Origin of the sequence: Niallia endozanthoxylica (genome assembly GCF_008710145.1) — a bacterium.
In the GTDB taxonomy this organism is placed as follows: domain Bacteria; phylum Bacillota; class Bacilli; order Bacillales; family Cytobacillaceae; genus Bacillus_BD; species Bacillus_BD endozanthoxylica.
The window spans coordinates 115,344-173,014 of sequence record NZ_VYKL01000010.1 but is presented as its reverse complement, the minus strand read 5'-3'; the positions used below and the strand labels follow the sequence as shown (position 1 = coordinate 173,014).

Below are 57,671 nucleotides of genomic sequence, written 5' to 3'. Positions count from 1 at the left end.
TACGAGAGTCAATTCCGCTTCCCAATTCATTTGATCTGGATGTCTAATGTTCCAGACAATACGCTGCCGAAAAGGATCAAAGAATTCATTATTTTGTGGTCGATAAATAAAAAACATCGGCCCATTTGCTGGTGCTGGATTGCCAATAGGCGGTGCTGCATCTCCGGGGTAAGAAAATTTTGACCATTTTCTATACCTTGTCGGCACATAGATCAACCCCTAACGAATAGTCTTTTATTTTTTATGACTAAATACGATGGAATATGTCATCCCTAATGAGCCCTGTTACTAGATAAAAAAGGGAATAAAAAAACAAAACAGGCAGAATTTAAAAGTTGCTACCTGTTTTGCTTTTTTTGGTTATTAGAATCAGGAGTAATCTTGCTTCAGATTACCTCTTCATTTTTACTTGTGATATTTACTTCGATATTTGTTAGGCTCTTGTCTTCTTTTATTACTTTTATTTCTTTGTTTGATTCTGTACCGAAGTGCAGTATTTCATCTTCTTTGATCCATTTGACAAAAGAAGCAATCATGAGAATCATAATAAAAACTAATGGCAGCGCCGTGATGATTGTTAGCGTTTGCAAGGCATTTAATGCCTCTCCATACATTAATACAATCGAAATCCCTGTTAAAAGAATACCCCAGAATACACGGTACCAGCGAACAGGTTCTTCACCTTTGCGTAAATTTTTAGAAGCAACGTCTGCCAATGTATAAGCACCTGAGTTAACGGTTGTAGCAAGGAAAATCGCAGCTATGAGTACATATAACACAGTCACTATGCTACCAAGCGGAAGAGCTTGCAAAGTGGCAATGATGGCTGCCGGAGCACCTTCAGCATTCAATGTTTCAACAATAGGAGCTGCACCTGTAATTTCAAAAAACATACTTGTATTTCCAAACACCGCAAAACTCACCCAACAGCCGATGGTACCACCGACTAATTGCCCAAGAATCAGCTCTTTAATACTTCTTCCTTTGGAAATACGTGCTGCAAACATTCCTGTAAACGGTGCATAGGAGAACCACCAGCCCCAATAGAAAATCGTCCATGCTTCACTGAAACCAGACTTCCCAACGGGATCTGTGTAAAGGCTCATTCTAAAGAAGTTTTGGAGCAAGATTCCAACACTGTCTGTGAACGTTGAAAGAATAAACGCAGTCGGTCCAAAAATAATTACAAAAACAGCTAATGCTAAATACAAGTATAAATTCCAATCACTTAACAGCTTCAAACCTTTTTTCAGTCCAAAGAATAAACAGATACAGAAAAAGACGGTTAATCCTAATACGATACTCAAATTCAGCCCTGTTGTCTTCTCGATACCAAACCACTGATGAATCCCTTCAGCAATTAACGGTGTACCTAATGCTAAAGACGTTCCAATCCCGCCCATTAAACCAAACATAAAACAAACATCAATCACTTTTCCTAACCAGCCATCGGCACGGTCACCGATAATGCCGCGACAGGCTGTACTCAAACGAACCGAGTTATAGTTTCTTACATATAAAGCGTAGGCAATCGGAATCGACGGTACACAATAAATAGCCCATGCCGAAAATCCCCAGTGAAACATCCCATAGGTAGAGGCAAAGCCTGCTGCTTCCACACTTCCAGACTCTAAGCCAAACGGCGGTGAATCATAATAAAATGCCCATTCAATAATGCCCCAGTACATAATCCCAGAACCAATACCGGCAGTAAAAATTAATGCAAGCCAGCTGAAAGTTGAAAATTCAGGCTTCTCATTCCCAAATCTAATTTTTCCATATTTACTAAATGCCAACCAAAAGAGGAAGCCAAATATCCCTAAACATACCCATAAATAAAATGAGCCGAAATTACCTGTGATAAAATTTAATACTCCATTTAAAAAGGCTGTCCCTTTTTCGGGATTAATTAAAATCGGTACTGTGATTACAAGAATCAACACTAAGGCCATGCTTAGTATCTGCTTATCAATCTTACTCTCCCTTTTCATGTCATCCCTCAATTCCATATTTTTGTAATTTTCAGAAATATTATCAGACAATCACACGAGATTCCTCATGTGATTGTCTGTTCCTTTATCTTTTTTTAACTGTCTGCTGAGCCAGCATTTCTTCCAAATAATTCACCACCTGACTTCCTACCTGCTCGGTTGTAGCTGTCCCACCCATATCTGTTGTGAGTACATTCCCATCTATTAATACCTTTTCAATTGCCTGTAAGATATTTTTTCCGTAGTTTTCATAACCGAAAAAGTCCATCATTTGGCTTGCAGACCAAATGGCTGCAAGTGGATTGGCAATATTTTGTCCGGCAATATCCGGTGCAGAACCATGAATCGGTTCGAACATTGATGGGTACTCTCGCTCGGGGTTGATATTCGCTCCGGCAGCTAAACCAATGCCGCCTGCAATCGCTGCACCCAGATCAGTTAAAATATCACCGAATAGGTTGGAGGTTACGACCACTTCAAAACGTTTTGGATCCTTAATCATTAGCATAGCCGCTGCATCGACAAGGTAAGATGCTGTCTTTACATCCGGGTACTCCCTGCTGACTTCTTCAAACACTTGATCCCAGAAGACCATCGAATAATTTAACGCATTGCCTTTACTGATGCTTGTCAGTGTTCTTCCTTCTTTTCTGGCCGTTTCAAAGGCATAGCGGATAATTCGCTCCGTTCCTTTGCGGGAAAATACTCCATTTTGAAGAACAACTTCATTTTCTTTTCCTTTAAACAGCCAGTCTCCTGCTCCCGCGTATTCCCCTTCACTATTTTCACGGATAAACAACATATTGACATCTTCACGATTGGTATCCTTTAATGGACATGGCGCTGCTTCCAATAAGGTGATTGGTCTAATATTAACATATTGATCAAATCCCTTGCGGATCCTTAACAGTAAATCCCATAATGAGATATGATCAGGCACACCCGGATAACCGACAGCTCCCAAATAGATTGCATCGTAATCTTTTAGCTTTTCCATTCCGTCTTCATCCATCATCACGCCGTGCTTTGTATAATATTCACAGCCCCATGGAAATTCCGTGAATTCAAACTGAAAGGTTCCATCCGCTTCAGCAATTTTATTTAAAATTTTGATTCCTTCCCGAATAACTTCCGGTCCAATTCCATCACCTGGAATGGAAGCAATTTTAAACTTTTTCATCGCTTGTCTCCTTTTTCCTGTTGATAAGCTTACACATTTTGATTCCAAACAACCAACTTCAATTCTGTCATTTCTTCAATCGCATATTTAATGCCTTCTCTTCCTGTGCCGCTTTCTTTGACACCGCCATATGGCATATGGTCGACACGGAATGTCGGAATGTCATTAATTAAGACAGCACCTACCTCTAGCTTGTTTGCTGCATGTAATGCCTGATGGACATTGTCTGTGTAAATTCCTGCCTGCAGACCGTAACGTGAATCATTTACATACTGGATGGCTTCATCAACTGAGCTCACCTTGTTGACAATCACAATCGGTGCAAACACTTCCTGACAGGATACCTTTAACGTCGGATGAACATTAGTCAAAATCGTCGGCTGTAAAATTCCATCTTCTATCTGTCCGCCTGTTAAAACGACAGCCCCCTGCTCTTTCGCTTCGCCAATCCAGCTAAATGCCCGTTCTGTTTCAGTTTTCGAAATCAAAGCAGAGATATCGGTTTCCTGATTTAGTGGGTCTCCAATTTTCAACTGTTTAGTTGCTACTACTAATTTCCCCACTAATTCATCATAAATATCTTCATGTGCATAAATTCGCTGCAAAGAAATGCAGACTTGTCCTTGGTTTGAAAACGCACCCATTACACATCTATCTATTATTCTATCAATCTCGACGTTTTTATCAACAATGACGGCCGCATTAGAGCCTAATTCTAGTGTTGTTTTCTTTAATCCGGCTTTATTACGGATTCCAATCCCTACTGCCGGGCTTCCCGTAAAGGTAATCATTTGCACACGGTCATCATGAATCAGCGTTTCACCAACTACACTGCCGGCACCTGTGACAACATTCAGAACACCATCAGGCAGCCCTGCTTCATGGAATAGTTCTGCAATAAATAAAGCAGACAGCGGAGTTTGAGATGCCGGTTTTAATACAATTGAGTTCCCTGATGCAATCGCAGGTCCGACTTTGTGAGCAACTAAATTTAACGGAAAGTTAAATGGTGTAATTGCTCCTATTACGCCAATCGGTTTACGGACCGTATAACCGATTCTTCCGACACCGCCTGGAGAAGCATCAAACGGGATGGTTTCTCCATGAATCCGTTTCGCTTCTTCAGCCGCAAACTTATAGGTTTCAATTGTACGGGATACCTCTGCCTTCGCAAACGTAAGCGGCTTAGCACACTCTAAAGCAAGGATTCTCGCAGCCTCTTCAGCCCTTTCTGTTAGCAAATCTACTACTTTTTCTAAAATAGCTGACCGTTCGTAAGCAGGCATGTGAGCAATTTTTTGAAAGGCCTTATCCGCCGCCGAAATGGCTTCTTTTACTAATTTCTCATCCGCCATAGCAATTTCAGCTATTTTTTCTCCAGAGTATGGTGAGTAAAGGGCTGAATACACATCAGCCTCTACCTTTTTACCATCGATTAATAGATATTTCTTTAATTGTAAAGATTCTTGAACGTTGTTTGTCATTTTCCTAATGCCTCCAGTACCATATCATGGAATTGAACAATCCCTTTTTCAGATTGGGAATAGACCCCTTTATTAAAAGCTCGGGAACGGAATCCAACCTGTTCCAGTTCAACCAGCTCCACGTCTTCCTGACGAACCTGCTCGGCAAATGCCACTAAATCCTTCTCTTCCTGTGTTAAATTTTCATCTCTAAAATAGTAAGTATAGACACCTAATGTCGTCTCATGGTCAATGGGAATCATTTGAATGGTCGCAATATTTCCTGGCCCAGGATAAATCGTCATCATTAGATTCGGCCATAACCAGAAAAATTCTCCGCCTTGCATTTCTGCTTCATTTAAATCAACCGTACCCATTTGTTTATCAGGCTTTACAACCGTTCCTTGAACAGAGTAATTGTCACATGTGATAATTTGATAGTTTTTCATATCCAATGTAGAAACAAATGATGGGTGCGCTACATAGCAGTGATCACATTCTAAATAGTTATCAATAAATGCCTTCCAGTTTGCTTTAATCACCCGCGTTTTGGAATTGATTCGTTTCAACTCACCCAAGAATGGGTATTTATCCAATCTGCTAAAGAAATCTCCATAGGATTCACTAAGCGGCTTGGCGTCATCATCCAGGTTCACAAAGATAAAAGATTGCATGATTTCCATTCTTACGCCTCGTAAGCAGCGGTCACTGATACAGGCTGCATCTTCACCGCTGAAGTTAGGCGCCTTATTAAGCTGGCCATCTAAGTGGAAGGTCCAACCGTGGTATCCGCATTGAAGAATTTTCTTTTGACCGGATTCCTTTTTCTCCAGCTTTGTAGCACGGTGCGGACATACATTATAGAAAGCACGGATTTCCCCGTCCATCCCGCGAGTAACAATAATTGGTTCACCTGCTACTTCCGTTGTAAAAAAGGCTCCATTTTTTTCTAATTGACTAACATGACCAACTAACTGCCATGATTTTGAAAAAATGAATTCCTGCTCTAATTCAAATACCTTTGGATCTGTGTATAAATCATATGTCAATGTTCTTTCAAATGTTTTACTCGCTTTATTTTGGACTGGATTGTAACTCATGTTTTATTCCTCCTCATGATTAAATCATTTATTTTTTGGATTTGTTTATTAACATGTTTGATTTTGACTCATCTCAAGCTGTACGGTTATAAAGTGGCAGCAACCTTTCAGTATAACTGAAGAGCATGAGAAATGAACATTTCTCACGGATAAGTCAAAAATCAGGCTTATCAACATGATTCGCTAACAAAGCTATTTTTTAAAACCAGTACTAGATCAAAACGATTTTATTTAATGAGTTTGTCTGCTACATTATTCTTATTACCACCATCTTTATGTTGTAAATTACTTTCTTGTCTTTTATATAAGCAAGTAGCGTGCCAGCTTTAAAAAACCTCAAAAAATATCCGAAATCCTTATAAAATGGGGGTATACTACTTTAAATTTTCATATTATTATAAATTGACTGTATTTTTATGAGTTGAATTCAACTCATCATGAGTCAAGAACAACTCAAATATGTAACCTTTTATGTTCATTTTATTAGAAAATACAAAACAGGAGGCACCCGCATGAGTCAGTACGCAAATATACCAATGGACATCGAAATTAATGGACATGTGCTGAAAGATATCTTAGATTACTCCTCTGATGAAATATTTGTCCTTGATGGAGAAAAACGGATTGTTTACGTGAACCGAGTTTGCGAGAAGCACTACGGATTAAAGCCACAGGAGGTAATTGGGAAGTATAATACAGATTTATTGGATAGAGGACTGTGGAAGCCTTCCATTGTTCCATTGGTTTTTAAAGAGAAAAAACCTGTAACCATTCGGCAAAAAACCTATATAGGCGCTGAGCTCTTAACAACGGCTGTTCCTATTCTGAATGATAACAATGAAATTGAGCTAATTGTGACGACCTCACAGGAGCTGCAAACGTTTATGAGTATGAAAAATGATAAAGAAAAACCTCCCGCATCAGAGGAGGAATTCCCAAACATCATTACGAACTCAGCAAAAATGAAAGAGCTTTTAAAGATTTGTGAGAAAATAGCTGGTTTTGATTCAACTATTTTGATTCAAGGTGAGTCTGGTACCGGAAAAAGTGTACTCGCCGGTTATATTCACGAAATTAGTAATCGCAGAGATGAAACGTTTTTAAAAATAAATTGCGCAGCTCTTCCTGAAGAGCTCCTTGAATCCGAATTGTTCGGGTATGTGGAAGGGTCTTTTACAGGAGCAAAAAAGAAAGGAAAAATCGGTCTGATTGAAGCAGCGGATAAAGGCACTCTTTTTCTTGATGAGATTGGTGAAATGCCGCTTTCTTTACAGGCGAAGCTCTTGCAGGTCCTTCAGGACAAGCAGTTTATCCCAATTGGCGGACATCAAACAAAAACAGTCGATATCCGTATTATTGCTGCAACCAACCGTGACCTGGAGGAAATGGTCAAGCAGGGTCAATTCAGGGAGGATTTATTTTACCGCTTGAATATTATCGATTTACACATCCCTTCACTAAGAGAGCGTAAAGAAGACATCATTCCATTAGCTTATAACTTCTTGCATAAAATTAATAAGAAATACAATATGAATAAGTTAATCTCTCAAGAATGCCTTGATTTATTCAATCAATATTCATGGCCAGGAAACATTCGTCAGCTGGAAAATCTGATGGAAAGATTGATTGTCACAAGTGACTCAATCATCCAATTACAAGATTTACCCGAAATCATTATCGAAAAGGTAAACGCCCAAATTCGCACGGAACTTCCTCCCCATCTTGATGACGCACTCGATGAAGTGAAACGTTCCTTTGTAAGAAAATCTTATATGAAACACCGAAGCACAAGAAAAGTCGCCAAGGATTTAAACATCAGCCAAACAAGGGCCGTAAAACTCATCAACGAATATTGCAATGATTTAATATAAAAGATAAGTGGCTCATATAAGTTCAGGGGGATGGTATGATTGCTCACCTAAAGCAATCATACCATCCCCCTGCTGTCATAAAAAACTCAAATAAGTTTACTTATTAAATTCCAACCCATTTTCCTTTAATACTTCCTGTACGACTTTTAGAGCACTCAAGGATCGTGGGAATCCGATATAGGCTGTGCACTGAATAATCACTTCTAAGATTTCATTTGGCGTTAAGCCTAAGTTCAAAGCTGTATAAGTATGGGCATAAAGCTGATCCGTTTGACCCTGTACAATAAGCGCCGTTAAAATCACAATGGCTCTTTCTTTTTTCTCCAAGCCGGGCCGACCAAATATATCGGCATAACCTGCAATAACAAAATGAGCAATATCGGGATGAAGCTGATTCAGCTCATCAATGATTTTGTCCCCGTTTTTCCCCATCATTCCCTTTAATATTTCAACTCCATGTTCATAACGATTATCTTTATGATTTTCAGTCATTTTATCATCCCTCTCTTTAGCCGCGCTTCATTGTTGGTGGAATTTCCAATGGATCTACCATAATTTCTACAACCGTAGGACCATCATGCCCAAGTGCGAAATCGATTGCATGCTGAATTTCTTCAATTGTATGGCAGCGGAATCCATGGGCACCAAGAGCTTGTCCAAATAATGCCCCATTCACTGGCACTTCATATGTTGTCCCCACTTCTTTTCCTAAGTGTGCGGCCATACCTTTATTTACCATATCCAAACCACCATTATTTAACACAACAAAAATCACCGGCAAATGATAATTAACTGCGGTAGAAATTTCCGTACCATGCATTAACAGACAACCATCGCCTGTTAAGCAGACAATCGGAAGATCCGGGCGTGCTGCCTTGGCTCCAACTGCATAACCTATTCCGTGACCCATGGCCCCAAAATAACTATCAAAAATAAAACTGCCTGGTTGATAAATCTCCAAATCACGAATGGCATAAAAGGTATGGCTTCCACAATCACTAAAAATTAAAGTTTCTTTCGGGATTCTTGATTGAACTGTTTTGATTGCCATCCCAGAAGACAGTAATGGATCCTTGTAGTAGTTATCTGGGTTAGATTGGACCTTTTTTATTGGTGATTCTTTAATTACCTTTCGATTACTAGTTAAATCCAGTATTTTTTCAATATTTGCCTTAAGATCCCCTAATACAGGAATGGTCGGCACTGCTATAGATTTTCCAATAAAGGTTATATCAAAATCAAAATGGATAATCTTTTGAGGATACATATCCTTTGTCATGCCGGCAAGGGTCATATCGGATAGACGAGTTCCCATCACAACCATTACATCTACATCCTGTTTCAAATAATGATCAGCCTCAGGCGTTCCTCCAACACCAAATCCGCCTAATGACAATTCATGGGTTGTTGCAAAAGCACCTTTTCCGCTAGGCGTTGTCATAACAGGAATATTCCAACGCTCAGCAAACGTCTGAACTTCTTCATAAGCCTTGGATGAATGGACTCCTTTTCCTAAAAACAACACGGGTTTCTTCGCTTGATCTAGAACCTGAATCACTTCCTCTAAATTAGAAGAGATTACTGGCCTCACACTAAATGGAACCGGAATATCGAACGGCTCTATTTCCTCCATTAGTACATCTGATGGAATATTTAAGTGAACAGGCCCTTTGATCCCGGTAAAAGCCTGCTCAATCGCATGACTGAAATACACAGAAAACAAATCTCCACGTTCAACTGTGCGGCTAAATTTTGTCACGGGTTCAAATAAGCGGACAATATCCGTTCCAAAGCTGGAAGCATCCTGACCAAGTGCTTTTCCGGTTGATTTCACGGTCGGATGGCCCGTGATAAATAACACAGGGGCATGTGAAGCCTTCGCCTGAGCTGCAGATGTAATCATATTGGTCCCGCCTGGTCCAGACGTCCCAATCGCCACACCTAAAGTACCTGAAGCCAGCGCAAAGCCGGCAGCCTCATACCCGGCTCCTCCCTCAAACTTACTTAATACATACTGAAGACCTTGACGATCCATCTCAACAATCAAAGGTGTCACAGCTTTTCCCGGTATCCCAAATACATGTGATACACCAAATTTTTTCAAGTGCATAGACAGCAGCGATGCAACAGTAAAAGTGGTAGGCTGCTCCTGTAATAGCTCTCCTTCTTTAAGGATTGTATTCTTAGTGGGAACTGAAACCATTGTTTTACCTGCCTTATACTGATTTTTTAATTACTTTTGATTAACTATTTTTCAAAAACATCTGTTCAAATTTATAGGCTGAGAGCGGCTTACTAATATAATACCCTTGGAATTCATCACAATTTTTACTCACTAGGAATTCCAATTGTTCTTCTAATTCCACGCCTTCCGCTATTACACCTAATCCTAAATTATGCGCCATTGTAATAATCGTTTCGACAATACTAGCATCTTTTGAGCTATTCGTTATGTCTTGAACAAATGTACGGTCAATTTTTAAGCGATGAATGGAAAAACGTTTCAAATAATTGAGTGAGCTGTATCCTGTTCCAAAATCATCAATGGAAATTTGAATACCCAAGGCATACAGCTCATTTAAAACCTGAATGGAATGATTCACATCCATCATCATGCTTTCTGTAATTTCTAAATCGAGAAATTCCGGTGCAAGCCCTGTTTCTTCCAAAATTTTATTTACTTCATCTGCTAAATTTTCCTGTGAAAACTGCTTACTAGATAAATTGACTGAAACCTTGACCGGCGGATAACCAGCATCCTGCCAGCGTTTATTCTGATAGCAAGCTTCCTTTAGTACCCATTCCCCTAAAGGAATGATGAATCCCGTTTCTTCGCTTAACGGTATAAATTCAGCAGGTGAAACGACACCAAGCTTCGGATGATTCCACCTGACTAACGCCTCTACACCAACTAATTGTCTAGTTTTAGCATCAACTTGCGGTTGATACTCCAATAGTAGCTCATTATTTTCAATTGATTTCCGTAAGGCATTTTCCATGAACAACTTTTTATGGGAATTTGAATACATATCGGGAGTGTAAATTTGAAACTTATTCCCCCCGCCGGCTTTCGCTTGGTACATCGCGCTGTCTGCACAAACCATTAACTCTTCTATATTCTTTCCGTTATCTGGAAAAACAGCAATCCCAAGGCTGGCTGAAATATGTAAATCAAACCCATTAACCACAAATGGCTTGTCGAAGCAGGAAAGAATATCTTTTGCGTGTGATTGAATCGATTCTTCCGATTTCTTCCCCGGTAAGATAAAAATAAATTCATCTCCGCCCATTCGAGCGACTAAATCTTTTTCTGAATAGACGTATTTCTTCAACCGTTTGGAAATCTGCTGGAGCAATCGATCTCCTTCACTATGGCCAAACGTATCATTCACGTATTTAAAACGGTCGAGGTCGATAAACACGATGGCAATTTTTTGATTAGGATTGTTTGCATTCTCGATTTCATGTAAAAACCTTTGTTTAAATAAGCGGCGGTTCGCTATTCCTGTCAACTCATCATGATGGGCCATATGGTTTATTTTTTGCTCTGATTCAAATCTTTCTGTAATGTCACGAAACTGGCCTAACGCACCAATTAATTCACCTTTGTAATCATAGATTGGCAGAGCATCAAATAGACAAACATGCACTCTATTATTTTCAGAATCATAGAAGCTTATTTGAATGTCTTCAAATTTCTTTTCTTCTTTTAAGACCCGGCCAATATAGTGGTTCATATGTTCTATCATATCAATAGATTGGCCAATTACTTCTTCCTTTTGATACTTTAATATTTTCTCAGCAAAGGGATTAAATTCACAAATCATTCCATCCGTATCTGTAGCAACGATAGCATTACGTGTCGTGTCAATTAAAATATGATTAAGAACATCTAATTGGCTGTTTTGTTTCCGAAGCAGCAGCTCACGTTCGATTGAATCTACCATTGTACTAAGCATAGCTAAGAAAAACGGATGATTAAACTCTTTTGATGTCATAATTGATATGGTTCCTAGCAAATTATCCTGTTTCTTATAATAAAAAGGAACAGAATAACATGCTGCATTATAGAAAAAATGATGATAATGTTCATCACCAATTAATTCAATCGGGACTTGATGCTTTAAGGCCAGGTTTACAACATTCGTTCCGGCCCATTCTTCACGAAACAAGATACCGACTTTAAAGCCAGCTTCATTCATTACTTTCCTCATTGCTGAGTCCCCATCGATTTGAAGAACAACCCCATCTTCATTGCTGATTGAAATTAATAACGGAATTCCTTTTCCTTGTATCGATTGAAGGAACTGGTCCATAAAAAAGCCGACAACTGAAAGAATTTCCTCATAATTTTTCAGCATCCTTTCGAGTTCATCACTAGGCATACAATGAAAATTAGGGATTACAGCAGGGTCTAGACCGGACTTCTTGCAGAACTCTTTAGACTCCTGAACCATTGATGTTTTATCAATATTATGAAGCATTCTTTTCTTTCCTCTCTATAATAATTGCCATATACCAAACATTCGTTTGACTAAATATGACAAAATTCTTCATTATTTTATTGTACAACAATTATAAAATGGAGTACATATAGTTCATGTCTATACATATTGGTATTTTTATAGTAATGATTAAATCCTTTCCAAAAAATAAAAACGACGAAGAGGACGATGCTATTGCTTCCTATAAAAGAAATAGCATCGTCCCTTTGTCTTTTTATGCTGTTGTACCCACACGTTCAATGGCCGCTCTTAATTCATTAGGTATGGGGACCGCTTTCAGTTTGGGATTGAGATTGGCCCATGCACGGATTTCGTATCCCTCTGCAACTGTTTGACCCTCTTTCATAAAGGTATGGTTAATAACAAATACTTTGTTTCCTATGTCTTCTATGGCAGTAGCAATCGTCACTTGATCACCAAAAAACAGCGGAGCTTTAAATACACACTTTGCTTCACAGAGAGGGATACCCATCTTACTGTCCTCAAACATTTTAGTTGTCGGATATCCTATTTCACTAAAATAGTGGTGTGAGGCTTCATCCATCCATGCATAAAAACTTGGATAAAAGACGATTCCTGCAGCGTCTGTTTCACCCCAGCGAACTTGAAAATGATATTCTATTTTTCTTCCCATATGAACACTCCTATTATTTTTACTCTAATAAACAATCACTTTTACTGAACATTCTCCAATCATACTAACGCAGAATATTTTCAAATTTTGCTCGCAGCTCTTTTTCAAGTGCCACTTTTGTAATTTTCCCGCTTGCCGTCATGGGCATTTCATCCACAAACACAATGTGGTCGGGTATTTTATAATTAGCGACTTTTCCTCTGATAAATTCCTTCATTGATTCCTCATCTTCAGTGATACCTGGTTTTAATTTAACCGCTGCGCAAGCTATTTCTCCAAGCACGGTGTCAGGTAATCCTACAATCGCGATTTCTAGTACACTTGGATGCTTATAATACAATTCTTCAATTTCTCGCGGATAAATATTATAGCCGCCTCGGATGATTAACTCTTTTTTCCTGCCGACGATTCGGATATAGCCCTTTTCATCCATTGTCACAAAATCGCCAGTATATAACCATCCTTCTTCATCCATCGCCTCTTTTGTCTGATTAGCCATTTGATAGTAGCCTTTCATGATTCCAGGTCCTCTTAAAGCAAGCTCTCCAACCTCTCCAAACGGTATGGACTCCTTGTTAGAACCTACAACCTTTGCTTCTGATCCGGCTAAAATTCGGCCAACCGTTGTTGCTCTTATAAAATCATCATCAGTAAAATCTGTCGCTGTAATCGATGCGGTTGATTCTGTTAGTCCATAAAATACGCTGATATCACAGCCCATGACATGACGTATTTTCCTAACAATTTCCTCCGGACATGGTGCAGCTGCAATAATACCTGTACGTAAGGAGGATAAATCAAACTCCTCAAACCTCGGATGATTTAACTCTAAAATAAACATCGTTGGAACCCCGTGATGAACAGAAATCTTTTCTTTTTCAATCAACTCTAATGCATCAATCGCCTTATAATTTTCCATAAAGACAATTTTAGCTCCGGCAGCAATCGCTGACAGGATACCAGGTGCCATTCCAAATACATGGAAGACAGGGACTGCAATGAGAAACACATCATCAGCTGTACATTGTAATTGTTCATTTGAAATAAGAGCTGAATAAGCAAAATTCTGATGAGTCAGCATGGCCCCCTTTGGTTTACCCGTTGTTCCTGATGTATAAAGAATCGAAAACACATCCAAAACAGGATCAATACTAGGCGGTGTAAATGGAACGTTATTCCCTATTTCCAATAATTCATCAAACGAAAGGAACTCATCGTTTTTATAACGAACCGTAACAATATGTTCTAAAGAATAATCGTTTTGATCATTTTTAAGATAATGTTTAAAAAATTTTGCATGACCAAACTCACCTGTTACAAAGGCTGCTTTTGCATGGGAGTTCTCAAGTATGTACATAAGCTCTTCACTGCGATAACGTGTGTTACACGGAACAAGTACTGCACCTATCTTTGCTAGTGCAAAGTAAATACACACAAACTCATTCCAGTTTGGAAGACAGACCATCACTCTGTCACCTTTTTCAATTCCTTTTTGGGATAATGCAGACGCTAAAGCATTCACTTCATCATATAATTGCTGATAGGTAACACGAGTATATCCATCATAAAGTGCTTCTTTTTCAGGGTTCATCGCATAGGCTTTTTCGAACACTTCAGATACTGAGATTTGAGTATTGATCATCTTTTTTCCCCCTTGTTTCCTTCCCCATTATTTGTGATAACGATTACATTTTTATTTATCGTTTCTTACAATTGTTTTTTGCACTAACTTTGATTCATCCTAATATTTCTAATAGTTCTTCCTCAATTTTAAATTTTCAGTATTCTTAGTATAAATGAAATTCTTACATGCATGTACCGACAAAGTATAGGAAAGATAAAAAATAATTCCTCACATTAGAGGAAAGCATTTTTCATCATCATGTAAGCATTTTTTATAAAATGCTGCCCTTTACCTCTCTTCGCAAAAAAATAGATGCCCAGCCTGAAAGCTGGACACCCATTTGTATTAAATGACCGATTTTTCAAGGATTTCCACTACATCCAATGTTTGAACTTTCTCTTCTACTTCTTTTGCTTTTGTTCCATCCCCAATCATCGTTAAACAGTATGGACAGCCTGTGCTGATAATCGTTGGGTTCATTTCAAGAAGTTGTTCCGTTCGAGCTATATTAACACGTGTCCCTGTATCTTCTTCCATCCACATACGTCCGCCACCGGCACCACAGCACATCGCTGTTTCACGCTTACGTTCAGGTTCAACGAGTTTCACACCTGGAATCGCCTTCAAAATATCACGCGGTGCATCATAGACATTATTGTATCGTCCCAAATAACAGGAGTCATGATACGTAATCACTTCATCAACAGCCTTATTCGGCTTCAGCTTTCCTTCCTCAATCAACTTAGACAGCAATTGTGTATGATGATACACTTCTGCTTCTAAACCAAATTCAGGATACTCATTTTTTAACGTATTAAAAGCATGAGGATCCATCGTAACAATTTTCTTCACATCGTACTTCTTAAATGTTTCAATATTGGCATTTGCCAGCTCTTGGAATAGGAACTCGTTCCCAATTCGACGTGGTGTATCACCTGAGTTCTTTTCTTCATTTCCAAGAATCGCAAATTTGATTCCTGCATGATTCAATAGACGAACAAAGGATTGTGTCAGCTTTTGACTGCGGTTATCGTAAGAACCCATGGAACCAACGAAGAATAGATAGTCAAATTCTTCTCCGGCTTTTTTCAACTCTTTTGCGGTTGGAATCGTTACATCCTCCACAGCATCACGCCAGTTAGCACGTTCCTTCCGATTCATTCCCCACGGATTTCCCTGACGTTCAATGTTTGTAATCGCACGCTGTGCATCACCATCCATTTTTCCTTCTGTTAACACAAGATAACGGCGCAGGTCAATAATTTTATCGACATGCTCATTTGCCACTGGACATTGATCTTCACAGTTTCTGCACGTGGTACAAGCCCAAATTTCTTCCTCTGTAATGACGTCACCAATTAAACTTACATTTTCGAGTGTTGCCGCCACTTCCTCAGCACCGCTGCCCGCTAAAGCAAGCTGGTTCGCTCTAGTATTTTTAAAAGCAAAAGCAGGTGCCCATGGTTGTCTTGATGTAACCGCTGCTCCTTTTTCTGTTAAATGGTTTCTCATTTTCACAATCAAGTCCATCGGAGATAAGGTTTTGCCTGTCCCAGAGGCCGGGCACATATTTGTACATCGTCCACATTCAGCACATGCGTATAAATCAATCAACTGGTTTTGAGTGAACTCCTCGATTTTTCCGACACCAAATGATTCTGCTGTTTCATCTTCAAAATCAATCTTTTTTAACTTCCCAACCGGTCCCGTTTTCTTAAAGAAAATATTGACCATCGCAAATAATTCATGGAACTGCTTTGACTGCGGAACAAACACAAGGAATGTAAAGACAGTCAGCATATGAACCCACCAGAATACATAGAACAGCACCGTTCCAGCACTTGTTCCGATACCTGAGAACAACAGGGCAATCGCTCCAGAGAATGGAGCATAGACTAGATTTGGTTCATGACCTAACATGACTACTTCAAATCCGAGAGTAACTAGGATGGATAAAGTTAGAGTAGATAAAGCGATGTAAACAAAAGCTGCTTTTCCATCGCGTTTCCATTGCAGACGTTTGAGCTTTTCACCATAACGGCGGTAAAAGCCATAGACAATAGCGAGAAGCATAAGGAATGTTGCCCACTCCTGCAGCAGACTGAAATATTTATGCGCTTCACCAAAAGGATATTCATAACCTCTAATAAATCCCTTGATAATTAATTCGATAAGTCCTACTTGAATGATAAAGAAAGTATAAAATAAGATTAAATGCATGACCCCGCTTTTTTTGTCTTTAAATAATTTAGACTGACCAAAGCCATTGGTTAATACGAGATGGAGTCTTTCTTTCAGGTTTGGTTCAAACTCAGCTTCTTTACCAAGCTTGATAAACAAATACCTTGTGTATACTAGATTGGCAAACAAATAGACTGCATACCCCATTACTGCCAAAAATGCTAGTAAATTCAGCAATGATAACATTCTTTCATCTCCTTCCACAAGATGAAGTAATCGGGAGGAACTAATTCCTCCCAATGAACTTACCTTATCTTATTAGTTAACAGCTACGCTCTTAAACTCTTCTACTAATAATGGTACTACTTCAAATAAATCTCCGACAATTCCATAGTCAGCGATGCTGAAAATATTTGCTTCTGGATCCTTGTTGATAGCAACGATTACTTTTGAATTAGACATACCGGCTACGTGCTGAATCGCTCCAGAAATTCCGCAGGCAATATAAAGGTCAGGTGTGACCACTTTTCCTGTCTGGCCAATTTGCAAAGAATAATCGCTGTAACCAGCATCACATGCCCCGCGGGATGACCCAACAGCTCCGCCCAGTGCATCAGCAAGCTCCCGCAATACCTTGAAGCCTTCTGCACTCTTCACGCCTCGGCCGCCTGATACAATAATTTTTGCTTCTGAAAGGTCTACTCCGCTTGTCGCTTTACGTACAACGTCTTTAATAATCGTACGCAAATCTTTAATATCAACGTTCACCGAAGTTACATCAGCTGTTCTTGATTCATCCTTTTCAAGAGCAGAAATGTTATTTGGACGGATGGTTGCAAAAATCAGACCATCTTTAATCACTTTTTTCTCAAACGCTTTCCCGGAATAGATTGGACGTGTAAACACAACCTCGTCTCCATTTACTTCAAGACTTACCACATCAGATACTAAACCTGACTTAAGCTTTGCAGCAATTCTCGGGGAAATATCTTTTCCAATCGATGTATGTCCAAGAATGAATCCTTCAGGTTTTTCCGCTTCAATCACCTGCATAACCGCCTGTGTATATCCATCCGGTGTATAAGCATTCAGAAGGCTGTTCTCAGCTACTACTACACGGTCTGCGCCGTATTGAATCAGTTGATTAGCAAGACTGCCAGCATCACCTAATAATAACCCGACTACTTCTCCTCCCTCCGCAACTTTCTTTGCAGCTGTAATCGCTTCAAAAGAAACATTCCGCAACTCACCTTGACGAACTTCACCTAACACAAGTATCTTTTTAGACATGTTGTTTCCTCCAATTTTAAATTATTTGAAATATTCCGTCCAATATTTTACCTATATAACGTGCATAGGCTTCTTTTCATTTATAAGATTAGATTACTTTCGCTTCTGTTGTTAACAACGATACAAGCTCTTTCACTTGTCCGGAAATGTCCCCTTCTAGAACTTTTCCAGCAGCTTTGGCCGGAGGTAAGAAAATATCAATTGTTTTTGTTTTTCCTTCCACATCGTCTTCATCAATATCTAAATCATCTAAATCTAGTTTTTCAAGCGGCTTTTTCTTTGCTTTCATAATGCCTGGTAATGATGGATAGCGAGGTTCGTTCAATCCTTGTTGGCAAGTGACTAAAAGTGGAAGCTGTGTTTCCACGATTTCGATGTCGCCTTCCACGTCACGCTCAATCACGGCTAGGTTGCCCTCAATTGAAAGCTTTGTAATCGTTGTAATAGCGGAAATTCCCAATTCTTCAGCCAGTCTAGGACCTACCTGTCCAGAACTTCCATCCACTGTTACATTCCCCGCTAGTATAATATCAACCTCTTTATCTTTAAAAAATGTGCTTAAAATCGTTGCTGTGGAAAATGGATCTCCATCTTCTACATCTTCGTCGTTAATAAGGACTGCTTTATCTGCTCCCATCGCAAGGGCTGTACGAAGTTCTTTTTCCGCTTCTTCTTCGCCGATTGTGACAACCGTAACTTCTCCACCATGCTCCTCACGTAATTTTAGAGCCTCTTCAACCGCATATTCATCATAAGGATTGATGATAAATTCAGCACCGTCATCTGCTACTTGTCCGTTTTTAATCGTAATTTTTTCCTCTGTATCAAAAGTGCGTTTCATAACAACATAAATATTCATGGTATTTCCTCCTCAAGGGTTTAATCGTTTTTTTTATATTAATTAATCAGCTAAAATATCTTTTGCAATAACAACACGCTGAATTTGGTTGGTGCCTTCATAGATTTGCATGATTTTGGCATCGCGGAAATATTTCTCAACTGCATATTCACGAATGAAGCCATAGCCTCCGTGTATTTGGACTGCATCTGTTGCCACCTTCATCGCTGTATCAGAGGCATAACATTTAGCAAATGATGAAGCCTGGATATTCGGTTTTCCTTGCTGAACATACCAAACAGATTTGTGTACTAATAGTCTGGAAGCTTCGATTTGCATGGCCATGTCAGCCAACATAAATTGAATGGCTTGGAAGTTCGCAATCGGCTTACCGAATTGTTTTCTTTCTTTTGCATAGTTAATCGATTCCTCGTAAGCTCCCTGTGCAATACCAAGTGCCTGAGCTCCAACCATTGGACGGGCATAAGATAACGCTTTCATAAAAATCCTGAAACCTTCCCCTTCTTCACCAAGACGATTAGCTGCTGGAACACGTACTTCATCAAATGTCACAGAAGCTGTATTAGAAGAACGAAGTCCCATTTTCTTTTCATGAGGACCAACATTTACGCCTTCTGAATCGCGGTCAACGATTAACGCCACAAATTTATTGGAACCCTCTGCATCCTTTAACTTGGCTAGTACGGTATAATAATTGGCGTAGCTTGCATTGGTAATAAAGCATTTTTCACCATTTAAAATATATTCGTCGCCGGCTCTTTCAACAGTTGTTTTCATCCCAGCTACATCACTGCCTGCGGAAGGCTCGGTTAGTGCAAAAGCTGAATAACCTCCATCAGCGAGAATTCCGAAATACTTTTTCTTTTGTTCTTCTGTGCCGCCAACAAGGATTGGGTAGGATGCTAAGGAATTTGCCTCTACAGAAGTGGTAATTCCTGCGCAGCCCCGCGCTAATTCCTCTACGATTACAGCGTGAGAGATTTTATCAATTCCCGGACCGCCAAATTTCTCAGGTAGAGCGAAATTATATAATCCAAATTCTCTTAACTTGTTATGAATTTCAAAAGGAAACTCTTCCTTTTCGTCATACTCTCTTGCATACGGAATAATTTCCTCGTTGACAAAATCCCTTGCCATTTTCTTTATTGCTAACTGATCCTCATCTAATAAAAAGTCCATTTTTCTCCACCGCCTAAAAGTAATAAGGTTTATCATTTTTACAACATTTATTTGTTATTAATGTCTTTAGCTAAATTCTATTATTTTTCTAACCGAAGGTACACCGACATTATGTATGAAATTTATTCATTTTTTCATACATAATGAACTATTAAAAAAAGTGTCAGGCACCACAAAAGGACCAAATGACCTCATTTGTCCTTTTGTGGTGCCTGACACCTCTATTAAATATAGGTAAACGAACTGCAGATGGAGCGCAACGTATGGAGCCTTGCGGTGAAAATGAACAATTCATTGGAATTTTGATCGATATAGTCTCCGATGATGTGGAGGGCTTTTCTAAAACGATTGACTAATAACCTTGTGTACTTTTGTTCGTACATGAACCTGTTTATTCTTGCAAGCTCATCTGCAATGATTTGTAAATGAAATTCATCAACAAGCAGCTTCAGCCGGTACAGTTTTTCCGGATCAGAAAGATAACTGTTTTTTTGTTGATAACTTTTCCGGACAAATTCGATGAATCCCTTAATATTTTCCGCCAATAAAATTGCTTTTTCCTTATCGAAGTCCATTCACCAACACCTCATTAGAAATTGTATGAAAAGAAGGGTGAAAAATGCATAGTAGCTGTAGTGCAGAGGAATGATTCATTTGATAAAAAATTGGAACAATAACATTAAATGGTTAACAAGGGGTGAGATTTATCATGAACTCAAACATTACATTTGATTTTCACACACACCACGAGCGATGCGGCCATGCACAGGGGTCGATTCGAGATTATATTGAGTCTGCACTTCATAGCGGACTTGCTATGATTGGCATTGCAGATCATTCTCCCTATTTCGGCAGCGAAGAAGACCATCCTTATCCTCATATTACAATGGCGAAAAGTGAATTTCCCCATTACATAACTGAAGTACTGCAGTTAAAGAAGGAATATGATGGTAAAATTGATGTCTTATTAGGAATAGAAGCGGATTTCTTTCCAGAAAATGTAGATATTTATCGCCGCTGTTTTGAAACCTATCCGTTTGATTTTATTATTGGATCGGTCCACCATGTGGATGGGGAAAGCATTTTTCATAAAACTCGTTGGGAAGGGCTTTCAGAAGCTCAAAGAATCAAAACAAAAGAAAACTACTATAAACTGATAGAGGACTCAGCTAGGAGCGGAATGTATCAGATTCTTGGCCATATTGATGCCATGAAGGGTTTTTACCCTTCATTTTCTTCGATTCAAACCGCTGCAGTTGAAAAGACCTTGAAAGTAATCGCAGAGCATGATGTCGTTATCGAAGTAAATACCTCTGGCAAGACAAAGGATGTGGGAGGCTGGTATCCATCAGATGATATTCTTGAAATGGCCCGTCATTATGGAGTAAAAGTCACGTTTGGCTCAGATGCCCATATTCCGGAAAGAGTCGGTGATGACTTCGAACTGGTTAGAAAAAAACTAAGAGAAATTGGATATAAGGAATGGTCTTATTTTAAAGAAAAGAAGAGATATGCTGTTTCATTATGATTATATTAGGTGATAGGAGCACCCTAATCACCTTTTTTGAATTTTATTAACCACCTTGTTCACTCCTTTTTTCATTGCATAAAACTTCCTCCTGTCATATCTTTACAAAATAAAGCTTATACATAACTAAATCAACAAATTCAATAAGGAGGAAAGTATTTATGTCATCAATTGAAGAAAAATTTTTAAGCCTGCCCACAACCGGAATTTCGGATGCATTAAAAGGGCATAACCACATGAATACGGCTATCAAACCGATAAAAGACACATACAAAATTGCAGGAAGGGCATTTACGATAAGTATTCCAGCTGGAGATAATACGGGGATACTGCGAGGGATACGAGATGCAAAGAAGGGTGATGTGCTGGTTGTAGATGGGAAGGGATATACAGAGCGTGCAGTTGCAGGAGATTTTGTCATTAGCCTTGCTCAGAGCATGGGGCTTCAAGGAATCATTATAGATGGTGCTATTCGCGATATTCAAGGGATTAAGGACTTAGATTTCCCTGTATTTTGCCGTGCTTCTACCATTGCAGCAAGTATCAAAGCAGCACCAGGAGAACTGCAAATTCCCATTTCCTGCGGCGGAGTTAGCGTCAGTCCAGGCGATATAATCGTCGGAGATGCTGACGGAGTCATAGTGGTTCCCTCTAGAATAGAAGAAAAAATTCTTGCAGCTGCGGATGAAAAAATAAAAAAAGACCAGGAACGCCAAGAAAAATATTCAGGGAGCAAAGAAAAAGCCCTGCAATATTTAATCTCTGTCCTTGGAGATTAATAAATCTACCAAAAAGCCTCCAATCCCTTTCAATCTTTTGCTAGGCACCTGCCTATACATAGTCATTTGTACTGCATAGAATACACTAGTCTGTGCCCTGTAGGAGGATAAAAATGCCTGAAAGCAATAAACATAAAAATGATAACTACTTCGATTGTGAGCCTGATTATCAGCAGCTAAGCCATTCGGTACCTTCGTATCCGGTTGTCTTAGCTGAGGTTTATTTACAAAAAGATATTTTTCATGTAACAACGTTTCCTGAATTGGTATTAGAAATTAAAGATAGTAGGAAAAGATTAGTCATTACGCAATGCCGTCTTTTACTCCCGACTAACAAATTATTTATTAAAGGCTATGTTCGGAAAAACATTCGATATGCTGCAGCAGACAGTCCCTTACCCGAATCATTTACTACCACTCTCAAATCAAAAACTGAATTCATCAAATTTGAGATGGTAGAGGAAATTAAGGAATTTATAACAAAACCTCTGCTGCCAAAGAAGAACAGCCGTCAGGAATTTGAATTCTCAGTCTCACACCCCATGCCTTTAGGATTTCCTGAAAAAGATGAAATGCATTCAAGTGATTTGTCCCAGTTTCATCAGGAGAGTAATCAATTTTATAATGAACTTCCCTATTGTGAATTAATTTCAAGTAATATTACTGAATGGGATGCGGCTGTGGAACCAATTACGACGGTTACAATTGAAGATTCATCACGTATACCTATTCAAGAGACCTTCTTCCAAACTATTGAAAACAAAATAGTGATAAACTTCAAGATTCAAATTCTTCAAAATCAACAGATTTCCATTTCAGCCAATGCCCATGAAAATAATTGTAACTAGGATTATTAAGATAACTGCGTATATCTGCTTATAAAAAGGTGCAAAAAAATTTTATTTTTTATATGCACATTCACCCTTCTGTGCATACGCTATATTGGGTATTAGTCAATATTAAACCAGCATTGGACCGCATTTTATATGCGGTTTTTTTCTTGCTTAGATACGGTGCTATGCTTCTAATAGCACCGTATCCATACTTTTTATGTTAAAATACTGTTATTCGACAAAATTCTACGAGGGTATCATTTATGAAAGTAAAAGGACGTATATTTTTAATCGGTATTTTCATTCTCCTTGAATGTTTCCGGATACTGTTGTTTAGAGATTTCTCAGAATGGGAAATCCTCCTAGATATGATTATTGGCATTCTTATTGCTTGGTTTATTGGCAAGCAATATGATCAATTAACATGTTATATTGAAAAAATGGATGAAACAGAAAAAAATTATCAGCAATTAATTGAAACGATACCGGATTCTATCCTGATTCACAATCAAAATATGGTTCTTTATGTAAATGAAGCAGGCAAAGAACTATTGGGAGCTGAAACAAAAGATGAGATTGTAGGGAAATCCATCTATCACTTTATCACGCCTCATTATCAGGAACTTGCGCAAAAACGAATGGAACTGCTCCAAAAAGAAAAAAAACCAACCAATAATGTGGAGCAAAAACTAATACGACTCGATAATAAAACCGTTTTTGTTGAAATTTCCAGCCAATTAATACTATTTGAAGGGAAAACAGTTGTTTTATCTGTTTTTAAAGATATTACGGATAAAAAAGAAGAAACTGAGGGGCTTCTGGAGAAATCAGAAAAACTAGCCTTGGTTGGACAAATGGCAGCAGGAATTGCACATGAAATCAGGAATCCTTTGACCTCCATTAAAGGATTTATTCAGTTATTTAGGTCTAAATATACCGATGAAAGGGAACATTTTGATCTTGTCTTATCAGAATTAGAACGGATTAATCTCATTATCAGCGAATTTTTAGTTTTAGCGAAACCAACAGCCATTGTGTTCAAAGATAGAGAGATACAGCACCTAATCAAAGATGTTGTGACACTTATTAATACACAAGCTATATTAAAAAATGTACAAATCTTTGTCGATTTTGAAGATGATATTCCCACCATTGTTTGCGAGGAAAATCAGTTAAAACAAGTATTTATTAATATTTTGAAGAACTCTATTGAAGCCATGCCAAACGGAGGAAATATTGATGTAAAAGTCAAGAAACTGTTAAAAGACAAAGTTTCCATCAGCTTTATTGATAACGGTGTTGGGATTCCTGAAGACCGTATTCCGACACTTGGCGAACCATTCTATACAACAAAAGAAAAAGGAACGGGTTTAGGATTAATGACTAGCTATAAAATTATTGAAAATCACGACGGCGAACTCAAAATCACAAGTAAACTGCAAAAAGGAACCACTGTTGAAGTGATTTTACCCACCGTACCTGCAACCCATTTAGCAAAGTAATATCCAGAAGATTAACCTATTCTTTTAAGAGTAACAGACTGACTCATACTTAATATAGGAAAAAACATGGGGCTTAAGTTCATTCACTTCCATTGGAAGCAATAAACTTAAGCCCCATATATTTTATGCAAAACTTGGTTTAACTGCGTTTTTTTTGTCTAGTTCGAAATATAGATTTTTGTACTCTTTAATAGATAGTTCGCCATGTATATAATTCTTTTGGATATAATCAAGCAATTCATTCACATGTGATGGGTTACGTTTTTTTTCTGATATAAATCGATTCGTTAATTCTAGTAACATAGTAATCCCACTCTTTCATTTACATTTTTACTTTCGTTTAACTACAAAATGATTATAGCATGTGATTTAGATTACACTTATTAAACAAATTTTCAAACTACCGACATTTTTCTACAATCATTTTATATATGTCCTTTTTAATATTTCGACATATACTAGTGGATATTTGACTCATCTAAGCGAAAAAGATTTTTCATACGGATGAGTCATATATCTAGCGGGAGAACCATGTTTACTGCCCGTACATGATAGAAAAAGAATTCCTATGTCGATTTAATAAGTTGGATATATAGACAAAAGTATTAGACCGCACAAAATTTTCTGCTCAATTATAACTAAATTTATTTAAAGTTATTCATTATATAAATCTAGCTAAAATTGCACACCTGAGAAAATATTTTTCTCCGAGTCAAAGCCGTCTTTCCGTGTGGACTTTGTCGGCAGTGACCAATGTTTTTCCGTACAAATGAGTACTTCCTGCTCTCAAATGGGAAAGCCATTGATCGAAAGTATAGATAGTTCAAGCGTATGAAATACTCCTATCTAGCCCTGGCTTGGCAATTTATTGTTTGTTTATCCCTACGAATACTTTTTGTCCATATCGATATTCACCTTTGTAAGTGAATTCTTGCAGTAGATGTTTGGATGTTTCTAGGAGATACCCTGCCTTTTTCCCTATATTGACAGAAGAGTTAATATCCCGCAGGATTTTCGTTCCACATGACGCACATTCAAACTCTCGAACACTAGGGTCTTTCTTTTCTAAATGTCCACAGACGCAACATTCCTTTGTTGTGTTATGTTCATTCACTTTTATATAAAACTTTTCCAACTTAGAAGAAACCCATTCTAGTACGTTACGGAACTCTCCTATCTTTTCTTGATTCAACATACTACGGTGCATATTCTCGAACTTAGCGGTTCCTGTGTTTGGGGTGTAATCTCCGATTAATACAAGGTCATAACGTCGGTAGAGTTCATGTGCGATACTGTACAGGGCCGTCTTTATTTGTTCTCGACGACCATGATAGGCTTTGTCCAATGCACGATTCAACCGATTCCAACGAGGGCTATGGGCGGTATAGCTGTTTCCATGTTGTGTTTTACGTTTGCGATAGTGTTTTTCACAAACATCCCGAAGAGACTTTAGATGGTCGATTTTCTTATCCCAATAGTTGATTTCCTTTATTTTGGCAAACTCAATGGATTCACCTTTATAATCCATCGATACAAAAAAATTCTTATGATTGGGGTCTAAGGCTACCCACTTTACATCAGAAGGAATTTCCATTTTTCTCTCCTTCAAAATAGGCTTTTTAGGCAACTTTCGTTTTTCCTTTTTAGCCAAATGACACTCTTTTCGATAGGCCGACAGTTTCTCCTTATGCAAAAGTTCTTCTTGCTTACATTTTTCAATGGTAAAAACAGCATAGAAAACACCTTGTTGTTTACAGATACTAAAGGTTTTAACCAACTCTCCTTCTTTTAATCGAAAGGGTTCTTTCAATTTCCCAATGACAGAGGGGTTTCTCTTTCCCTTTCCCTTTGGGAGATCAGGAATATCCCCTAGAGACACAGATACTTCTGTGCCATCATGGATTAGTTCCCATCCTTTGTTGGGTTCATCGAACACCAAACTAAACCATTTTTTCTTCCAACTACGAAATTTTGGATACCCCCGACCATTCTTAAAAAACCCTTCATATGCCTTTTTTAAGCGTTCTGCGGGTTCTTTTAAAGGAGAGGAAAAAACGGTATGTAAAAAAGGGTGTTTTGCCTTTAAAGAAACACCATAATTACGAAGATTTCTGTCTTTTAATAATTTTAAAGCCTGATGATTTTCCCTATAGTCTTTTTGACAGGCATCTAATAATTGATTATACAACCAATTACAAATTTTGCTTTGTCCGTCTAGAATAAGTTCAGCTTCTTTTACAAAGCTCACTTTAATTTTTCTACTATATGTTAAACTCACTATTTTCACCCCCTTACTAACATTATACCAAACATATGTTTGTTTTTCTAACAAATGCCCTCTAAAGTTTATATAAAAAACCTAATCAAAATAAGTAAGTTTGATTAGGTTGGAATATTTTTAGTTAAACTGTTTTGGAGCCCCTTTTATAGTAACGCAAAAAACCTCCAATTTATTTGGAGGTTTTTATATCCCACTATTTTTATTCCTCTTTCTTCGATAAACAATAATCACATTCCATTAAAAAGGATTCAACCTTTTCATCAATAATTTGACCACATTCCGCACATACCTTTTTCGGTAATTCCTTGATTTGATCTACTGTACTACGCATCATTTAACCTCTCCTTTTTATAATACAGATTTTAACGTATCTTATTTGTTATAGTACAGTATATGCCTTTCCTCTGAAATGATGAACCATTTTTATAAAAAACTTCACTAACTTTGGAATTAAATGTTTTTTCGTTTTCTGACCTGTCCCTGGGCGTTTACCCATACATGGTTATATGCCCAGCATAGAATACACTATTCTGTTCCCAGTAGGAGGATTTAAAATGTCAGATAATAAAAAACACAATCGTAAAGATGCTTATGAGCAAAAGTATTACCGCCCGCAAATTAACATTGGAAAGGTACTTACAAAGGTGCCGGTCGTTTTAGCAGAACCTTGTTTACAGGTTCATACTGTACACAGAACTTGTTTTCCTGAGAATGTGCTTGAGATCAAAGATGTTAAAAAACAGCTGGTTTTAACCCAGTGCAGACTTTTACTGCCTACAAATAAATTATTTATCAAGGGGTATGTCCGGAAAAATATTCAATATGCAGCCATAACAGAGGTAACTTCTAAGTCTGCAGCTGTTTCATCTGATTTACATTCACATACAGAGCATATTCCGTTCAGTCTTATTACAGAAATTAAAGATTTCATCGCCAAACCAGAAATGCCAAAAAATAATAACCGTCAAGAATTTGACTTTTACGTCACAAAACCATTACCTTCCGGTTATCCTGAAAAAGATGAGTTGATGTCAAGTGATCTTTCTCAATTCCACCAAGCAAGTTCAGAAAATTATAATGAACTGCCATATTGCGAATTGGTTTCCAGTAAGATCATTGAATGGGTGGAGGCAGTAGATAGATGTTTGCTCGAATCTTCTGACCTCATGAATGAAGGCACATTTACTAAAACAGAAGATAAGCTAGTCATTGATTTTAAAATTAAAATCCTTCAAAATCAGCATGTATTTGTTACTTCTACAACCAATGACGATGACTGTGATTGTGAATAATTGTTTATAAGAAGACTTACAAAATCATGGTATTGCCAGCATCCTTATACTCTTCCTCACTGTGTAATGAAAAAGTAGTTCCTGCAAAATATCATCATAAATAACCCCATTCTGAAAATGTTGAATATGCATGTGAGGGATGGTATTTTACCAGCTCCCTCACAATGCCATTATTTTAAATAATGGCACTTACTATACATATTTACCTTCCATTTACCCAAATAAATGAAGAAAATGGCTGCATACATTTAGGCAGCCATTTTTCTTCATTATATATAAATTCAGCAGCATGAATCGGTTATCTAATTCGCCCTGTTATTCCATCATCTCCAACAATGGTTTCACCAATTTTTGGTTTACTTGCCAGCTTCGCGTTCTTTGTTTCTTTTTCCATTCCGAGTTCCGTACTACTTTTAGCCATAGATGGCTGATCTACCACATCTAAAGCTTCCTTATTATTATTTGCCATACGATGTCTCCTTTCTCCAAAGCACTTGTGAAAACGATTATACGGTTAGTGTTATTCCATCATACTTAATGAATCCATATGACTAGCAATCATCGCGATAATGGTACTTGCTTCTTCCTTACTGAAAATAAAGTTTGTTTCATCCTTCAGCAAATCATCATCTTCCGTCCAGATACGATTGACGCGTCGCAGCACACCATCCCCTGTTTCTTGGACAATCCCGAACTGGTACGTAACTTCCACTTCATTTTCTTGATAATAAGCTGTTACTTCAGGGGTTTCCCATTCTACATCGACTTCCTCGAGGTATATATCTGAATTGTCGCCATCCTCATTACTCCGTTCGATTTCATCATTATCTGTTAAATAATATTCAGTATCATCGTCAAGCATGTCCTCTTCTACTGAGACATCTTCTTCCAGATAAATATGGAAGCTTTCATGAACAGCATCTACAATATCCTCGATATCAGCCAGCACAACCTTGCTCTCATAGCCAAGATCAGGATCAAAGGATTCTATATAAAATTCTTCATTTCGAGGATCAAAATAAATGGTACAAAAATAATCTCTATCCTCCTCTCCATTTTCAATAAAAAAGTCCATTCTCGGATGCTTCGCTCCACGTTCTACAGACATTCCACCATTTTCATCATACTTACTGCAAATGGAATCAAGACTGTCCTGCAGCTCACCGCAAACCCGGTCAAACCATTCTAAATCCATAAAGATTTCTCCCCCTTTCATTACCACAACCCTAGTATGACCCTCACACAGGAATCCTTTCTTTTTTCAAACCGTTAATTACTGGCAGGAAGGAATGATTTGATTCAAACAAAAAAACTCTTTATAAGATTGGTTGATCCTACAAAGAGTTCGTTTATATTAATAAGTGATATTTTTATTCATCCCGCTTAGACAAGCAATGATCGCATTCCATTAAATAAGATTCAGCCTGTTCTTCAATCATCTCACCGCATTCTGCACATTCCTTTTGCGGTAATTGTCTAAAAAACTCTAGTGGATTTTGTAACATCTTAGTCGCCTCCATTCTGTAATACAGATTAAATTAATTAACCTTTGTTATAATACAGTATATGTAATTTTTCTAAGACTATGTACTTTTTTTCCCAAGACTTCGTTAATGAATCATGTTATTCAGTCAGATTTTTGACTCATCCGTAAGAAATGTCCATTTCCCACACAGCTTTAAATTAGTCACAAACCAACAAGGTTAATAAAAAAAGCTTTTCCTAAAAAAAGAAGCAAGAATTTCACTCGCTTCTTTCAAATACTATCTATAATGTTCTGCCTGCAGCTCCCGGAGATTTATCTGTATTTTCCTGTGTATTATAATCATCTTTATTACTGCCTCGACCTCTTTCTCCTCCATATTCACTCTTATGCTGACTCTGTATCTTCCTAAATTTCTCAAAGTTATAATTAACCAATCCCATCCCTCTTTCAACTCTTTGATGTATTACAGTAATAAGATACACGACGGGAGAAAACCTTATTCAACATTTACATTCACTTATTTTTATGAAGCTTTTTACCAATCTTTAATCATAAGTGTAATGAAGTGAGCATTTTTTCTCAGATAATTATTTGATATAGTAAATATGTGAACAAAAATGTTCAAGAGTGCCTATGATACGATGAAAGGAATCCGACAAGATGAAATGTTTCTCCATAGATTTAGATGGTACATTATTAAATTCAAAGCATGAGGTTTCAGATGAAAATCTAAAGGTCCTTCAATATTTAAAGGAGCAAGGACACTGTGTCATGATTAACACAGGCAGGGCAGTTGAAGATGTAATTAAATTGGATGCTATCCAAAAGCTCGACTCGCCCATTATTAGCATTAATGGGACCATTATTTACTCTGAAACAAGAGATACTTTATTTGAGGCTTCTTTGCCAATTACCACTTATCAAGAACTGTTTCCCATTTTACATAACCTAGGTTTATGGGTAATGGTATATACCAACCAGGGCGGCTTTCCTTGCCGAAATCCAGACATACAGGATAAACAACCTGAAGAGATTGAACCAATTTTCCAGAATTATGATTATGGTCATATTTTGGAAATGGAACATCTCAAAATTTATAAAGTTATGGCTGTAGCTCGACCGGATGAACTTAACAAAATTGCTGAAGCTAAAGAGGCAATCGAAGGGAAATTAAAGATTTCAATGGCTTCCTCACATCCAAATAATATCGAATTTACATCTACAGAAGCCAATAAAGGAACGGCCATCCTGCGCTATCAGCAATTAACAAATCAACAGTTTACTGATATCTATGCATTTGGAGACGGCGGTAATGATGTTTCCCAATTTAAAGTCGCCACAACCTCTGTTGCCATGGGGAATTCTCCTGCTTCTGTCCAGCAGGAAGCCGATATCGTTACTAAAACAAATGACGAAAACGGCTTTGCTTATGCCGTAAGTCAATTATTAAACCTTTAAAAAATTGAATGGTGCCAGTACAATTACTTTTATTATAAAAGTAATTGTACTGGCACTGGCACCTGCTTTGATAAACAAAAAAGATGTGAGAAAAATCTCACATCTATTTCTTAATCTCTTTTTTCACTTCATCTATTTCTTCTACAACGTCACTTGTTAGTTCACGTGCTGACTTTTTGAATTCGCCTAAGGTTTGACCCACCGCACGACCTAATTCAGGAAGCTTCTTTGGACCAAAAATAATAAGTGCCAATACAATAATTAAAATTAATCCCGGTACACCAATATTAGTTAGCATGTAGAAGATCCCCTTTTTACTCAAAATAATATTATATTAATATTATAAACTTCTTTAACCCTTTTGTTATGAAATTCGAGTAAACGTCATAAAAACTTCACAAATTAAAGAGGTGGGTCTGTGCCATCACTTTTGGAAGCAACAGACCATCCTATTCTATTATTGATGAGTTCTCCTTGCAAAGTCAACAAATCTGAATTTATCAGGTCTGTGTCTGGATTCTGTATATTGAAATAGACTGGCATCGTCAAGATAAACATGGTTTTTAATAATAACAACGCAATGAAAGCCTTCTAAATCGAGTAAACGATGATCTTCTTCCGTCGGAGCTTCGACAACGATTTCTTTTTTCGCAAAGCTGATTGTTAAATTTAACTCTTTTTCAATATACTCATAGATGGAGTTTTCACATACCTCTTTCGTAAGCTCCGGAACGAAATGTTTATTTAAGAAATCTTTATCTAAGATGACCTTTTCCCCGCCCATCTCTCTTACTCGGAATACCTGCCAAACCCGATCTTTACTCGAAAGGTTCAGCTCTTTTTGAATATAGGCATCCGGTTTAACAAGCGATAAATCTTCAACAATTGTCCGGGGCTTTTCCCCCATTTTAGCTGTCAATTCTTTAAAACTAACTAAGCCAGAAACAGGAAAATCAACCTTCGTGCTTTTTATGACAATCGAGCCCTTTCCGCGAACCTTTTGAATATAGCCGTTTTGCGATAGTAAATTTAATGCCTTGCGGATGGTTTCTCGAGATGTATTGTAACGATCACTTAACTCATGCTCAGAGGGCAAAAGTGAATTGGTCGTAAATTCTCCCTTATCTATTTGCTTAGCAATTTCATTATGGATCATCAAATACTTGTTTGTCATAGTCAAAACCTCAGTTACTTTTTTAGATAATATACAACTGACTCATATGGTCTTAATGTAAATTCCCGCGGATTTTGGGAAGAATCCTTATAGTTGGACAAGAGAATGGTACTAGTAAAGTCCTTTAAATCCACCTGCTCAGGCAACTCAAACTCCACTTCTTTTTCATAAAAATTATTTACAACCAGCAATTTTTCATCGCCGTTATTTCGTATATAGGCAAAAATAGCATGATGTTCACCTAATAGCAACTCATAATTCCCTTCCGTCACAATTTCGAAATCTTTTCTTAACTGAATAAGCTTTTTATAATGATAAAAAATAGAATTTTCATCAGCTAGTGCCTTTTCCGCATTGATTTCTCTGTAATTAGCTGCCACAGGTATCCAGGGAGTTCCGGTTGTAAAGCCGCCATTCTCACTATCGTCCCATTGAACTGGAGTTCGTGAATTATCACGAGATTTCTGTTTTAAAATATCGAGAACCTCCTGCTCCGGCATTCCTTTATCCTGCAGTATTTGGAACATATTTAAAGATTCTACATCACGATAGTCATCAATACGTTCGAAATTCGGATTAGTCATTCCAAATTCTTCACCTTGATAAATATAAGGAGTACCTTGCATCATATGAATGGCCGTTGCCAGCATTTTCGCTGATTCTCTATGATACTTGCCATCATCTCCAAATCGTGATACGACACGCGGTTGATCATGATTACACCAGAAAAGCGCATTCCAGCCGCCGCCTTTATTCATTTCAACCTGCCATGTTGACAGAATGTCTTTTAATTGCAAAAAGTCAAAATCTGCTTTTGTCCATTTCTCCCCGTTCGGATAATCGACTTTCAAATGGTGGAAGCTAAACGTCATATCGAGTTCATGACGATCAGGTTTTGTATACTTAATACAGTTATCAATGGATGTCGACGACATTTCCCCGACTGTCATGATGTCATACTTCGAGAATACCTCTTGATTCATCTCATGAAGATACTCATGTATTTTTGGCCCATCTGTGTAAAATTTGCGGCCATCACCAGGTGGAGTTGACCCATCATCATCATCAAGAAAGCGCTGATCCTTCGAAATCAGGTTAATCACGTCAAGTCGGAAGCCGTCAACGCCTTTATCAAGCCAAAACTTCATCATGTCGTAGACTTCATTACGTACCTGTTCGTTTTCCCAATTTAAATCTGCCTGTGTGATGTCAAATAAATGAAGATAATACTGCCCCGTTTCTTCATCATACTGCCATGCATTACCGCCGAATTTCGATGCCCAATTGGTTGGAGGTTCCCCGTTTTTTCCATCCTTCCAAATATAATAATCCCGATACGGACTGTCTTTAAAGGATCTCGATTCTATAAACCATGTATGTTCAGTCGATGTGTGATTCACGACAATGTCCATCAAAATCTTAATGCCGTGCTTATGCGCCTCAGCTAAAAGAAGATCAAAGTCCTCCATCGTTCCATATGGCTCATAGATATGAAAATAATCACTGATATCATACCCATTATCCCGCTGCGGTGACTTATAAATGGGCGTTAACCAGACTACATCCACCCCGAGTTTTGTTAAATAATCTAACTTCTCAATGATTCCTTTGATATCACCGATACCATTCCCCGTCGTGTCATGAAAGCTTTTTGGATATATTTGATACACGACCGCTTTTTTCCACCAAGGCTGAGTCATTTACTAACACCTATCCTTCATTTTTTTATAGTTAATTACAATAACCTTATATAGTAAAAAAGAGGAACAACTAATTGTTCCCCTCCTATTTTTTTGTTTTATTTTCTTTTAAAAGAAACCTTTGCTACACCTGTTTTAGCAAATACAACGGTTAAGATAAAAGGAATGACTACTGCTGCTATCATAGCAATTGCAAATGTCAACATATGCTGCGGTTGGATAGACAAAATTCCAGGAAGGCCGCCTACACCGATTGAATTCGCCATTACATTGCTTCCTACAGAGATGACACCAGCCACTAAGGAACCAATCATCGCTGCTAAGAACGGGAATCCGTATTTTAAATTAATTCCGAACATCGCCGGCTCTGTTACACCTAGATAACAAGAGATAGCCGCTGGAATAGATACTTGCTTTTCTTCTTCATTCTTTCTGTTGATGTAAATCATTGCTAGAACAGCGGAGCCCTGTGCAATATTAGAAAGAGCAATCATCGGCCATAAGTTTGTTCCGCCAAGCTCACTCATTAGCTGTAAGTCAATCGCATTTGTCATATGGTGTAAACCAGTAATGACAAGCGGTGCGTAAGCAAAACCAAAGATTGCTGCAAATAGCCAGCCAAAAGCAGAAGTTAAACCTGAGTAAACAACATCAGAGATAAATGATCCAATTTGCCAGCCAATTGGCCCTAAAACAGTGTGAGCAATAAGAACCGTCGGCACTAATGCAAAGAATGGAACAACAATCATCGAAATGGCATTGGGTACAATTTTACGTAATTTCAGTTCCAGATAAGATAATAATAGTCCTGCCAGAATAGCTGGAATGACTTGTGCCTGATAACCAATCATATCAATTTTCGCAAAACCAAAATCCCAGAATGGAACTTCTGTTGCACCTGCCACACCATAAGCATTAAGAAGCTGCGGCGATACAAGCGTGATTCCTAACACAATTCCAAGAATCGGAGTTGCTCCCATTTTTCTTGCTACCGCCCATGTTATCCCAACTGGCAAGAAGTGAAATATTGCTTCTCCAATCAGCCATAAAAATGCATGCGTTCCTGCCCAGAATTGAGAAATTTCAACTAACGTTTTGGTGCCATCCTCAAACATTTTAATGTCCCCGATAATATTCCGGAAACCAAGAATAAGACCCCCAACAACAATCGCTGGAATTAACGGTGTAAAGATATCAGCTAGATGTGCAATCATACGCTGCAGAAGGTTCATGTTCTGCTTTGCAGCTTCCTTCGCTTGATCCTTTGATGTATCATTTACACCAGCCATTTTGATAAATTCGTTATAGAAAGAAGACACTTCATTGCCGATGATCACCTGAAATTGCCCCGCTTGCGTAAAAGTTCCTTTTACAAGCTTAAGAGCTTCAATTTTTTCAACATCAGCCTTTTTCGGGTCATTTAAGACAAATCTCATTCTTGTTGCGCAATGTGTCACAACAGAAATGTTCTCACTGCCGCCGACGTGCTCTAGTAGTTCTTTTGCCGGTTGTGTATAGTTACTCATGCTTTTAACCCCCTCTTCTTTCGAAGAACTTAATTTTATTATTTGTATAATAATCTGGATTATTAGTCCGTTTGTCATCTCCCCGACATGTATATACATGTTTCATTGGGAACGTTTTCATTTTAACTTGTATATACAAATTCGTCAATCATTTTTTTAAAATAATATATTAGGTGCATGGTGGACCATTCATTTAGTCCATTGACTTAAGAACAACAATAGAAACAAGAAAAAGAGCTTAACCATCTATAAATAGACAATCAAACTCTTTTTCCTGATATTTATTGAACGTTGTGAACAGTTATCATCCGTTATTTTTTGGCTACAACAACCAAAGCAGGTGAATTCTTTGAATAATCTTGGCGTGCAAAGTTTCCATACACCTGTTCCACCTCAAAACCCGCCTCTTGAAGTAAAGGAACTAATTGGCTCGAGGTTACAGGAAATAAGGGAATAGAATGGGAGAAGTTATCCCCATTCACAGTTAAGTTGGTCGTAAAAATGATTTTATCTTCTTCCTGCTTATATTGCCTCGTAAAGGTTATTCCACCCTTTTGAATAACTGGGAATGAGAAATCTTCTACCGCTGACAGAACTTTTTCGTAATTGACGAGCTGCAGGATAAATCTCTCACCACTCTTAAGTCTTTCATAGCATTTTCTTATAAAATACTCCAATTCTTCTTTATTATTGACATGCGGCAGCGTATTTCCAATACAATAAATTCCATTGACCTGATCTGAGATTTGATTGATTTCCTGCATCGATTTAATATGAACAGGAATAGACACATTGTTTTCCACAGCCTTTTGCCTAATATACTCTGCCATTGCCTCATCAGGCTCCACTGCAATCACCTTCAGTCCCTTCTGAGCAAGTGCCACCGCCATATTTCCCGTACCGGCCCCCACATCCAACACAGCATCGGCATTTTCAAAAAAAGACAGCAAAAAAGAACAAGCGGTTTCATTTACTGGAAAAATCTCATCATAAAACGGAGCCAAACTTTCATAAAACGCCATTCCTAAAACCTCTCTCCATTAAAATGAGAAGCAGGGGTCCATCTTCTGCTTCTCTCTTCTGTTTATTTTTCACAAAATATACGTTTGCATTCACATCACACAATCCATATTTATAAAGTGAAACTTCCATCAGTGGGGGTTTTCTTCATCCCCCACTGATGGTTAGTCACGCAGAGCCTGATTGGATTTCCTAAGGGCTGAAGCCCAAAGAAAATCCTTATCTCACCAATCGGACCTTTACGGGCAGTTGATCCCCCACCTATCTTCTTTTGTATACTCAGAATCTTGAGGTAGCGGTCTTACTGCCCGTTAAGAGCGGGACAAAATCCTAGACAGGGCGATATTCCCTTTCATTAAAGAAGGAGCAGCTAAACACACCGTTTTAGCTGCTGTTTTCTATTAATAATTCAGTTTTGGACGAACAATGATTTCATTCACGTTCACATAAGGAGGTTGTGATACAGCATACACGATTGCATTTGCAATGTCATCCGCTTGTAAAAGTGTTCTTTTCTTATTACCTAAATTAGCTCGCACCTCTTCGTCTGTAATATGTTCTCTCAACTCACTTTCAACCGCACCAGGAGAAATATTAGTGACACGTAATCCGGTGGTTGAAAATTCTTTTTCCAAGCCCATGGATAAGGCACGGACCGCGTACTTTGTTGCAGAATAAACCGTACTCGTTCTCGTTACTTCATGACCTGCAACAGATGAAATATTGATAATATGACCTGTATTTTGTTCGAGCATTGTTGGAAGTACTGCATGAATTCCATGAAGAACTCCTTTAATGTTCACATCCACCATTCGAACCCATTCATCAATCAAGTCATTTTTGATATGAGATAAGAGCATAACACCGGCGTTGTTCACTAATATATCAATGGAGCCGAAAGCTTCCTTCGTTTTCTCAGCAAGTATCTCCATTTCAGCCTTATCTGTCACATCTGTCTTAACCACCAAGGCTTTTGCATTTGTTTCTTTTTCAATCTTCACTTTTAGCTCTTCAAGGCGCTCCGTCCGACGAGCCGCCAGCACCACATTGGCACCCGCATTCGCCAGCCCAAACGCAGCTGCCTCCCCGATACCGCTGCTCGCTCCCGTAACAATCGCTGTTTTTCCACTTAGTGTCATATGTATACCTCCATATCAATTAGTCTCCTAAATTGTATCAAAGTGGTATTTAAACTCAAAGAATTAAGCAAAGGGACGGTTTCTTACATCTAAACAACTGTTATACTACAGGCAAACTATCTGCTTTGAAATGTAATCCTCTTATTTATCACAAAAAACAAAAAACCTCCAATTAAAGGGAGGTTGGATTATATGCGCGAAGAACGTGTATCGTTCGTTCAATTACTCTGCTCTCTTAGACAAGCAGCGATCGCATTCCATTAAATAAGATTCAGCTTGTTCCACAATAATCTGCCCGCATTCAGCACAGATTTTTTTCGGTAATTCTCTAAAAAATTCAACAGGATTTTGTAACATCCTATCCCCCCCTTTGTTCGATACAGATTTAAACAACTCAAAACTGTTATAATACAGAGTATGCGATTCTATCCAAACTATGTGGGCATATTTCTCTAAAAAATAAAAAAAGGCAAAACACTTAAAAATCCTCTAAAATACTAATTTAGCGAAAAGAAACCCATTTCTCTTTTTTTCATGGATAGTTGTACAAGCAATGATAAGCAAAAAAAATATAATTTAATATAATGTCAAATTTTTGGAGGTGAAAAATGAATCAAACTCAAGTATTTATAGCCAAATTAGTTGGGTCTGAAGAGGTTCCACCTGTAAGAACAAACGCAACTGGGGTGACAAAATTCACAGTGAGTAATGATGGCAGAAAAATAGTATATGAATTAACAGTCAATCATCTTGATAATTTTACACAAGCGCATATTCATTTAGGCAGAAGAGGAATGAACGGCCCTGTTGTTGCGTTTCTATTTGGCCCCGCAAATCCAGACATCAGTGTAACAAGAGGATTTGTAGAAGGGATTATTACTGAGAAAGACTTGGTCGGTCCGCTGCAGGGCAAACCGTTATCCGTACTAATTGACCTGATGAGAGATGAAAAAACATATGTAAACGCCCATACTGCTCAAAATCCTGACGGAGAAATCCGAGGACAGATCATGCGACCTGGTACTTCAAACAGACCAGACGAAAATAGACCAAGGTTATTCTACTAAAAAGAGAGGGGGGGTTCTTTATTTTTTTGGACAAGGTCTAATGGGAAGAAAAAGAACCATCCCCCTACTTCAAAGGATGGTATAAATGAAGAGTAATAAAATTGTGATGACTGTTTTGGGAAGTGCTGGTGGTGTTGCGAAGTCTGTTCTTTCTATTTTGAATAAGTCTGTTGTTGATACGAACGATCCAATCCATTCTCTTATTAAGAATTCAGTGATTCACTTGATTGATCTTAATCAAAAGGAAATAGATTACTATAGCAGTCGATTTCCTCAATTATACCCGCATTTCATTTTACATGAATTTGATCTTAAGGATACAAAGAAGCTTACAAAGCATCTGAAGAACACAAAAACAGCAGTTGTGATTGATACTTCTTGGGCAGATACCGTGGAGATGCTTCAATGCTGTAATAAACTCGGTGTTAAGTATGTTAATACGGCTTTAGAAAATACGTTTATTGATGAAAATGAAGAACTGTTTGAGGGATTTCAATTAGCAGAGAGAATCAGCCATTTAGAAAAACATAAAGACCTTTTCACTAATACTACTGCAATCATTGGTTCAGGTATGAATCCTGGAGTCGTTCAATGGATGGCATATGAACTATTAAAAGATTCTAAGGAGAAACCGCTTGCTTGTTATATTGTCGAGCATGACACCTCGTTTTTTAAAAATCCATTAATAGCAAAAGAGAATACCATTTACACAACCTGGTCACCTGAATGTTTTCTCGATGAGGCAATTGCAAGCTACCCAATGTATTTTCAGCACCATACCCCGCTGTATTTATATGAAGATGTATATGATATTGAATTTAAAGTTAACTTAGGAAAAAAACAGTTTTACGGCTGTTTAATGCCGCATGAGGAGATTTTTACGTTAGGAAAAATCTATGATGTCGAAAGCGGTTTTCTATACAAAGTGAATGACCATACTACAGATTTAATCAGGAGCAATTTAGATGATGTTGATAAATTATGGGACTATGATATGGAAGTACTAGACCCCCAGACAGCGCCGCTTGATGGTGAAGACTTAGTCGGCGTCCTTGTCGTCTATCCTGAAAAAGAACATTATATGTATAATGTATCTTCGAATGAAGAAATATTTTCCAAGTTTCAAACAAATGCCACTTACTTCCAAGTAGCCTGCGGTGTCTACGCCGCCCTATCTGTCCTCCTCAAAGATTCCATTCCAAAAGGCGCCTATTATGTAGACGAACTTCTGCATAAAACTAAAAACCAATACGGTAAGTACCTAACCCACTATATGACTACCTTCGTAACTGGAAAAAACAAACATACAGACGGACTGCTCCTCCAAAGAATGCGGAGATTCAACTCTTAGCAGCAGGAGGGGTCTCATGCTTCTATTTTGTAAGACAACTTCCTGATGAGCGGGTCTTCTCCATAAAAAGAGCAAAGCAGTTTTTTCTAATGCTTTGTTCTTTTCTGTATTTTTAATTATACGTATCAAAGCAATAATCCTTTTGATACTTCTTTACAACCTCAAATCCTTGAACCTCAACTCTATCAATGATATCCATTGCACTGACAAAGCTTTGCTTGAATTTCACAGTGATTTTTCCTTTTGGCAAAGTCCCTTTAACAGAATCAATGCCGCGTAAGCTTTTAATACACCGTTCAATTGAATAGAGACTATCAACATAATTAATTCCATTTACATATAAAATAAGCTGAGTCATACGGCCATCCCTCTTTCATATTATGGTTTAGTATTAATAGACTAGACAAAACGTTATTGTGGTTACTTTCATCAACTACTCTTTCTAAACTCATTATATGAAAATGATTCTCAATAAAAATTGATTTATATCAATTTTACTCAAAAAATAGTTTGTAATTGACGCGCTTTCGTTGAAGAAAGACTGCTATTATTAATGCAAAAAGACTCAATAAACAAGAACTGCCGCCAAAATGTTTCTTTTGGGAAACATTTTGGCGAAGATGCATAAAATATTAAAAAAGGAGCTGAAAGCACACAAATGAATCATCGCATCCACAAAAGAATTCTCGGGTATTCGGTCTTGTTTAAAAAGTTGGGTCTCCTCGATGAAGCAGACTTTCAAAGTATCACCCAGCATCTTAAACAAAAAGGAAAACGATAATCTTATGTTGCTTCTACAAAAAAAGAAAGTAAGCCCTAGGCCCACTTTCTTTCCATTATTTATATCATTCCCTTACAATTTCTATGAATAAATGAGGAGATTAATAACTTTATGATTTTAATACCGCTGCACGAACGATTGGTGCAACTTCTTTACCTAATAGTTCAATCGCTTTCATCACATCTCCATGCGGCATAGATCCGACCGGTACGTGAAGCATAAAACGAGTGATACCGACATTTTGATTTAGATAGATAATTTTTTCCGCAACCGTTTTCGGATCACCTACGTACAAGGCTCCTTCTAGACTGCGTGCAAAATCAAAAGTCGAGCGCTCATAAGGTCCCCAGCCACGTTCGCGACCTAGTTTATTCATTGCCTGCTGTGTTGAAGGGAAAAATTTATTTGCAGCTGTTTCAGTGTCCTCAGCCACAAAGCCATGTGAATGTGTTGCAATTGGAAGTTTCGATACATCATGACCTGCTCTAGCAGCCGTTCTTTTATACAGCCTTACAAGTGGTTCAAACTGCAGCGGTCTGCCTCCGATAATCGCCAAAACCAACGGCAGCCCTAGTTGTCCTGCCCGTGCAACTGATTGTGCCGTTCCTCCGCTCCCAATCCAAACGGGTAAAGGATTTTGAACAGGACGAGGATACACGCCTCGATTTTGAATGGCCGGCCGATGCTTCCCGCTCCAGGTTACCTTCTCGGTCTCCCTGATTTTTAATAACAGGTCCAGCTTCTCGTCAAACAACTCATCGTAATCACTTAAATCATAGCCAAACAACGGAAACGATTCAATGAACGAACCTCGGCCAGCCATGATTTCTGCCCGTCCGTTTGAAATCGCATCAAGAGTAGCAAAATCCTGAAATACGCGCACGGGATCTGCGGAAGAAAGGACTGTAACCGCACTTGTTAAGCGAATCCTTTTCGTTTGCGAGGCAGCTGCAGCAAGTACAACCGCCGGTGATGAAGCAGCATAATCCTCTCGGTGATGCTCACCAACCCCAAACACATCCAATCCCACTTGATCGGCAAGTACAATTTCCTCAACAACCTCCCTGATTCGCTCAGCATGACTGAGCACCTTTCCCGTTGCAACATCTGGTGTGGTTTCTACAAATGTGGTAATTCCGATTTCCACTTGACTCCCTCCAATGTATAGGTTTTTCAGAATAATATAACTTTTTCAAGTATATATTTCTACTTATTATTATGTCCACATACATGGTGTCAGGCACTATAAAAAGACAAGCGCCCCCAGATTGTCTTTTGGCAGTGCCTGACACCGCCTTCTATTAATGATTGCGCAGCAGATAGGCAATCCATTTACAGTGTGGATGGTTTCGGATATTTTCAAGAAGTCCTTTGACGATTGCTGGACTAAGATTGGATTCAAGTAGATGATTTTTTAAAAGGACTAATGATTCTTTTTCAATCGACTCTTCCATTTCGTTAATTTTTTGCTCCATCAGCTCAATGATTTGTTCTTTCGTCATCTTCTCATGCATTGGCTGTCTGGTCATTTGGATAAGCTCCTCAGATAAGAACGAAATGGTTGTATACTCGGCCAAGATGGTTATTTTTTCCGCAAGTGATTGTGAAAGCTGATTCAATTCTAATGGGGCATTTTTAAAAAGAAGTAAATTAGAATACATACTCAAAAAACTTTTAATGCAATACATTAAATCATATTTTATGTGTTTGATTTCGTCTCCATATATTCGGTCAATCATATAAAGAATCAAATTTTCCAATAGTAGGTCATAAGAATGAATTTTTTTAATCAATTCCTCGTTTAACGTTTGTGATTGTTCCTTGATAAAAATCTTGGCAAAGTCCGAATACATTTGAAACGTGTGAAAAGTTGTATAAAAAAATTGATATAATAGGTTTTCATCTTCAGTTACACTTTTGACTATATAGTCAATATCTGAAATGATTTGAATCATAAAATGATCAATCAATGCCAAAATCAGTTCATCCTTTGACTTGAACGATAGGTAAAAAGCACCTTTTGAAATCCCGCAATAATCTGTTATCTGCTTAATAGAAGTAGCCTCAAAGCCTTGTTGGGCAAAAAGCTCTGAAGCCTTCTCCATAATTAGCTGTTTTTTTAACATTTTATCTCAACCCTTCTAATCATTGACAAATGACTGACTAGTCATTAGTATAAATACTTGAGCTAAGGCAGTCAATTAAAGGTAGGTGTAGTCGTGAAAGAATTAGTTAATTTTGTTATTAGAAATAAACTAGCTGTATGGCTTCTAACAATTATCATTCTAGCTTCGGGTATTTATTCATCTGCAAAGATGAAAATGGAAACAATACCTGATATATCCATTCCATACTTAATGGTCATGGATGTCTACCCGGGAGCAACACCTGAACAGGTAATGAAGGATGTCTCCATCCCTCTCGAACAGGCCGTTGAAGGTCTTGACGATGTGAAAAACGTCTTCTCCAACTCCTATTCAAACATGGCAAATATTCAGGTGGAATATGAATACGGCGTTGACATGGATGAGGCGAAACGTGCTTTAGAGGCTGCCTTAGATAATGTCAACTTACCAGAAGGCGCACAAGAGCCGACAGTTACGGCCATTAGCATGAATATGATGCCGGTAGTGGCACTTAGTGTCAGCAGTCAATCAGAGGACATTGTAGAATTAACGTCAACGGTGGAAGACATTCTAGTTCCAAAAATTGAGAAAGTTGATGGTGTTGCATCCGTAACACTTGCAGGCCAGCATCTTGAAGAAGTACACCTTACGTATGATCAAGCCAAAATGGCTGAACTTGGTTTAGCAGAGGATAGAGTAAAGGAAATAATTCAAGCAAGCGACCTGGCTGTTTCATTAGGTCTTTTTGAGTTTGAAGAGGGTGAACAAGCAGTTTCAGTGGACGGCAAATTTATGTCTGTTGATGATTTAAAAGAAATGTTAATCCCTGTAACACCTTCTGCAGCCCAGCCTTCCCCATTTGTCAGGCTTAGTGATATTGCAGAAATTGAACTGATTGGAAAAGAACAATCGGTTTCTCGTACAAATGGAGAAAATTCAATTACTATTCAAATTGTCAAGGAACAGCAGGCCAATACGGTGCATGTTGTAAATGGCGTAAAAGAGCTAATTAAAAATCAGGAAGATAAAATTGAAGGTCTAGTGATTGATGTGTCTCTTGACCAAGGAGCACCTATTGAAGAATCGGTTAAAACGATGGTTGAGAAAGCCGTAATCGGCGGATTAATAGCTGTGGTCATTATCCTATTATTCCTGCGTGATTTTAAATCAACCATTATTTCTATCATTTCAATTCCCGTATCCATTTTCATGGCCCTTCTTCTCTTACACTGGCTGGATATTACGCTGAATATTATGACACTTGGAGCGATTACCATTGCGATTGGACGTGTGATTGATGACTCCATTGTCGTTGTAGAAAATATCTATCGCCGTCTCCATTTGCGAGAGGAGAAATTAACGGGCCGTGCATTGATACGTGAAGCTACAATCGAAATGTTCAAACCAATCTTATCATCCACATTAGTAACGGTAGCCGTATTCGCACCACTTATTTATGTCGGCGGGATGGTCGGTGAATTATTCGCTCCATTTGCGTTAACGATGACGTTTGCCCTTGGTGCTTCACTAATCGTTGCAATTACCATTGTCCCTGCTCTATCGCATTTTTTATTTAAGAAAAAGCTCTACAGTGAAAAAACAGAAAACAGTCATAAAGAGGCAGGAAAATTAGCTAATTGGTATAAAAGTGTCCTTAACAAGGCACTTAACCATAAAATCATTACCTCCCTGCTTGCGGTTGGATTATTAGCTGGAAGCTTAATGCTAACCCCGTTAATCGGCTTCAGCTTCATGGGCAGTGAAGAAGAAAAAGTGATGTACTTAACGTACACCCCTGGAACGGGCGAACTGAAGGAAGAAACATTAGCAAATGTTCATAAGGTCGAGGAGGAGATGCTTAAGCGCGATGATATTGATATTGTTCAAGTATCAGTAACAGAAAGCGGAGATCCGATGGCTGCCATGATGGGCGGCGGCGGTGACGGGGCCTTAATGTACCTCATCTTCAATCCGGAAATGGAAAACTTCCCAGAAGTTCGTGAAGAGATTGAAGAATACATGTCAAATATTAATCAATCCGGCGAATGGAAAAGCCAAAACTTCTCTTCTATGTCGTCCATGGGTTCTAATGAAGTCAGCTACACCTTCTATAGTGAGAATTTAGATAAACTATATAAAGCTGTCGGCATGGTAGAAGATGTGATGCAAAAGAATGACCGCTTAGAAGATGTAACTTCTAGTGCTGAAAATCCTTACGTTGAGTATACGTTCAAAGTAGAACAGGATGAATTATTGCAGTATGGCTTAACAGCAGGACAAATTATCATGATGTTAAATCCAATGGAAACAAAAGATGTTCTGACAACGATTGAAAAAGACGGTAACAATTTGGAAGTAATTGTTCAACAAAAACAAACGGAAGATCCTAAATCAATCGATGAACTTTTAGCTAAACAAGTCCCAACGGCACTTGGTACGTCCATGCCGCTTTCAGAGCTTGTAACTGTTAAAGAAGGAACAACGTTAAATACCCTCGCCCGAAGCCAAGGTGAGTACTATGCATCTGTTTCAGGAACTGTTATTGGAGAAGATTTATCAAAAGCAACCACATCTGTGGAAAAAGACATTGATGAATTAGACCTGCCAAAGGGTGTCACATTGGGTGTGGCCGGTGTTCAGGAGGATATGACAGAAACGTTCACACAGCTTGGAATTGCCATGCTTGCAGCGGTTGCGATTGTCTACTTTATTCTTGTCGTGACATTTGGGGAAGGTCTTGCTCCATTCGCAATCCTGTTCTCCCTGCCATTTGCCGTGATTGGATCTTTTGTCGGATTATTAATTGCTGACGAAACGATTTCAGTATCCGTTATGATGGGGCTTTTGATGCTGATTGGTATCGTGGTAACAAACGCCATCGTTCTTGTCGATCGGATTATTCATATGGAGCATGAAGGAATGGGTATGCGTGAAGCCATTCTGGAAGCCGGTTCGACACGTCTGCGCCCAATCTTGATGACAGCTATCGCAACAATCGGTGCGTTAATCCCATTAGCTATCGGTACAGGCGGAGGCGGCCTTGTTTCGAAAGGCTTAGGTATTACCGTAATCGGCGGTCTCACCAGTTCAACCTTGTTAACATTAATCATTGTTCCAATCGTATATGAAATCCTATCTAAGCTTTTCAAGAAAAACCGAAAAGAAGTAGAAGAAAACTAATAAAAAGGCTGTTCCAGATGATAATGGGGCAGCCTTTTTCATTCTTTATATTAAAATTAAAATTCGCACACAATATTTAGTATACCAAAAAGGATTATTCTATTTTATGTCGAATTATTTAATTATGGGAAAGATGCCTTTATTTTTATCTTAAAATTATTATAAAAACTAATAGAAAAAGAGGGACAATGATATGACAAATCTAACGAAAACACCCGAGAACCGACTAGAGGAGTTAGGAATTATTCTGGAACCGGCAAGGCAGCCATTAGGTAATTATATTGGATGCGTGCGTACGGGGAATCTCATTTTTACCTCTGGCCAAATTTCAGATCAATATATAGGGACACTTGGGACGGACTTAACTGTAGAAGATGGCTATAAAGCAGCCCGTCAAGCCGCAATCAATGTAATACGTATACTAAAGGGTGAACTTGGAGAATTATCTCGTGTGAAACGGGTTGTAAAGGTGCTGGGGATGGTGCATTCGGCCCTTGACTTTACCGATCATCCAAAAGTAATCAACGGTGCCTCTGATTTATTTGTTGAGGTCTTCGGTGAAAAAGGTGTCCACGCACGAACAGCTGTAGGTTTAGCTCAACTACCTAAAAATGCAGCAGTCGAGCTTGAAATCATTGTTGAGGTAGAAGATTAATATAATAAGGTATATAAAATGCCAACCCTCATGCATAAGGAGTTGGCATTTTGTTTCTCACAATAGAAAAACATTACATTATTTTCTAGATTTTCATACCTATTTCCGCAAAAGTTGGCATATTTTTCATCATTGAACTAGCCGCTTCAATAATGGGAAAAGCTAATGCCGCACCGGAGCCTTCACCTAAGCACATATCCATCATTAACATCGGCTCTATTCCCAGTAATTCGCTGGCGACTTTTGCACCAGGTTCTTGTGATGCGTGGGAAGCAATCATATAGTCCTTCGCTTTTGGTTCTATCCCGACAGCTATGATAGCTGCTATGGTAGAAATAAATCCATCCACGACAACGGGAATACGGTTAGCAGCAGCACCAAGCATAACTCCTGCCATCCCGCCAATTTCTAGACCTCCAACCTTTGCCAGTACATCAATTACATCATCAGGATTGGGTTCGTTCACTAGAATGGCTCTTCGAATAACTTCCGCTTTATGCTTAATTCCACCTTTTCCTAAACTGGCACCCCTTCCTGTTATCCCGAGCGGATCACAATTTTGTAACACAGACAAAATAGCCGTACTAGGTGTCGTGTTCCCAATCCCCATTTCTCCTGTTCCCAATAATTGGACTCCCTTTTTTATTTCTTGATCAGCGATTTCAATCCCTACTTCAATGGCCTTTATCGCTTCCTCTCTTGTCATGGCAGGCCCTTTCGTTATATTATTTGTTCCATTTTTTACTTTACGAATAATTATCCCCGCATCGACTGGCATATCTACTTTAATCCCCACATCCACAGGGACAATTCTAGCTCCTGAAACTTGCCCTATCACACATACTCCTGTTATTCCTTTTGCAAAATTCAACGTTTGACCAACTGTTACTTCCTGTGGATTACTTGTGACCCCTTCCTCATAAACCCCATGATCGCCCGCCATCACAATGATAGCTTTCTGATCAAATGCAGGTTTCAGATTTCTAGTAATACCCGCTAACTGGACAGCAAGACTCTCTAATTTCCCTAAGCTCTGAGCAGGCTTAATGAGGTTATCCACTCTTTCCCTTGCTTCCGCTGCTGTTTTTTGATCCAATCCCTCAATTTTCTCAATCGTTTGTTGTACTAACTGCATGTCTCCTTCTCCTCTCTAAGTGTGATATTAAATAACAAAAAAAGTCTGCAGCTTATTTGAATAGCAAATAAACTACAGACTTTTCCATCATCTATAACGTCAAAGCAAATAGGCAGGTCTCCTGACTTAGGATCATCACTTCATCAGACCTTCCCAGACATCACTCCAGTGGCATTTTCAATGAAACTCCCCAATACAGTGGCGGGACCGCTGAAGACTCTCACTCCATTCCCTATTCTCCCCAAAGGGGCACCTACTGCTTTTATGCACTTTTGTCATTATTACCGTAACAATGATTTCCGCTTTCGTCAAGAAGCAATAACTTTACTAAACTTACATATACCAGCCGCCGTTGACAGACAGTACTTGTCCTGTAATATATCCAGCTTCTTTTGAAGCAAGAAATGCTGCTGTAGCCGCGATATCTTCAGGTTCTCCCATCCGTTTTACAGGAATGGATTGGATCATGTTATTTCGAACTTCTTCTGGAATTTGATCTGTCATTGGTGTTCTAACAAATCCAGGTGCAATTGCGTTAACGGTAACCCCTTTTTTGGCATATTCAATCGCTGCCGTTTTAGTCAAACCGATGACACCAGCTTTTGATGCGGCATAGTTTGCCTGTCCAAAGTTCCCCTGCAGCCCTGCTATCGAAGACATGTTGACGATTCTGCCGTACCCTTGTTCAGCCATGATTTCTGCTGCTGCTTTACATGTAATAAAAGTACCGACTAAGTTCGTATCCATAACCAATTTAAAGTTTTCTACCGTCATCTTTTTAAATGAAGAATCTTTCGTAATTCCGGCATTATTAATCAAAATATCTAACTGGCCAAATGCTTTAACCGTTTCATCCATCATTTGAATAACTTCAAATTCATCAGCTACGTTTGCCTTTATGGCAATTGCTTTTCCTCCAGCATCTGTAATTTCAGCAACAACCATTTTAGCTTTCTCGGCTTCAGATTCAAAAGGATAGTTAACAACAACCATAGCCCCTTGCTTTGCAAAATATTTTGCCAATCCTGCTCCGATTCCTTGACTGGATCCTGTGATAATCGCTGCTCGACCTTGTAACATAAATAATAAACCACCTTTTAAATACTTTTTAAGAAAATGAATCCTTTAGTTAATTTTTTATAGAAAAGAAAAGGTTCAAAAGTGAAATACCTTTGAACCTTAACTTGAAAGTTGTATAAGGTGCTATTTTCACCCTATTTATCTATTAAAAGAGAAATCTTTTATCACGCATTTACTTTTTCCAACGTAGAATCTACTTGATTGTTCAATTGGACCTTTCGATTCATCACTAATAGTGGGAGGAACGCAGCAATTAAAAGTCCCCCTATAAAAATCATTCCTCCCATTAAGTCAAAATACCCTAAAATGGTTGGCCCGAAAAATCCGCCAAGACTTGCAAGCGTATTCACAGCCGCAATACCAACAGCTGCTTCTTTTTCGTTAAAACCATAAGACAACATTGCAAAAAATGGACCAGTAAAACTGTATAATCCCATTGATGCCAATGTAATGCAGACAATAGCAACCACAGGACTACTCAATAATCCCGTACCAGCAAAGCCTACGGCAGCCAAAATCATTGGAAGAATGACATACATTTTCTTATCTAGTTTTTTATCTGAAAGTCTTCCCCAGATTACCATTGAAGGTATTGCAGCTAGTGAAGGAATCATTGCAATGAATCCAATCGTCGTATTCGATAATTCTCCTGAAAAACTATCAATGATACTTGGAAGCCAAAATGATAATGCATAAACTCCTGTATATACACCAAAATAAGTAAAGGCAAATATCCATGTTTTAGAGTTTTTAAATGCAGCCAACTTAGAGGTTTTTACTACCGTTTGCTTCATTTTTTCATTCTCTAATTCTTTTTCTATCCAATCTCGTTCTTCACTTGTAAGCCACTTAGCGTCTTTTGGACGATCCGTTAAATAAAACAGACATACAATTCCTAGCGCAACTGTTAATATACCGGCAATAATGAACATCCATCTCCATCCTGATAGAGAAAACCAGCTAATATTGTCCATAATCAATGTTGAAAATGGGGCTCCTACCAATCCTGCAAGAGGCATAGATATAAGGAACAAGGAATACGCACGTCCTCTTTCTTTTGATCTAAACCAGTATGTTAGATAAAGAATAATCCCAGGGAAGAAACCCGCTTCAGCAACACCTAATAAAAAACGTACAATATACAAATGTGTCGCTGATTGAACGAATCCTGTTAAAATAACGACTAATCCCCATGTAACCATAATCCTTGTAATCCAGATTCTTGCTCCAAAACGTTCCAACAAGATATTACTTGGAACTTCAAAGAAGAAATACCCTACAAAGAAAATACCTGAAAGAAGTCCAAAAACCTCCGCTGTTAAAGCCAGTTCTGCATTCATTTGAAGTGCAGCATACCCCATATTAACCCGGTCTATAAAAGCAATGATGTACATCAATAATACAAAAGGCAAAATTCGTTTCATTATTTTCTTTATCGTTCTCTGCTCTAAAGAAACTGTTGCTTCATTCATATTCTTCATCTCCTGTCGTATCCCATATAGTAGAAACCATTGTTTTTATACTATTCAAACTATTTCGCTGAGATTAAAATGCTAGAAAACTGCCTGCTATTGTACTTCGCTTATATGCTTTTTTTCTAATCTCTCTTCCATTTTTTCAATGAAAGCTGGATCACGTAATAATTGAAGTTTATATTCCTTAACCAGCTTCTCAAAGGAAAGCTTTTTTCGTTTAGTCATTTTTTGTTTAACCATCTTTATTCACCGTCTTTATTCACAAAGGAAGTATTTGTTTAGCTATATGCAAGAGTAAAATTTTTCTTTTCTTCTATTATGTTTTTAAGATTTCCCCATTGTTCTTTGAATAGGCTTTCGTCCATCATCTTTAAGTTTTCAGCAATTAACGGTCTGAATTCCATCCAATCAATAATATCTTTTTCTACATCCAGCCCCGGAGCTATTTCAATTAATCTCAATTTCCCGTCTACTACATCAAAGACGGCTCTTTCTGTGATGTATAGAACCGGAATACCTGCTTTCGATGCATATTCCCCGCTGAATGTAATCTGTTCTACATGATTAACGATTTTTTTTCCTTTTCCATGATTTTCGATTACAATTTGACCATTTTCAAATTTTTCTTTTGATCCGACAGCAAACTGCCCCATGAACACTACCTTTTTGGATGATTGACTAATATTAATAAATCCTCCCGGACCCATGATTCTTGGGCCGAATTTGCTTACATTGACGTTCCCGTACTGATCAAGCTGAGCTAGTCCTAAGAATGTAACATCGAGTCCGCCGCCATCATAAAAATCAAACATCGCATCATGATTAATAATGGCATCCGCATTATAAGAAGCGCCAAAATCCAGACCTGGGGCAGGAGAGCCTCCAAATACACCAAATTCTACCGTTAATGTCATTTCATCTGCCACACCTTCTTCCGTAGCAACACTTGAAACTAACGAAGGCATTCCAACACCTAAATTCACAATCGAACTTGGTGCTAATTCCATCGCTGCACGTCTTGAAATAACTTTTTTCGCATCTAACTTAACCGGTTTGATGGAGGCAAGCGGCACTCTTAACTCTCCAGAAAGGGCAGGATCATAGTATCTTGCCATTGTTTGATAGTGATATTCCGGATTTTGCGATTTAACCACATAATCTACCATGACACCAGGTACTCGAACATCTTTTGGCTTAAGAGACCCTGCTTCAGCAATATTTTCAACTTGCGCAATGACAATCCCGCCATTATTTTTAACTGCCGTTGCAAGTGCTAAAATTTCAAATTTAGCTACTTCACGCTCTGTTGTAATATTTCCATTTACGTCTGCAGTCGTCCCGCGAATAATGGCAACATCGATAGGGAGATTATGATAGTGAAGCCATTCTTCACCATTTATTTCAATCACACTGATTAAATCTTCCTTTGTTACTGAGTTGATTTTTCCACCCTGTATTCTCGGATCCATAAAGGTATTTAAGCCAACCTTTGTAATTACTCCCGGTTTTTTACCTGCTATTGAGCGCCATAACTGGGTAATAACCCCTTGCGGGAAGAAGTATGCTTCTATCTTATCGTCTACAATAAATTTTGACATCTTGTGAGAGAAACCCGCATGACCTGAGATCACACGTTTGACTAAGCCCTCCTGCGCAATATGATCCATTCCTCTTCCTTCTGTATTAATTCCGATTCCAGAGCCATTCATAAAAGTAATATTTTTAGGACTTTGTTCCTTTTTATATCTTTCTCCAATACTAACAATCAATTCTTCTGGTAAACCCGCTAAACCTGAAGTACCTGTTGTCGCTACGAAATCATGATCTTTTATTAGTTTCGCTGCCTCTTCTGCTGAAATAATTTTACTCATTCCCGCCATCCCCCTTTGTTTTTTCTATCAATTTAATCAACCATATATATGAAGTGCGGTATGCTCAGCCCTTACACTGAGCATATGCCCATTGAAATTTAAGCATTTGGGTTTTTAATTAATAAAGCAATCCCCATACCCCCGCCAATACAAGCACTGGCGATACCATATTTAGCCTTTCTTTCAATGAGTTCATACATTAAGGAAATCGTGATTCTTGTCCCGCTCATTCCTAGCGGATGCCCCAGTGCTACGGCACCGCCATTTACATTGATTCGATTATATAATGGGCTGTCTAAATACATTTCAAGTTCTTTCATGCAGCCGAGCATTTGTCCTGCGAACGCTTCGTTGATTTCATATAAGTCAATATCCTCTTTTGCCATAGAGGTTTTTTCAAGAAGCTTGCGGATGGCAAACACGGGTCCAAGTCCCATCACAGATGGATCAAGACCTGCTACGGCGAAATCCACGATTTCTGCCATTGGCGTAAGCCCTAATTCATTTGCTTTCTCTTCTGACATCACAACAACTGCCGCTCCGCCGTCATTTAATCCGGAAGCATTTCCTGCTGTAACACTGCCATCTTTTTCAAATGCTGGTCTTAATTTAGAAAGGGCTTCCAAAGTTGTCTGTGGTTTTGGATGTTCATCTTTGTTGATGATTGTAACAGCACCTTTTCTACCTTTGATTTCTACTGGCACAATTTCTCTTTCGAATCGGCCGCTTTCCATCGCTGCTTTGGCTCTCATTTGGCTGTTGTAAGCAAAAAGGTCTTGGTCTTCTCTTGAAACCTCACATTTTCTTACCACGTTCTCAGCTGTATTTCCCATATGCATAACTGGATATTGTGGATATGGCTGGCAATTGTGGTGGAACTTTGTATTGGCATCACGTAGTTCCTGGTTCCCCATTTTGAATCCATCATAACGAACTTCTAATGGAAGATAGTATGGAGCTCTTGATAAACTTTCTGCTCCGCCGGCTACAACAATTTCGGAATTACCTGTTAGGATATCTTGTGCGGCATTTACAATCGATTGAATGCCAGAGCCGCAAATTCGGTTTAGTGTATAACCTGGCACATGATCTAATCCAGCAATCATCGCTGCATTTCGGCCTAAGTTTGGTGCATCACCAGACGATTCCACATGTCCTAATACCACATCATCTACTAAATGAGGGTCAAGATTATTCGATCTTTTCAATGCTTCTCTGATTGCTGTTGCCGCTAATTCTTCAACTGGTACCGTTTTCAAACCGCCAAGAAAAGCTCCTACTGCCGTTCTGGCCCCACTTGTAATGACTGCTTTACTCATTTCTAACACCCCTTGAAAAAAGTTTTAAAATTAATTGATTTATTTAGATTAGTCTGATTTTTCAACCTATTAGGAACTATCTGAACTAAATATATCACTTATTTTGTCATTTAAAACTCTATTGTTCTTTTATTTGACAAAAATATATAAATTTTTATTTTTTTTATCATTTGAATATCATCTGTTCTTCTATATGATAAATATATATATTTTTTTAACTTTTTTATCATTTAAATATCAATCGTTCTTCTATATAATAAAAATATCAATTACAGAAAACATTCATTATTCTAATTATTATTTTTTCTTATTATGTCATTTAATTATCTATTATTTGATTAAGCTAATAAACTATCTTTATATGAAGTAGGAGGTTTTATAATTGCTCAAGGAGAATGATTCAAAATATATCCTTCAAACGGTTAAAAATGCTGGACGTATTCTTAATTTATTTACGATTGAACGAAGCACATGGAGATTATCCGAAATCTCGAATGAATTAGATCTGGATATCAGCCATGTAAGACGGCTTCTAACCACTATGGTGCAAGAAAATATTCTAAAAAAAGTAGGAAAAACCTATTCATTAGGTTTTTCCGTTCTTCATTTGGCTGGAATTGTAAATTCTCAATTAAATATTCATTTAGAGGCACGGTCCATTTTAATGCCACTTGTAGAGCAGCTTGGTGTGGCCATTCATATTGGGATACTAGAAGGTACAGGAGTAATCTATCTCGATAAACTTGAAACAAGCCATCCTATAAAAATGGTTTCTCAAGTCGGAAAATCACATCCTGTCTATAGTACGGGTTGCGGAAAAACCATGCTTGCTTTCCAAACAGAAGATGATTTAGAGGAAATTCTTCAAAAAGTAGAACAACAAGGGATGATAAAGTCTGCATCAAGAACTGTGACAGATTTAGATGAATTAAAGAGGCAGCTGGGCGAGATTCGCAAAGCCGGCTATGCTATAACATGTGATGAGTTTCAAGAAGGTTTTGCCAGCATTGCGGCACCTATTTACAACTATAATGGAGAAGCGATTGCAGCTGTTTCCATTACAGGTTCTAGTAAAAATATTTGCGGGAATCGGATAGATATATATATTTCCAGTATAGTAAAAGCAGCAAAAGAAATTTCAAAGAAAATAGGGTTTTCCTATTATTAAAATATAAAAAGGGGTGAAAAAACGAAATGACAGTTGAACTGCAAAAAGAAAAATATTCTACTTTACAGAATGCCATTCGATTGCTGAATTTATTTTCAGTGGATGACTCAGAATTAAGCGTTACTGAAATTGCTAACGAATTACAAATAGCCAAAAGTACCGCTCACCGCATACTGATTTCTTTAGAATCTGAAGGTTTAATTATGAAAAATCCATCTAGCAACTTATATCGTCTAGGTGTTTCCTTTCTCTCGCTAGGGCATGCAATTACAAAAAATATGAAACTTTGTAATCATTCATCAAATATATTAAATTTCTTACAACAATCAACAGGCGAAACGGCTTGTTTAATGGTACTAGAGAATAACTATTCATATGTTATTAATATTAAAGAAAGCGATTATCCGATTCGCTATTCTGCTTATATCGGGCAAAAAGCACCTGTGTTCCATTCAAGTACAGGGTTAGCCATTTTAGCATTTCAGCCGGCTGACGTCATTACGTCAATCATAGAAAATCAATTAATCCCAGCTGCAGATTTACAGCAAAAAATTGATTTTATTCAAAAAAATGGGTACTATGTTTCAATGGACGAATTCTATGAAAATGTGACCTCTATTGCGGTTCCAGTACGTAATGGTCTAGGTGAAGTGATTGCATCCCTTGCTATCGCCGGTCCAAGTGAACGCATTCTTCCAAGGAATATTCCCAGCCTTGCGAAAACCATTATTTCAGCAAGTGAACAATTTACTAAAACATTAATGTTTAGTTAACTCATGATGGGACATAGAGCAAATATTAGTTTTATATTTATTACAAGTAAACTTTCTGTGATAGATGAAAGAGTTTACTAGAAAGATTAAATACTATATTAGGAGTGAAAATATTGGAAACAAAAATAATTGAAAATGCTTTTGATGAGTTGTTAAAGTGTCAATATGAAAGAATAAGTGAGTCAAACTTAAAAGTGACTTTGCCTATACAGCCGTTATTTATTAATAGCGTAGGAGTCGTCCATGGAGGAATCATTTCTTCACTTGCTGATATTGCGATGGGGAATACCTTTCCTATTGATGAGCACAATAGACAAACGGTTGTAACCGTCGACCTTAAAACCTCCTTTTTAAAACCTGCAAAAGGAAAATATATTGTTGCAGATGCACATGTAGTAAAAATGGGCAGAACGCTCAATCATATTGATTGTTTTATTTACGATGACAATCATAATCTTGTCGCAAAATCAAATGGAATTTTTGCTAATATTTAATTTATTTCCATATGAAAAGAGGATGAAATCATGATAGTTTCATCCTCTTTTCATCTACTCTTTATTGATCATTTCCATTATCAATTTGATATTTTACAACAATCACGTCTGCCTATCCTTTTCCTACTGAAAATTCTCTTTATAGGTTTCGTCAATTTCACTCTTCGTACTAGTATAAGTTTCCTCAATTATTTTAAATTTCTCTGTATAGAGCTCCGCTTTTTCCTTATACATCGTATTATAAAAACTTTCTAAGTCCTCAAAGACAATGTTATAAACTTCTTGATTCAGCTGCTGCGTTTTGTTCAAATCCATTAATGTCTGCTTGGCATGACGGAGAAAGAGCATGAGTCTGTCCACTGTTTGTTCGTTTAAGTCCATTAGACGCTGTTTATCTTCCATTAATTGATTGATTGCCTCATCCGTGTTTTGTCTATGCCAATTTATCCATTGCTGAATTGTGTTATTTGATTCCTGAAACTCCTGATCAAGCTCTTGCTGATTTTTCACATGGATATAGCGGCCTTCTGCACTCTCAGCTATTCTTTGCAGTTCATTCGCATCCTCAGACTGCACAGCCAAACCAATCACATTAATAATAGGATCTATATTTGACTCCTTAAGCTGTTTAGCTGCTTCAACTGGATTTCCATCACAGGTTTCTTTTCCATCTGAAACAAGATAAATCACATTCGTTGATTCAGCAGAATTTTCGCTTGCTAATTTTTCACCTACTTGTGTCAAGGATGCAGCCATAGAAGTCCATCCACTAGGAACAATTGATTCTAATTCCGCCGCAAAGAGACCAGCATCATATGAGGAAAGCGGATAGATTTCCTCAATGCCGCCGCAGGAAAGCTGCTTATCAGCATCAGACCCAGTTCCTTTATGTCCATAAATGGTTAGTGATACTTTCGCTTTGTCAGGCAGATTGGAAGCAAAATCCTCAATCGATTCTTTTGCTATATCCATTAGGGTTTTCCCATCCTGTACATTCTTCATCGAGCCCGATGCATCTAAGATAATGGCAATATTAATATTTTCCTTCAGCTCTCTGCCGTTTAATTTAATATTTGAAGACGACTCTACCGCTTCTAAATTTATTTTCCCCCGTGGAGTAAAAGTTGACATAGGAGGCAATGCAGGAAAATAAGTCTCGGAAATAAATCGCTTGATTTGGTCGGATTTCTCCGAGTTACTGTCATCACCCTTAATAACCGTTTGTAATGTTTCAACTGCTGCAGCTTGTTCCCCCTCCGTTAGGTGATCATGTTCAATTTTCTCCCACCAGATACCTTTTGGAGTATTTTCTGCCTCCGTTAGTGAAGCAGGAAAATCAAAGCTTTCCATACTCTTTTGAAAAGCTTCCGGCCAAAGCTCAGGCTCTTCTTCTATACTATCTATTTTTTTAGTAAATTCTACCGATCCATCAGCTACTTCCATTTTTTCGACTGGAATGTCAGACTTACTGCATCCTACTATCATCACCGATAGTAGAACCATCATGACTCCATATAACCTATTCAAAAATATCCCGCCTTCTTTCTAATCATTTGTCATGTTTTTAATATTACCGTAATTTATAGAAGAAAGGTTTACTT

The 57,671-nt window shown here is 38.1% G+C and carries 53 protein-coding genes and 1 riboswitch (1 of these 54 only partly in view); of the genes, 14 read left to right on the top strand and 39 right to left on the bottom strand.

Annotation, left to right across the window (positions count from 1 at the left end; genetic code table 11):
- From F4V44_RS04315 to F4V44_RS04295, 5 genes are all read right to left on the bottom strand, one after another.
- Positions 1-207: the 5' portion of a vanadium-dependent haloperoxidase gene (locus F4V44_RS04315; protein WP_191090560.1), read on the bottom strand. 498 nt of this gene lie to the left of the window's left edge; only the first 207 of its 705 coding nucleotides appear in the window; it begins with the start codon at positions 205-207; its stop codon lies beyond the left edge, outside the window.
- A gap of 179 nt (positions 208-386) precedes the next feature.
- Entirely contained in the window at positions 387-1,991 is a 1,605-nt protein-coding gene (locus tag F4V44_RS04310) for a BCCT family transporter (RefSeq protein ID WP_191090559.1), read from the bottom strand.
- A gap of 85 nt (positions 1,992-2,076) precedes the next feature.
- A complete protein-coding gene (locus tag F4V44_RS04305) occupies positions 2,077-3,171 on the bottom strand; it encodes a tartrate dehydrogenase (protein WP_150438752.1) in 1,095 nt (364 codons plus the stop codon).
- Between the two features lie 29 nt (positions 3,172-3,200).
- Positions 3,201-4,655, bottom strand: a complete 1,455-nt coding sequence (locus F4V44_RS04300) for an aldehyde dehydrogenase family protein (protein WP_150438751.1) — start codon at positions 4,653-4,655, stop codon at positions 3,201-3,203.
- On the bottom strand, positions 4,652-5,734 hold the full coding sequence (locus tag F4V44_RS04295) for an aromatic ring-hydroxylating oxygenase subunit alpha (protein ID WP_150438750.1): 1,083 nt from the start codon (positions 5,732-5,734) through the stop codon (positions 4,652-4,654). The genes F4V44_RS04300 and F4V44_RS04295 overlap by 4 nt, the downstream gene beginning before the upstream one ends.
- Positions 5,735-6,246: 512 nt before the next feature.
- Here F4V44_RS04295 and F4V44_RS04290 point away from each other — a divergent pair.
- The gene (locus F4V44_RS04290; protein ID WP_223881791.1) at positions 6,247-7,605 is read left to right on the top strand and encodes a sigma-54 interaction domain-containing protein; all 1,359 of its coding nucleotides are present in this window, start codon (positions 6,247-6,249) and stop codon (positions 7,603-7,605) included.
- 96 nt (positions 7,606-7,701) lie between these two features.
- On the opposite strand, the gene F4V44_RS04285 is transcribed toward F4V44_RS04290, so the two are convergent.
- The 10 genes from F4V44_RS04285 to F4V44_RS04240 form a co-directional block, all read right to left on the bottom strand.
- Positions 7,702-8,097, bottom strand: a complete 396-nt coding sequence (locus tag F4V44_RS04285) for a carboxymuconolactone decarboxylase family protein (RefSeq protein WP_150438749.1) — start codon at positions 8,095-8,097, stop codon at positions 7,702-7,704.
- 16 nt (positions 8,098-8,113) lie between these two features.
- A complete protein-coding gene (locus F4V44_RS04280; RefSeq protein WP_150438748.1) occupies positions 8,114-9,808 on the bottom strand; it encodes a thiamine pyrophosphate-binding protein in 1,695 nt (564 codons plus the stop codon).
- 40 nt (positions 9,809-9,848) lie between these two features.
- Positions 9,849-12,089: an EAL domain-containing protein gene (locus tag F4V44_RS04275; RefSeq protein WP_150438747.1), complete on the bottom strand. Its 2,241-nt coding sequence runs from the start codon at positions 12,087-12,089 to the stop codon at positions 9,849-9,851.
- 235 nt (positions 12,090-12,324) lie between these two features.
- On the bottom strand, positions 12,325-12,744 hold the full coding sequence (locus F4V44_RS04270) for an acyl-CoA thioesterase (RefSeq protein ID WP_191090558.1): 420 nt from the start codon (positions 12,742-12,744) through the stop codon (positions 12,325-12,327).
- A 64-nt stretch (positions 12,745-12,808) separates the two neighbouring features.
- Complete coding sequence (locus tag F4V44_RS04265) at positions 12,809-14,386, bottom strand: class I adenylate-forming enzyme family protein (protein ID WP_191090557.1); 1,578 nt, start codon at positions 14,384-14,386, stop codon at positions 12,809-12,811.
- 327 nt (positions 14,387-14,713) lie between these two features.
- Positions 14,714-16,795, bottom strand: a complete 2,082-nt coding sequence (locus F4V44_RS04260; RefSeq protein WP_150438746.1) for a (Fe-S)-binding protein — start codon at positions 16,793-16,795, stop codon at positions 14,714-14,716.
- Positions 16,796-16,867: 72 nt separating this feature from the next.
- Positions 16,868-17,839 carry an electron transfer flavoprotein subunit alpha/FixB family protein gene (locus F4V44_RS04255; protein WP_150438745.1) on the bottom strand — a complete coding sequence of 324 codons (972 nt, stop codon included), beginning with the start codon at positions 17,837-17,839 and terminating at the stop codon, positions 16,868-16,870.
- Between the two features lie 88 nt (positions 17,840-17,927).
- Positions 17,928-18,698, bottom strand: coding sequence for an electron transfer flavoprotein subunit beta/FixA family protein (locus F4V44_RS04250; protein ID WP_150438744.1), 771 nt, complete (start codon positions 18,696-18,698; stop codon positions 17,928-17,930).
- A gap of 42 nt (positions 18,699-18,740) precedes the next feature.
- Positions 18,741-19,877: an acyl-CoA dehydrogenase family protein gene (locus F4V44_RS04245; protein ID WP_150438743.1), complete on the bottom strand. Its 1,137-nt coding sequence runs from the start codon at positions 19,875-19,877 to the stop codon at positions 18,741-18,743.
- 224 nt (positions 19,878-20,101) lie between these two features.
- On the bottom strand, positions 20,102-20,452 hold the full coding sequence (locus tag F4V44_RS04240; RefSeq protein ID WP_150438742.1) for a hypothetical protein: 351 nt from the start codon (positions 20,450-20,452) through the stop codon (positions 20,102-20,104).
- Positions 20,453-20,586: 134 nt separating this feature from the next.
- On the opposite strand from F4V44_RS04240, the gene F4V44_RS04235 reads away from it, so the two are divergent.
- From F4V44_RS04235 to F4V44_RS04220, 4 genes are all read left to right on the top strand, one after another.
- Entirely contained in the window at positions 20,587-21,405 is an 819-nt protein-coding gene (locus tag F4V44_RS04235; RefSeq protein WP_191090556.1) for a histidinol-phosphatase, read from the top strand.
- A gap of 161 nt (positions 21,406-21,566) precedes the next feature.
- Positions 21,567-22,184 (top strand): RraA family protein, encoded by a 618-nt coding sequence (locus F4V44_RS04230; RefSeq protein ID WP_150438741.1) that lies wholly within the window; start codon positions 21,567-21,569, stop codon positions 22,182-22,184.
- Between the two features lie 113 nt (positions 22,185-22,297).
- Positions 22,298-23,032, top strand: coding sequence for a CsxC family protein (locus F4V44_RS04225; protein ID WP_150438740.1), 735 nt, complete (start codon positions 22,298-22,300; stop codon positions 23,030-23,032).
- Between the two features lie 248 nt (positions 23,033-23,280).
- Positions 23,281-24,519, top strand: coding sequence for an ATP-binding protein (locus tag F4V44_RS04220; protein ID WP_150438739.1), 1,239 nt, complete (start codon positions 23,281-23,283; stop codon positions 24,517-24,519).
- 123 nt (positions 24,520-24,642) lie between these two features.
- Here F4V44_RS04220 and yppF read toward each other — a convergent pair whose 3' ends face one another.
- The 3 genes from yppF to yhfH (F4V44_RS04205) all read right to left on the bottom strand — a co-directional run bounded on the left by yppF (position 24,643) and on the right by yhfH (F4V44_RS04205) (position 27,134).
- Complete coding sequence (gene yppF, locus F4V44_RS04215; protein WP_150438738.1) at positions 24,643-24,822, bottom strand: YppF family protein; 180 nt, start codon at positions 24,820-24,822, stop codon at positions 24,643-24,645.
- 562 nt (positions 24,823-25,384) lie between these two features.
- Positions 25,385-26,797 (bottom strand): RNA-guided endonuclease InsQ/TnpB family protein, encoded by a 1,413-nt coding sequence (locus tag F4V44_RS04210; protein ID WP_150438737.1) that lies wholly within the window; start codon positions 26,795-26,797, stop codon positions 25,385-25,387.
- A gap of 202 nt (positions 26,798-26,999) precedes the next feature.
- Positions 27,000-27,134: a protein YhfH gene (yhfH, locus tag F4V44_RS04205; protein ID WP_150438736.1), complete on the bottom strand. Its 135-nt coding sequence runs from the start codon at positions 27,132-27,134 to the stop codon at positions 27,000-27,002.
- 220 nt (positions 27,135-27,354) lie between these two features.
- Between yhfH (F4V44_RS04205) and F4V44_RS04200 the strand changes: the two genes are divergently transcribed.
- Complete coding sequence (locus tag F4V44_RS04200; protein WP_150438735.1) at positions 27,355-28,092, top strand: CsxC family protein; 738 nt, start codon at positions 27,355-27,357, stop codon at positions 28,090-28,092.
- 298 nt (positions 28,093-28,390) lie between these two features.
- On the opposite strand, the gene F4V44_RS27220 is transcribed toward F4V44_RS04200, so the two are convergent.
- The 4 genes from F4V44_RS27220 to F4V44_RS27215 form a co-directional block, all read right to left on the bottom strand.
- Positions 28,391-28,561, bottom strand: a complete 171-nt coding sequence (locus F4V44_RS27220) for a hypothetical protein (RefSeq protein WP_191090555.1) — start codon at positions 28,559-28,561, stop codon at positions 28,391-28,393.
- Between the two features lie 51 nt (positions 28,562-28,612).
- On the bottom strand, positions 28,613-29,287 hold the full coding sequence (locus F4V44_RS04195) for a hypothetical protein (protein WP_150438734.1): 675 nt from the start codon (positions 29,285-29,287) through the stop codon (positions 28,613-28,615).
- A 175-nt stretch (positions 29,288-29,462) separates the two neighbouring features.
- Positions 29,463-29,597 (bottom strand): protein YhfH, encoded by a 135-nt coding sequence (gene yhfH, locus F4V44_RS04190; protein WP_150438733.1) that lies wholly within the window; start codon positions 29,595-29,597, stop codon positions 29,463-29,465.
- A gap of 262 nt (positions 29,598-29,859) precedes the next feature.
- On the bottom strand, positions 29,860-30,012 hold the full coding sequence (locus F4V44_RS27215; RefSeq protein WP_191090554.1) for a hypothetical protein: 153 nt from the start codon (positions 30,010-30,012) through the stop codon (positions 29,860-29,862).
- Between the two features lie 226 nt (positions 30,013-30,238).
- Between F4V44_RS27215 and F4V44_RS04185 the strand changes: the two genes are divergently transcribed.
- Positions 30,239-31,036, top strand: coding sequence for a Cof-type HAD-IIB family hydrolase (locus F4V44_RS04185; RefSeq protein WP_150438732.1), 798 nt, complete (start codon positions 30,239-30,241; stop codon positions 31,034-31,036).
- A gap of 103 nt (positions 31,037-31,139) precedes the next feature.
- Here F4V44_RS04185 and tatA read toward each other — a convergent pair whose 3' ends face one another.
- The 7 genes from tatA to yhfH (F4V44_RS04150) all read right to left on the bottom strand — a co-directional run bounded on the left by tatA (position 31,140) and on the right by yhfH (F4V44_RS04150) (position 37,952).
- The gene (gene tatA, locus F4V44_RS04180; RefSeq protein ID WP_150438731.1) at positions 31,140-31,334 is read right to left on the bottom strand and encodes a twin-arginine translocase TatA/TatE family subunit; all 195 of its coding nucleotides are present in this window, start codon (positions 31,332-31,334) and stop codon (positions 31,140-31,142) included.
- A 159-nt stretch (positions 31,335-31,493) separates the two neighbouring features.
- The gene (gene treR, locus F4V44_RS04175) at positions 31,494-32,210 is read right to left on the bottom strand and encodes a trehalose operon repressor (protein WP_150438730.1); all 717 of its coding nucleotides are present in this window, start codon (positions 32,208-32,210) and stop codon (positions 31,494-31,496) included.
- Positions 32,211-32,224: 14 nt separating this feature from the next.
- Positions 32,225-33,910, bottom strand: a complete 1,686-nt coding sequence (treC, locus tag F4V44_RS04170; RefSeq protein WP_150438729.1) for an alpha,alpha-phosphotrehalase — start codon at positions 33,908-33,910, stop codon at positions 32,225-32,227.
- A gap of 98 nt (positions 33,911-34,008) precedes the next feature.
- Positions 34,009-35,436 carry a PTS system trehalose-specific EIIBC component gene (gene treP, locus F4V44_RS04165; protein WP_150438728.1) on the bottom strand — a complete coding sequence of 476 codons (1,428 nt, stop codon included), beginning with the start codon at positions 35,434-35,436 and terminating at the stop codon, positions 34,009-34,011.
- Between the two features lie 311 nt (positions 35,437-35,747).
- Positions 35,748-36,458: a class I SAM-dependent methyltransferase gene (locus tag F4V44_RS04160; RefSeq protein WP_150438727.1), complete on the bottom strand. Its 711-nt coding sequence runs from the start codon at positions 36,456-36,458 to the stop codon at positions 35,748-35,750.
- Positions 36,459-36,857: 399 nt separating this feature from the next.
- Positions 36,858-37,595, bottom strand: a complete 738-nt coding sequence (locus F4V44_RS04155) for an SDR family oxidoreductase (protein WP_150438726.1) — start codon at positions 37,593-37,595, stop codon at positions 36,858-36,860.
- Positions 37,596-37,817: 222 nt separating this feature from the next.
- Entirely contained in the window at positions 37,818-37,952 is a 135-nt protein-coding gene (yhfH, locus tag F4V44_RS04150) for a protein YhfH (RefSeq protein WP_150438725.1), read from the bottom strand.
- A gap of 251 nt (positions 37,953-38,203) precedes the next feature.
- Between yhfH (F4V44_RS04150) and F4V44_RS04145 the strand changes: the two genes are divergently transcribed.
- A complete protein-coding gene (locus F4V44_RS04145) occupies positions 38,204-38,662 on the top strand; it encodes a CHRD domain-containing protein (protein ID WP_150438724.1) in 459 nt (152 codons plus the stop codon).
- An 85-nt stretch (positions 38,663-38,747) separates the two neighbouring features.
- Entirely contained in the window at positions 38,748-40,013 is a 1,266-nt protein-coding gene (locus tag F4V44_RS04140; RefSeq protein WP_150438723.1) for a saccharopine dehydrogenase NADP-binding domain-containing protein, read from the top strand.
- A gap of 112 nt (positions 40,014-40,125) precedes the next feature.
- On the opposite strand, the gene F4V44_RS04135 is transcribed toward F4V44_RS04140, so the two are convergent.
- From F4V44_RS04135 to F4V44_RS04125, 3 genes are all read right to left on the bottom strand, one after another.
- Positions 40,126-40,371 carry a heavy-metal-associated domain-containing protein gene (locus tag F4V44_RS04135; protein ID WP_150438722.1) on the bottom strand — a complete coding sequence of 82 codons (246 nt, stop codon included), beginning with the start codon at positions 40,369-40,371 and terminating at the stop codon, positions 40,126-40,128.
- 532 nt (positions 40,372-40,903) lie between these two features.
- Entirely contained in the window at positions 40,904-41,941 is a 1,038-nt protein-coding gene (locus F4V44_RS04130) for an LLM class flavin-dependent oxidoreductase (protein WP_150438721.1), read from the bottom strand.
- Positions 41,942-42,095: 154 nt separating this feature from the next.
- Entirely contained in the window at positions 42,096-42,920 is an 825-nt protein-coding gene (locus tag F4V44_RS04125) for a TetR/AcrR family transcriptional regulator (RefSeq protein WP_150438720.1), read from the bottom strand.
- A gap of 93 nt (positions 42,921-43,013) precedes the next feature.
- Here F4V44_RS04125 and F4V44_RS04120 point away from each other — a divergent pair, with 93 nt between their 5' ends.
- Complete coding sequence (locus tag F4V44_RS04120) at positions 43,014-46,100, top strand: efflux RND transporter permease subunit (RefSeq protein WP_150438719.1); 3,087 nt, start codon at positions 43,014-43,016, stop codon at positions 46,098-46,100.
- Positions 46,101-46,293: 193 nt separating this feature from the next.
- A complete protein-coding gene (locus F4V44_RS04115) occupies positions 46,294-46,755 on the top strand; it encodes a RidA family protein (RefSeq protein ID WP_150438718.1) in 462 nt (153 codons plus the stop codon).
- Positions 46,756-46,840: 85 nt separating this feature from the next.
- Here F4V44_RS04115 and cobT read toward each other — a convergent pair whose 3' ends face one another.
- The 6 genes from cobT to F4V44_RS04085 all read right to left on the bottom strand — a co-directional run bounded on the left by cobT (position 46,841) and on the right by F4V44_RS04085 (position 53,635).
- Positions 46,841-47,890: a nicotinate-nucleotide--dimethylbenzimidazole phosphoribosyltransferase gene (gene cobT / locus F4V44_RS04110; RefSeq protein WP_150438717.1), complete on the bottom strand. Its 1,050-nt coding sequence runs from the start codon at positions 47,888-47,890 to the stop codon at positions 46,841-46,843.
- A 94-nt stretch (positions 47,891-47,984) separates the two neighbouring features.
- Positions 47,985-48,162: riboswitch (cobalamin riboswitch) on the bottom strand.
- A gap of 61 nt (positions 48,163-48,223) precedes the next feature.
- Positions 48,224-48,970 carry a 3-oxoacyl-ACP reductase FabG gene (gene fabG / locus F4V44_RS04105; RefSeq protein ID WP_150438716.1) on the bottom strand — a complete coding sequence of 249 codons (747 nt, stop codon included), beginning with the start codon at positions 48,968-48,970 and terminating at the stop codon, positions 48,224-48,226.
- 164 nt (positions 48,971-49,134) lie between these two features.
- Positions 49,135-50,442 (bottom strand): MFS transporter, encoded by a 1,308-nt coding sequence (locus tag F4V44_RS04100; RefSeq protein WP_150438715.1) that lies wholly within the window; start codon positions 50,440-50,442, stop codon positions 49,135-49,137.
- A 96-nt stretch (positions 50,443-50,538) separates the two neighbouring features.
- On the bottom strand, positions 50,539-50,685 hold the full coding sequence (locus F4V44_RS04095; protein WP_223881790.1) for an FbpB family small basic protein: 147 nt from the start codon (positions 50,683-50,685) through the stop codon (positions 50,539-50,541).
- Between the two features lie 38 nt (positions 50,686-50,723).
- Positions 50,724-52,316: an acyl CoA:acetate/3-ketoacid CoA transferase gene (locus tag F4V44_RS04090; protein ID WP_150438714.1), complete on the bottom strand. Its 1,593-nt coding sequence runs from the start codon at positions 52,314-52,316 to the stop codon at positions 50,724-50,726.
- Between the two features lie 98 nt (positions 52,317-52,414).
- Positions 52,415-53,635: a thiolase family protein gene (locus F4V44_RS04085; protein ID WP_150438713.1), complete on the bottom strand. Its 1,221-nt coding sequence runs from the start codon at positions 53,633-53,635 to the stop codon at positions 52,415-52,417.
- Positions 53,636-54,017: 382 nt separating this feature from the next.
- Here F4V44_RS04085 and F4V44_RS04080 point away from each other — a divergent pair, with 382 nt between their 5' ends.
- The 3 genes from F4V44_RS04080 to F4V44_RS04070 all read left to right on the top strand — a co-directional run bounded on the left by F4V44_RS04080 (position 54,018) and on the right by F4V44_RS04070 (position 56,070).
- Positions 54,018-54,803, top strand: a complete 786-nt coding sequence (locus tag F4V44_RS04080; RefSeq protein ID WP_150438712.1) for an IclR family transcriptional regulator — start codon at positions 54,018-54,020, stop codon at positions 54,801-54,803.
- A gap of 26 nt (positions 54,804-54,829) precedes the next feature.
- Positions 54,830-55,576, top strand: coding sequence for an IclR family transcriptional regulator (locus F4V44_RS04075; protein WP_150438711.1), 747 nt, complete (start codon positions 54,830-54,832; stop codon positions 55,574-55,576).
- 113 nt (positions 55,577-55,689) lie between these two features.
- Complete coding sequence (locus F4V44_RS04070) at positions 55,690-56,070, top strand: PaaI family thioesterase (protein ID WP_223881789.1); 381 nt, start codon at positions 55,690-55,692, stop codon at positions 56,068-56,070.
- A 123-nt stretch (positions 56,071-56,193) separates the two neighbouring features.
- On the opposite strand, the gene F4V44_RS04065 is transcribed toward F4V44_RS04070, so the two are convergent.
- Complete coding sequence (locus F4V44_RS04065) at positions 56,194-57,597, bottom strand: vWA domain-containing protein (protein WP_150438709.1); 1,404 nt, start codon at positions 57,595-57,597, stop codon at positions 56,194-56,196.
- Between the last annotated feature and the right edge of the window lie 74 nt (positions 57,598-57,671).

Coding starts and splice junctions, on each gene's coding strand:
- treP (WP_150438728.1), bottom strand. CDS start 35,436: ATGAGTAACTATACACAACCGGCAAAAGAACTACTAGAGCACGTCGGC.
- yhfH (WP_150438733.1), bottom strand. CDS start 29,597: ATGTTACAAAATCCACTAGAGTTTTTTAGACAATTACCGCAAAAGGAA.
- F4V44_RS04290 (WP_223881791.1), top strand. CDS start 6,247: ATGAGTCAGTACGCAAATATACCAATGGACATCGAAATTAATGGACAT.
- F4V44_RS04145 (WP_150438724.1), top strand. CDS start 38,204: ATGAATCAAACTCAAGTATTTATAGCCAAATTAGTTGGGTCTGAAGAG.
- treC (WP_150438729.1), bottom strand. CDS start 33,910: ATGACTCAGCCTTGGTGGAAAAAAGCGGTCGTGTATCAAATATATCCA.
- F4V44_RS04225 (WP_150438740.1), top strand. CDS start 22,298: ATGCCTGAAAGCAATAAACATAAAAATGATAACTACTTCGATTGTGAG.
- F4V44_RS04075 (WP_150438711.1), top strand. CDS start 54,830: ATGACAGTTGAACTGCAAAAAGAAAAATATTCTACTTTACAGAATGCC.
- F4V44_RS04270 (WP_191090558.1), bottom strand. CDS start 12,744: ATGGGAAGAAAAATAGAATATCATTTTCAAGTTCGCTGGGGTGAAACA.
- F4V44_RS04260 (WP_150438746.1), bottom strand. CDS start 16,795: ATGTTATCATTGCTGAATTTACTAGCATTTTTGGCAGTAATGGGGTAT.
- F4V44_RS04160 (WP_150438727.1), bottom strand. CDS start 36,458: ATGGCGTTTTATGAAAGTTTGGCTCCGTTTTATGATGAGATTTTTCCA.
- yhfH (WP_150438725.1), bottom strand. CDS start 37,952: ATGTTACAAAATCCTGTTGAATTTTTTAGAGAATTACCGAAAAAAATC.
- F4V44_RS04255 (WP_150438745.1), bottom strand. CDS start 17,839: ATGTCTAAAAAGATACTTGTGTTAGGTGAAGTTCGTCAAGGTGAGTTG.
- F4V44_RS04125 (WP_150438720.1), bottom strand. CDS start 42,920: ATGTTAAAAAAACAGCTAATTATGGAGAAGGCTTCAGAGCTTTTTGCC.
- fabG (WP_150438716.1), bottom strand. CDS start 48,970: ATGTTACAAGGTCGAGCAGCGATTATCACAGGATCCAGTCAAGGAATC.
- F4V44_RS04295 (WP_150438750.1), bottom strand. CDS start 5,734: ATGAGTTACAATCCAGTCCAAAATAAAGCGAGTAAAACATTTGAAAGA.
- F4V44_RS04300 (WP_150438751.1), bottom strand. CDS start 4,655: ATGACAAACAACGTTCAAGAATCTTTACAATTAAAGAAATATCTATTA.
- F4V44_RS27220 (WP_191090555.1), bottom strand. CDS start 28,561: ATGGCAAATAATAATAAGGAAGCTTTAGATGTGGTAGATCAGCCATCT.
- F4V44_RS04155 (WP_150438726.1), bottom strand. CDS start 37,595: ATGACACTAAGTGGAAAAACAGCGATTGTTACGGGAGCGAGCAGCGGT.
- F4V44_RS04135 (WP_150438722.1), bottom strand. CDS start 40,371: ATGACTCAGCTTATTTTATATGTAAATGGAATTAATTATGTTGATAGT.
- F4V44_RS04220 (WP_150438739.1), top strand. CDS start 23,281: ATGAAAGTAAAAGGACGTATATTTTTAATCGGTATTTTCATTCTCCTT.
- F4V44_RS04265 (WP_191090557.1), bottom strand. CDS start 14,386: ATGATCAATACTCAAATCTCAGTATCTGAAGTGTTCGAAAAAGCCTAT.
- F4V44_RS04185 (WP_150438732.1), top strand. CDS start 30,239: ATGAAATGTTTCTCCATAGATTTAGATGGTACATTATTAAATTCAAAG.
- F4V44_RS04140 (WP_150438723.1), top strand. CDS start 38,748: ATGAAGAGTAATAAAATTGTGATGACTGTTTTGGGAAGTGCTGGTGGT.
- tatA (WP_150438731.1), bottom strand. CDS start 31,334: ATGCTAACTAATATTGGTGTACCGGGATTAATTTTAATTATTGTATTG.
- yhfH (WP_150438736.1), bottom strand. CDS start 27,134: ATGATGCGTAGTACAGTAGATCAAATCAAGGAATTACCGAAAAAGGTA.
- F4V44_RS04090 (WP_150438714.1), bottom strand. CDS start 52,316: ATGAGTAAAATTATTTCAGCAGAAGAGGCAGCGAAACTAATAAAAGAT.
- F4V44_RS04280 (WP_150438748.1), bottom strand. CDS start 9,808: ATGGTTTCAGTTCCCACTAAGAATACAATCCTTAAAGAAGGAGAGCTA.
- F4V44_RS04200 (WP_150438735.1), top strand. CDS start 27,355: ATGTCAGATAATAAAAAACACAATCGTAAAGATGCTTATGAGCAAAAG.
- F4V44_RS04085 (WP_150438713.1), bottom strand. CDS start 53,635: ATGAGTAAAGCAGTCATTACAAGTGGGGCCAGAACGGCAGTAGGAGCT.
- F4V44_RS04240 (WP_150438742.1), bottom strand. CDS start 20,452: ATGGACTTCGATAAGGAAAAAGCAATTTTATTGGCGGAAAATATTAAG.
- F4V44_RS04195 (WP_150438734.1), bottom strand. CDS start 29,287: ATGGATTTAGAATGGTTTGACCGGGTTTGCGGTGAGCTGCAGGACAGT.
- F4V44_RS04115 (WP_150438718.1), top strand. CDS start 46,294: ATGACAAATCTAACGAAAACACCCGAGAACCGACTAGAGGAGTTAGGA.
- F4V44_RS04245 (WP_150438743.1), bottom strand. CDS start 19,877: ATGGACTTTTTATTAGATGAGGATCAGTTAGCAATAAAGAAAATGGCA.
- F4V44_RS04095 (WP_223881790.1), bottom strand. CDS start 50,685: ATGGTTAAACAAAAAATGACTAAACGAAAAAAGCTTTCCTTTGAGAAG.
- F4V44_RS04310 (WP_191090559.1), bottom strand. CDS start 1,991: ATGAAAAGGGAGAGTAAGATTGATAAGCAGATACTAAGCATGGCCTTA.
- F4V44_RS04235 (WP_191090556.1), top strand. CDS start 20,587: ATGAACTCAAACATTACATTTGATTTTCACACACACCACGAGCGATGC.
- F4V44_RS04285 (WP_150438749.1), bottom strand. CDS start 8,097: ATGACTGAAAATCATAAAGATAATCGTTATGAACATGGAGTTGAAATA.
- F4V44_RS04275 (WP_150438747.1), bottom strand. CDS start 12,089: ATGCTTCATAATATTGATAAAACATCAATGGTTCAGGAGTCTAAAGAG.
- F4V44_RS04305 (WP_150438752.1), bottom strand. CDS start 3,171: ATGAAAAAGTTTAAAATTGCTTCCATTCCAGGTGATGGAATTGGACCG.
- treR (WP_150438730.1), bottom strand. CDS start 32,210: ATGACAAACAAGTATTTGATGATCCATAATGAAATTGCTAAGCAAATA.
- yppF (WP_150438738.1), bottom strand. CDS start 24,822: ATGTTACTAGAATTAACGAATCGATTTATATCAGAAAAAAAACGTAAC.
- F4V44_RS04250 (WP_150438744.1), bottom strand. CDS start 18,698: ATGAATATTTATGTTGTTATGAAACGCACTTTTGATACAGAGGAAAAA.
- F4V44_RS04230 (WP_150438741.1), top strand. CDS start 21,567: ATGTCATCAATTGAAGAAAAATTTTTAAGCCTGCCCACAACCGGAATT.
- F4V44_RS04100 (WP_150438715.1), bottom strand. CDS start 50,442: ATGAATGAAGCAACAGTTTCTTTAGAGCAGAGAACGATAAAGAAAATA.
- cobT (WP_150438717.1), bottom strand. CDS start 47,890: ATGCAGTTAGTACAACAAACGATTGAGAAAATTGAGGGATTGGATCAA.